Origin of the sequence: Xanthomonas bonasiae (assembly GCF_017163705.1) — a bacterium.
GTDB classification, from domain to species: domain Bacteria; phylum Pseudomonadota; class Gammaproteobacteria; order Xanthomonadales; family Xanthomonadaceae; genus Xanthomonas_A; species Xanthomonas_A bonasiae.
The window spans coordinates 1-42,817 of the sequence record NZ_JAFIWB010000035.1 but is presented as its reverse complement, the minus strand read 5'-3'; the positions used below and the strand labels follow the sequence as shown (position 1 = coordinate 42,817).

The following is a 42,817-nucleotide window of genomic DNA, read 5'->3' as shown; positions in this document are numbered from 1 at the left end:
GTGCGCCCGGAGAGATTCGAACTCCCGACCGCCTGGTTCGTAGCCAGGTACTCTATCCAACTGAGCTACGGGCGCGTTGTCAGGCGCGGGATTATTCCCGAGTTCTGCCGATTCGTCTACAGCGGCGTGTGCCGATGCGTCGTTGCGCTGCGCAACGTCGCGGTCGCATGCCCGCAATAGCCGGCGAACGCGCAAAAAAAAACGACAAACCGAGTTTGTCGTTTTTCATCTGACTGGTGCGCCCGGAGAGATTCGAACTCCCGACCGCCTGGTTCGTAGCCAGGTACTCTATCCAACTGAGCTACGGGCGCGTCGTCAGGAGCGGGATTATTACCGAGTCCCCCGGACCCGTCAATGCCCTTCGCGGAAAAAATTCAGTCTGCGCTGCCGAGCAGGGCCTGCGCCACGGCCGCCGGCCGCTTCATCCAGGCGAAATGGTCGGCCGCAGCGCCCAGCTGCGCCGCATCCAGCGAGCGCAGCTCGAGCGTGCGCGGCGCCAGTTTGCGCAGCAGGGCGTGCAGCGAGGTGGCCGGCGCCAGCCAGTCGTCCTGCAGCACCACGCCGCGCACCGGTGCGGTCACCTGCGCCAGCAGCGCTTCCAGATCCGCGGCCATGCCGGCCGCCGCATAGCGATTGCTCAGGCCCACTCGCGCCCAGTCCGCGATCAGCGAGCGCGCCTCGGTCCCGCCGAAGCCGAGCCTGCGCCCGTGCAGCACGCCCTGGCGCTGCGCCAGCCACGGCAGGAAGCGGTACGCCAGCGGCAGCAGATAGCGACGCGGCGCGGCGAACTGGCGCCAGTACGGCGTGCCGCTGGCGACCAGCCACAGCTGGGCGAAGGCCTGCGGATGCAGCGCGGCGTAGCAGCAGGCGATTTGCCCGCCGAGGCTGTGGCCGCCGATGGTCAGCGGCAACGCGGCGTGCTGCGCGATCGCCGCGTGGCTGGCCGGCAGATCCTCGCACAGCAGTTGCCGATAGCCCCAGTCCTGCGCGCGCGACGGACGCAGCGCGCTGCTGCCGTTGCCGCGCCATTCGTGCAGGAACACCGCCACGCCCTGCGCGGCCAGCGCTTCGGCCAGCGGCAGATAGTGGCGCGCGGCCACGCCGAGCGCGGGCAGCCACAGCAGCGCCTGGCGCGGCGCCGCGGGGACGCGTGCGAGCAGCGTCCAGCGGTGGCCGTCGCCGGCGACGGCCGGCAGCGCCCCGCTCGCCGGCGCGTGCGTGCTCATGCGTTGCGCGCGGCGCCGAAGTGGTCCAGCACCACCACCTCGCTGCGGCCGGGACGGTAGCCGCCCTGCAGCGCGCGGGCGACGTAGTCGATCGCTGCCTCGCAGGCCACCGGCAGCGCCAGTCCCTGGCACAGCTGCGCGGCGATCGCCGCGGCGAGGGTGCAGCCGGTGCCGTGCGCCTGCAAGTCCAGCCGCGCATGGCTGAATTCGCTGCGGCTGACCCCGTCGTCGTAGCGGTCGATCACCCGATGGCCTTCGGCCAGGTGGCCGCCCTTGAGCAGCACCGCCTGCGCGCCGGCCTCGAGCAGCGCGGCGGTGGCGTGCTCGGCATCGTCGGCGTTCTCGATCGTGCGGCCCAGCAGCAGCTGCGCTTCCGGCGTGTTCGGCGTGACCAGGGTCGCCAGCGGCAGCAGGCGGCCGCGCAGCGCATCGAGCGCGTCGTCTTCGAGCAGCTTGGCGCCGCTGGTCGCGACCATCACCGGGTCCAGCACCACGAACGGCGGGCGGTGCTGTTCCAGCGCGTCGGCGACCAAGTGGATCACCGCGGCGTTGGCGAGCATGCCGAGCTTGACCGCGCCGATGTCGAAATCGGCGAAGCAGGCGTCGAGTTGCGCGCGCAGGAACGCCAGAGGCGGCACGTGCACGGCGCTGACCCCGCGGGTGTGCTGCGCGGTCAGCGCGGCGATCGCCGACAGCCCGTGCACGCGGTGCGCGGCGAAGGTCTTCAGGTCGGCCTGGATGCCGGCGCCGCCGCCCGAGTCGGTGCCGGCGATGCTCAGTGCGGATACGACGGTGGGTTCGCTCATGCGCCGATTGTGCAGCGCCCGCCGCGGCTTGGCGACCGCGGGGTCAGCGCTGCTGGCGGCGGTAGTGGGCCTGCAGCGCGTAGATGGTGCCGACCAGGCCGGTCAGCAGCGCCGGCGCCAGCAGCGCATCGAAGCCGACATGGCGGTAGGCCCAGGCGCCGAGCACGCCGCCGAGCAGGAAGCCGCCGATGATCAGCAGGCTCAGGCGGATGCGCCGCCGCGGCAGCGGCAGGCCGCGCAGGGCCTGGCCCAGGCCGATGCCCAGGTCGGTGAACATGCCGGTCAGGTGGGTGGTGCGCACCACCGCGCCGCTGTAGGTGGTGGTCATCGCGTTCTGCAGGCCGCAGGCGGTGGCGGCGAACAGCGCGCCGACGAGCTGTTGCTGCTTGAACGCCTGCATCGCCGCCAGCAGCAGCAATGCTTCCAAGGCAAGCGCCACGCCATAGCGGCGGCCCAGGCGCAGCCGGCTGTCCTGCACCACGATGCCGCTGAGCACGGCGCCGCCGAGGAAGGCCAGCACCACGCCCAGCAGGTTGCCGATCACGCGCATGTCGCCATCGGCCAGCGCCGCGCCGAGCAGGGTGGTGGTGCCGGTCAGGTGGGTCACCGCCTGGTGCTCGAAGCCCAGATAGCCGACCACGTTGACCATGCCGGCGACGCAGGCCAGCGCGCCGGCGAACGCCCAGGCCCAGCGCGGCAACTCGAAGTTCATGCGCCGGTGCGGCGCCGCGGCGCGGCGCGCGACAGGCTGGGCGGGGGCTGGCGGCGCATGCGTCGCGGCCTACTTCGCGCCGTTGACGGCGATCTCGGAGAACGTGCCGGTGTCCGGGTCGAACACCGCGCCCCAGAAGCCGCCGCCGCCGCCGCACACGCGCACCGCGTCGACGCTGGGATCCAGGTCGCTGTCGTCGTGCGGCTTGAACGCGTTGACGTAGATCGCCTGCTTGCCGCGGTAGAGGATGCCGACGTACTGGCGGTCGGCGCCGGCCGGATCGGCGATGTCCGGCTGCAGTTGCGCCAGCCGGGTTTCCAGCTGTGCGATCTGCTCCACGCTCGGCACCCAATAGCCGCTCACCGCGCCGTCGTGGCGCGCCGGGCTGTCGCGCGAGCAGGTATCGAGCACCTGCGCGGCGGTGCTGTTGCGGGTGACGATCCACGATTGCCCGGCCTTGATCGCGGTCGGCACGCTGGCCGGCCCGCGCGTGGTGGTGCACGCGCCGAGCAGGGCCAGGGCCAGCGCCGCGCCGCCGAGACGGCACGCGCCGGCGGCGTTCACAGGACCTCCGAGGCGTAGTCGGCCAGGCGCGAGCGCTCGCCGCGGCGCAGGGTGACGTGCGCGCTGTGCGGCCAGGCCTTGAACCGGTCCACCGCATAGGTCAGGCCCGAGGTGGTCTCGGTCAGGTACGGCGTGTCGATCTGCTCGACATTGCCCAGGCACACGATCTTGGTGCCGGGGCCGGCGCGGGTGATCAGCGTCTTCATCTGCTTCGGGGTCAGGTTCTGCGCTTCGTCCAGGATCAGGTAGCGCGACAGGAAGGTGCGTCCGCGCATGAAGTTCATCGAGCGGATCTTGATCCGGCTGGCGAGCAGGTCGTTGGTCGCCGCGCGGCCCCAGGCGCCGCCTTCCTGGTTGTGGGTCAGCACTTCCAGGTTGTCGGTCAGCGCGCCCATCCACGGCGTCATCTTCTCTTCCTCGGTGCCGGGCAGGAACCCGATGTCCTCGCCGACGCTGACCGTGGCGCGGGTCATGATGATCTCGCGGTAGCGCTGCTGGTCCATGGTCTGCGCCAGGCCCGCCGCCAGCGCCAGCAGGGTCTTGCCGGTGCCGGCGGTGCCGAGCAGGGTGACGAAGTCGATTTCCGGATCCATCAGCGCGTTGAGCGCGAAGTTCTGTTCGCGGTTGCGCGCGGCGATGCCCCACACCGCGTGCTGGCCGCTGCGGAAGTCGTCGACCAAGGCCAGCGTCGCCTTGCGCTCGCCGCTGACCTTGACCACGCGCAGTTCCACTTCGTCGTCGCCGGGCAGGTACAGGTACTGGTTCGGATACCAGTCCTCGTCGTCGGCCAGCGCGATCTCGTAGCAGGTGCGGCCCTTGTCGCTCCAGCTGCGCAGGTCCTGGTTGTGCTTCTGCCAGAAATCCTCCGGCAGCTCGATCGCGCCGGTGTACAGCAGGCTGAAATCGTCGAGCGCGCGGTCGTTCTCGTAGTCCTCGGCGATCAGGCCGCTGATCGCCGCCTTGATCCGCAGGTTGATGTCCTTGGACACCAGGATCACCGGCGTTTCCGGGCCGTCCTCGCGCAGCGCCAGCACCGCGGCCAGGATCTTGTTGTCCGGCGCCACGGTGCCGAAGCTGCGCCCGGGCTCGACCGGGCGGGTCTGGAAGTACAGCCGGCCGATGCTGCCGCTGCTCTTGAGCTGGATGCCCTGCGGATGGCTGAGCGGGATGCCCGACTCGATCTGCTCGGCGCCGGCGCCCTCGATCAGCTCGTTGAGGAAACGGCTGACCTGGCGCGCGTTGCGGCTGACTTCGGACATGCCCTTCTTGGCGTTGTCCAGCTCCTCGATCACCTGCATCGGCAGGAACACGTCGTGTTCCTCGAACTTGAACAGCGCGGTCGGGTCGTGCATCAGCACGTTGGTATCCAGCACGTAGATGCGCTTGCCTCGGGTCATCGTGGATTCCTGGGAGTGGGACAGGGAAAGACCATCACGGCCTGCGCAGGGCAGGGTGATGCGACGTGCGGGAAACGCGAATGATCACTGCTGGGCGGCGGCCTGCAGTGCGTCGAACACGGCCTGGGCGTGGCCGGGAACCTTGACCTTGCGCCAGCTGCGCAGCAGCCGGCCCGAGGGCGAGATGAGGAAGGTGCTGCGCTCGATGCCGAGCACCTGGCGGCCGTACATGTTCTTTTCCTTGATCACGTCGAACGCGCGGCACAGGGCCTCGTCGGCGTCGCTGACCAACGGGAAGCGGAAGCCCTGCTTGGCGCAGAAGTTGTCGTGCGACTTCAGCGAATCGCGCGAGACGCCGAGCACGGCGGCGTTGGCCTGCTCGAACTGCGGCAGCAGCGCGTTGAAGTCGATGCCCTCGGTGGTGCAGCCGGGGGTGCTGTCCTTCGGATAGAAATACAGCACCAGCCAGCGGCCGGCGTAATCGCCGAGCGTGGCGCTGGCGCCGCCGGACAACGCCAGCGGCAGTGCCAGCGTGGTGCGGTCCAGGGTGTCGCCGTCCTTCATGGGGTGTCCTCCGCGTGCATCGCCATCATCTGCGTTCGAATGCATCGATGTCCAGCGCGGATCAGAACTTCATCGGGTCCATGATCGCGTCCAGGTTCAGGTGGTCGCAGAACTCGAGGAAGTCGTCGCGCAGCGCGGCGATGTGCATGTTCGCCGGCACCCCGATCGTCACCTGCGCCGAGAACATCTCCGCGCCGGTCTGCATCGCGCGGTAGCGGGTGCTCTGCAGGTTCTCGATGGTGATGCCCTGGCGGTCGAAGAAGTCCGCCAGCTGGAACAGGATGCCCGGCTTGTCGGCGGCGATGACCTCGACGATGTAGGGCAGCAGGTTGGACTGCGCCTGCTTGGCGCCGGTGCGGTACCACACCAGCTTCATGCCTTCCTCGCGGTCGAGCCGGGTCAGCATGGCTTCGAGCTTGGCGACCGAATCCCACGAGCCGGTCGCCAGCGCGGTCACCGACACGTCGCGGCCGACCGTGGCCAGGCGCGCATCGACGAGATTACAGCCGCTGTCGGCGATACGGCGCGTCACCGGCAACAGCGGCGACTCCGGATGCGTCGTATAGGCGTTGATCAGGAGGTGGTTTTCGGTCGGCGCGGGCCGGGGCGTGGTGTCTGTCAAAGGGGCTTCCGGCATTGCGTAGGATTGCGTAAGGCTGAACGGCGTCCGGGCGGTCGCTCGGCGCAGTATGCAGCATACTTGCCCGCGCTTTCGGGCCGCAAGTAACATGCGGGACGAATCCCGTCCGTGCGGGCTGCACGCGGCCCTCTCCAAATCACAGCGAGCATCACGCATCTTGTCCCTCTCCGGCATCATCACCGCCCTGGCCACGCCCTTCCAGGGCAATGGCGACCTCGACCTCGACGCCTGGCAGCGGCTGCTCAAACGGCAGCTGGACGGCGGCGTGCAGGGCGTGGTGGTGGCGGGATCGACCGGCGAGGCGGCCACCCTGCTGGACGAGGAGTACGACCTGATCCTGCGCGAGGCGGCGCAGGCGATCGGCGGGCGCGTGCCGCTGCTGGCCGGCACCGGCCTGTCCGGCACCGCCAAGACCGTCGCGCTGACCCGCCGCGCCGCCGCCAACGGCGCCCAGTACGCGCTGGTGGTGACGCCGCCGTACGTGCGCCCGACCCAGGCCGGCCTGCTCGCGCATTACCTGCAGGTGGCCGAGCACGGCGGCCTGCCGGTGGTGCTGTACAACGTGCCCGGGCGCACCGGCTGCGACCTGCTGCCGGAGACGGTGGCGCAGCTGGCGCAGCATCCGAACATCGTCGGCATCAAGGAAGCCAGCAGCGATCCGCAACGCATCGCCGCGCTGCTGGCGCTGCGCAGCGACGGCTTCGCCGTGCTCAGCGGCGACGACGGCAGCGCCGCGCAGGCCATGCTCGGCGGCTACGACGGGCTGATCTCGGTCGCGTCCAACGCCTTGCCGGCCGCCTACCGCCGCCTGTGCGACCTGGCGCGTGCGCGCCAGGCCGAGCCGGCGCAGGCCTGGGACGCGCGCCTGCAGCCGTTCCACGCCTTCTGCGGCATCGAATCCAACCCGATCCCGGTCAAGGCGCTGCTGCAGCGCGCCGGTATCGGCCAGGGGCTGCGGCTGCCGCTGCTGCCGCTGTCCGCGGCGCACCACGCCACGGCCGACCGTCTCGCCACCGACGCAGCCGCGTTGGAAGAACTATCCAGCCGCGAAACGCTCGCGGCCTGACCCTCAGGAGATTTATCGATGCGTGCTTCCGTTCCCTACGTCCGCGTGCTGTCGGCCGCCGTGCTGGCGACCACCATGGTCGCGGCCACCAGCGGTTGCAGCTGGTTCCACAAGGGCAAGCCGCGTGGCGACTATGCGCTGGCTCCCGAAATGCGTCCGCTGGAAGTGCCGCCGGATCTGACCGCGCCGGATACCTCGGCGGCGATGAAGGTGCCGGCGCTGGCCTCGGCCACGCAGCGCCCCGGCGCCGGCAGCGCGCCGGCCCAGGCGCCGGCGGCGTCGAACAGCGGTTTCGTGGTGCCGGGCGCGCGCGACCAGGTGTTCGGCCAGGTCGGCGACGCGCTGGGCGGCATCGAGGGCGTCACCATCGCCAGCCGTGCGCAGGTGCTGGGCTCCTACGACGTGGCCTACGAAGGCAGCAACTTCCTGGTTCGCGTGGTGGCGGTGGATGCCGGCGTGTACGTGTCGGCGGTCGATCCGCGCGGCATGCCGGCCAACGGCGATGCCCCGGTCAAGCTGATCGCGGCGCTGAAGGCCAAGCTCGGCCATTGAGCCGGCGTCGCCGGCCGGCGTGCGCGCCGGCTGTGGCGATGGACAGAGACGGGCGCCGCAGGGCGCCCGTTTCGTTTTGGGGAAGATGCGGATTGCGCCCGGATGCTGAGGTTCCAGGAATCCCCTGTAGGAGCGGCTTCAGCCGCGACAGGCTTTACCGATGGAGCCTGTCGCGGCTGAAGCCGCTCCTACAAAACCGCTCGCGCAGCTTGGGTTGCCTCGACGGCGCTGCGCGCCGGTTACTTCAGCAGCAGCGGCAGCTTGTTCGGCTTGCCGTCCCACTCGGCGGCGTCGGGCAGCGGTTCCTGGCGCGTGGTCAGCACCGGCCAGGCCTTGGCCAGCTCCGCGTTGAGCGCGACGAAGCCTTCCTGTCCGGCCGGCACGTCGTCCTCGGGATAGATCGCGTTGGCCGGGCACTCCGGCTCGCACAGGGTGCAGTCGATGCACTCGTCCGGATCGATCACCAGGAAATTGGGACCCGCGTGGAAACAATCCACGGGACACACTTCCACGCAGTCGGTGTATTTGCACTTGATGCAGTTTTCGGTGACGACAAAAGGCATGGTTCGATCCGGCGGTTAAGCGCGCAATTCTAAAGCAGTCGGCGCCGGCGCGTGGAGAATGCGCGTGGCGGTGCCGGCGCGGGTCCCGCCGCGCCGCGGCAGGCGGGTCTTGCGGCGCGGCTTGCAGGCGGCGCCGGGGACGGTGCGGGGATCAGACGCCGATGCCGCCGCGGCGTTGCGCCAGGCGGTACAGGCCGCGTGCGGCGAGGTCTTCCGGGTGGCTGTGGACCGCGCTGCCCAGCGCGCGCAGCGCGTGCGCGTAGCGGTTCAGCAGGCCGCTGCCGCCGATCAGGTGCACGCGCGGCGCCAGCGGCAGGCGCGCGCGCAGTTCGTGGCCGATCAGCAGGCCGGACAGGTAGGACGGCGCGGCCGCCGCGCTCAGCCGCTCGAACAGGCCCAGGCTGCGCACGCCGAACAGGTGGTGCAGCAGGCCGCCGGGCTCGCCGCTGCGCTGCAGGCCGGCGTCGAAGCCGGTGCCGTCGAACTGCGCGTCGTCGGCATCCATCAGGCGCGCCAGCAGGCTGTGCTGGCGCAGCAGCGCGTACAGCTCGCCGGTCATCATCGTGGCCAGGGCGGCGATGCGACCGTGTTCCAGATCGACCCATTTGCTGTGGGTGCCGGGCAGGCACACGCTGTGGCGGCCCGCGTCCCGGGCGTCCTGCGCGAGGACGTCGAGCAGCCCGATCAGTTGGGTCTCCTCGCCGCGCATCACGTCCGGCACCGCCTCGGCGCCGCTGGCCACGCCGGGCACGAACCACAGCGTGCGCCCGGGCAGGGCCGGGTCCTGCAGCGGCTGCATCGCCGCGGCCAGCGCGTCGGCGTCGGCCGGGCAGGGCGCGTAAGGCAGTTCGATCCAGCCGTTGCGGCTGCCGATCATGCCGCACAGCACCACGTCGCCGGGCCAGCCGTCGATCAGCGCCGCCAGGGTCGCGGCGAAGCGGCCCTGGCAGGCGCCGATGCCCTGGTCGCTGCGGCGCTGCTCGAGGACGCGGCCGTCGGCGGCGAGCCGGTAGCCGCGCAGGCTGCTGGTGCCCCAATCGATGGCGATCATGCGCTGGCGATGCGTCCTTCGGGCAGGCCGGCGATGCCGACCGCGGCGACGAACAGGCCGCCGGCCTGCGGCGTGCACGCCAGTTCGGCGTCGGCGTGGTCCATGCGCGAGGTGCTCAGGTACAGCGTGCGGCCGTCGGCGCCGCCCAAAGCAGGGCAGGTGGGATGCTTGACCGGCAGCGCGACGCTACGCTCGACGCTGCCGTCGGGCCGGTAGCGGACCACGCGCCAGGCGCGCCATTGCGCGTTCCACAGGTGGCCTTCGGCATCGACGATGGCGCCGTCGGGTTCGGCGCTGGGGTGATCGAGTTCGGCGAACACGCGGCTGTTGCCGGTCTGGGCGTTGGCGGCGTCGTAGTCGCAGCACAGGATCTGCGGGCGCACCGAGTCGCAGTAGTACAGAGTGCGGCCGTCGGCGCTGAAGCAGATCGCGTTGGGGATGGCCACGCCGGGCAACGGCAGGCGGCGCAGGCCGTGGCGCGCGGACCACTGGTAGAAGCTGCCGACCGGGGCCTGGTCGGCGCGTTCGCTCATGGTGCCGAACACGAAATTGCCGTGGCGGTCGGCGCGGCCGTCGTTGGCGCGGGTGTCGTCGCGCTCCGGCTCCAGGTCGGCCAGCCTGTGCAGCGGCAAGTCGGTCGCGTCGGCGGCGCTGGCATCGGGATCGGCGGCGTACACGCCCTTGGCCAGCGCCAGCAGCAGGCGGCCGTCGTCGAACAGACCCAGGCAGCCGGGGCGGTCGGGCAGGGCCCAGTGACGCGTGGCGCCGCTGGCCGGGTCGTGCCGCCACAGCTGGCGTCCGTCGATGTCGACCCAGAACAGCACTTGCCGGCGTTCGCACCAGACCACGCCTTCGCCGTGGGTGCAGCGGCTGTCCACCGCCAGCGTGGCGGTGTGTGCGGATTCGGTGCTCATGGGCTCACTCACCATTCGGCGATGCTGCCGTCGGCGTGGCGCCAGACCGGGTTGTGCCAGTCGGGCGGATTTTCGTTGGCATGGCGCAGGCGCTCCTCGTCGATTTCCACGCCGAGGCCGGGCTTGGGCAATGCGGCGATGCTGCCGCTATCGTCGCACGCGAAGTCTTCCTTGTTGATCACGTAGTCGAGCAGGTCGGCGCCTTCGTTGTAGTGGATGCCGATGCTCTGTTCCTGCAACACCGCGTTGTGCGAGACGAAATCCACCTGCAGGCAGGCGGCCAGCGCGACCGGGCCGAGCGGGCAGTGCGGGGCCAGGCCGACATCGTAGGCGTCGGCCATGCTGGCGATCTTCAGGCATTCGGTGATGCCACCGGCATGCGACAGGTCGGGCTGCAGCAGCGACAGGCCGCCGGCCTGCAGCACCGGCTTGAAGTCGAAGCGCGAGAACATGCGTTCGCCGGCCGCCAGCGGGATCGGTGTGGACGCGGCCAGGCGCGGATAGTATTCGGCCAGTTCCGGCAGCACCGGTTCCTCGACGAACAGCGGCTTGAACGGCTCCAGTTCGCGCAGCAGCACGCGCGCCATCGGCGCGGCGACACGGCCGTGGAAGTCGATGCCGAAGTCGATGCTGGTGCCGAACGCCTCGCGGATCTGCGCGACCTTGGCCACCGCCGCGTCCACCGCGCGCGGCCCGTCGATCAGCTTCATCTCCTCGGTGCCGTTGAACTTGAAGGTGTCGAAACCCAGCTCACGGTAGCCCTGGATCTGCGCGATGGTCGCCGACGGGCGGTCGCCGCCGACCCAGCGGTAGGTCTTCATGCGGTCGCGCACCAGCCCGCCGAGCAGTTCGTACACCGGCACACCCAGCGCCTTGCCCTTGATGTCCCACAGCGCCTGGTCGATGCCGGCGATGGCGCTCATCAGGATCGGCCCGCCGCGGTAGAAGCCGCTGCGGTACAGCAGTTGCCAGAGGTCGTTGATCCGCGCCGGATCCTTGCCGATCAGGTAGCCGCTCAGTTCGTGCACCGCGGCGTCGACGCTGCGCGCGCGGCCCTCGATCACCGGTTCGCCCCACCCGGTGATGCCTTCGTCGGTTTCGATCTTCAGGAACAGCCAGCGCGGCGCGGCGTGATAGGTGGTGAGGCGAACGATCTTCATGCGTGGTCCAAGTAGGCTTGGCGGAAGGCGGCGGCCTGCGCCCGGGTCTGCGCGAGCGCCTGGCCGGGCCGGTACAGTTCGCCGCCGATGCCGGCGCCGGTCGCGCCGGCGGCCAGGTAGTCGTGCAGCGTGTCGGTGCTGACCCCGCCGACCACGAACAGCGGCACCGTCGGCGGCAGCACCGCGCGCAACGCGCGCAGGTGGCCGGGACCGTAGGTGGCGGCCGGGAACAGCTTGAGCATCTGCGCGCCGGCGTCGAGGGCGTCGAAGGCTTCGGTGGCGGTGGCGAAGCCGGCCACCACCTGCAGGCCGCGCGCGACCGCGTGGCGGATCACCGGCGGCCGCGTGTTCGGGGTGACGATGAAGCGCGCGCCGAGATCGGCGAGGACATCGACGTCGGCGATCTTCAGCACGGTGCCGCCGCCGATCCAGCAGCGCTGGCCGAACGCCTGCACCGCCGCGCCGATGCTGTCGGCCCAGCGCGGCGAGTTGAGCGGGATCTCGATCGCGTCGTAACCGGCCTCGGCCAGCGCGCCGACATGGTCCAGCGCGTCGTCGGGGGTGAGGCCGCGCAGGATCGCGATCAGGGGAAACTGGAACGGGGAGACGGCGGACATCGGCTTACCTGGCAACGTGCGTGGAGCGGAAGGCGTCCACTGCGACGTCGTCATCGCGCGGCCGCAGTGGCGCGCAGGTGAGCGACCGTCCCGTTGGCGACGAACGGGCGGGCGCCATCGACCGGTGCGCTGGCTGATCGTCCTGCTCATCTACGCTGGCGCGGTGCGCCGGCGCCTTCACGAGGCGGGTGTGGCGGTGGGACGGCGTCGCGGCCGGAGTCGCGACTGGCCGATAGCCTGCGCGCGTGAAGATATGCTCGGCAAATGAAATTTTAGACATATGCTATTCCGGTGGTGAATACGCATCTTCTCGCTCAGGACGCTTTCCGCTTATGACCGCTACCGCCAATCCCTGGTTCAACGCCGCCCGCCTCAAGACCCGGCATCTGTTGCTGCTGTTGCAATTGCACGAGCATCGCTCGGTGCTGCGCGCGGCCGAGGCGGCGAGCATGACCCAGCCGGCGGCGTCCAAGCTGCTGGCGGAAATGGAGGACCTGCTCGGGGTCAAGCTGTTCGAGCGGCATGCGCGCGGGGTGGAGCCGACCTGGTACGGGCAGGTGCTGATCCGCCGCGCGCGTTCGGCGATGTCGGAGATCGGCCGCGCGCAGGAGGAGATCGCCGCGCTGCGCGAGGGGCGCATGGGCCAGGTCTCGATCGGCACCGTGGTCAATCCGGGCACCAACCTGGTGCCGCAGGCGATCGCCGAGGTCAAGCGCGAGTTCCCCGGCATCCTGGTGCGGGTGGAGATGGACTACAGCCGGCCGCTGGTGGCCAGGCTGCTGGACGGCCAGCTCGACATCGTCATCGGCCGCATCCTCGGCCCGTATGGCGGCGACGAGCTGGAGTTCGAGCCGCTGGCCGACGAGCCGCATTCGGTGGTGGCGCGCGCCGGGCATCCGCTGTCGGCGCGCGCCGACCTGCGCCACGCCGACCTGGCGCGCTACGGCTGGGTGCTGCCGCCGGTGGACAGCGTGCTGCGCGCGCGGCTGGACGCGATGTTCATGGAGCACGGCGTGCCGACCCCGCAGAACGTCATCGAGACCTCGTCGTTGCCGGTGATGACCAGCCTGCTGCGCGGCAGCGACCTGCTGGCGGCGCTGCCGGCCGACGCGGTGGCGCCGTACGTGCAGGCCAAGCTGCTGACCGTGCTGCCGATCGCGCTGGGGGTACGGATGGAATCGTTCGGCATCATCCGCCGCCGCGACTACATGCTGCCGCCGGGCGCCGAACGCATCCTGCTGGCGCTGCGCAACGCCGCCAAGCGCCTGTATCCGGATCGGGCGCCGGGCTGAGCGAAGTCCGAGGGACACCGTCTGCTGGTGCGGGGCAGGGTGACTCGATGGAACACGTGCCGTTGAGTGGAATCTGGCGGCATGCATTGTCACGTTCTGGTTACGTTTTGCCTGGTCCGCCAGGTGGTTTTGTGGTGCCGTCCAGGTAGTCGAAAAGCACATAGATTGGCGTGAATTTTTCATTTGCTTAACGCGAAATTCACTTCTAGGCTCAGCCGATCGTGACCGATGTCGCGGCGCGTCGCTCGGTTGCGACGCCCGCCACGCCTAGCGATACGGCAGCGGGCCATGGCTTGCCGCCGTCACAACCAGCAAGGCGGCGCGCACGCGCGACCGTCACCCGTGTGTGCATGTGTCCTGGGAGGGAAACATCATGTCATCGCGTCATTACCGTGGTCCGGCCTCGCCGACCGCAGCGGTTCGTACTACCTGTCTTTTGCGTCGTTCGGCCATGGCGCTGAGCATCGGCCTGTTGTTGAGCGCGCAGGCGATGGCACAGGACGCCGAGGACAGCAGCAAGAAGAAGAGCGCCGATCCGGTGACCCAGCTCGACGCGATCGAGGTCAAAGGCGTGCGCGCCAGCCTGATCAAGTCGCAGACGATCAAGCACGATGCCGAGCAGATCGTCGATTCGGTCAGCGCCGAGGACATCGGCGCGCTGCCCGACCGCAGCGTCACCGAGACCCTGCAGCGGGTCAGCGGCGTGACCATCGACCACTTCATGGCGCGCAACGACCCCGACCATTTCTCCGCCGAAGGCAGCGGCGTGATGATCCGCGGCATGACCCAGGTGCGCGGCGAGCTCAACGGGCGCGACAGCTTCAGCGCCGCCAGCGGCCGCGGACTCAGCTTCGAGGACGTGCCGGCCGAACTGATGGCCGGCGTGGACGTGTACAAGAACCCGTCGGCTGAGATCATCGAAGGCGGCCTCGGCGGCACGGTCAACCTGCGCACGCGCATGCCGTTCGACCAGCCCGGCCGGGTGATCGGCTTCACCGCCGACGAGAACTACGGCGACTTCAGCAAGACCTACAAGCCGTCCGGCTCGTTCCTGTTCAGCGATCGCTGGAACACCGGCGTCGGCGAGATGGGGCTGATGCTGGACGTGGCCTATTCGGAACTGGCCACCCGCAGCGACGGCATCCAGGTGGAGCCGTTCGTGCGCCGCACCGATGCGGCGTTGCTGGCCGGCACCGATTTCGACAAGGTCTACGTGCCCGGCGGCGTCAACTGGCGGCAGCTGGATTTCGAACGCAAGCGCAAGGGCGTGGCCGGGGCGTTCCAGTGGCGGCCCAGCGACGACACCGAAATCTACGTGCAGTACATGCGCTCCACCTACGACATGAACTGGCAGGAGCGCGCGGCGTTCTTCAACGACGACACCAACGCGATCAGTCCCGCCCCCGGCACCACCTTCACCTACGACGCCGACGGCCGTTTCGTCAGCGGCTCGCCGGTGTCCAGTTCCTGGCGCGGCAACGTCACTGGCAACGATGGCGTGCGCTTCTACACCGACAACCGCTACGCGCAGCAGAGCACCACCACCTCCGACCTGTCCGGCGGTTTCACCCACAAGCTCACCAGCAACCTCACCGTGCGCGGCGACATGCAACTGGTGCAGTCGGAAAGCGATTCGCTGGACTTCACCCTGTTCAGTTCGGTCTACCTGCCGGGCCTGACCTTCGACCTGAGCGGCAAGTACCCGGCGGTGTCGATCGCCGATACCAGCTATACCTCCGACCCCTCCAATTATTTCTGGAGCGCGGCGATGGACCACCTGGCGAAGAATCGCGGCCGCGAACTGGCCACGCGCTTCGACCTGGAATACACCTACGACGACAACCCGTGGCTGCGCACCTTCCGCGCCGGTATCCGCGCCACCGACCGCACCCAGACCAACAAGAATTCCGGCTACAACTGGGGCGTGATCAGCGACAACTGGGCGACGATTCCCGAAACCAGCACCGGCCTGGCGGACCTGGCCAGCTACATGACCTCGTCCTCGCAGCTGTATTCGTACTCGAACCTGTTCCGCGGCAAGATCAGCGTGCCCAATAGTCTGTATTTCCCGAGCAATGCCGCGGTCAAGGACTATGCCGGCACCTCCAAGCTGATCGAGCAGATTGTGGCGCTGCGCGGCTGGGGCTGGGCGCCGGACCAGTACCAGTTGCAGGACACCAACCGCCAGTTCGAGCGTACCCAGGCGGCCTACGCGGTGCTGTACTTCGGCAACGACGAGGCGCTGGGCGTGCCGGTGGACGGCAACATCGGCGTGCGCATCGTGCAGACCAAGACCGAGGCCACCGGCTACGGCCAGTTCCCCGACCTGTCGGCCACCGCCGCCTCCGATGCGCTCAAGGCGCAGTACACCGGGCAGTTCTTCGCCAACAACGCGCAAGGCAGTTATACCAACGTGCTGCCGAGCTTCAACATGCGCTTCAAGTTCTCCGATGCGCTGCAGTGGCGCATCGCCGCGTCCAAGGCGATGGCGCGGCCGGACTACACCCAGCTGCAGCCGTACCTGCTGCTGGCGGCGACCACCGAGGAGGACGGCACCGTGTCCAAGTGGACCGGCACCGCGGGCAATCCGAACCTCAAGCCGATGAAGGCCAACCAGTACGACACCGCGCTGGAATGGTATTTCGACACCAGCGACATGATGTACCTGACCCTGTTCTACAAGAGCGTCAAGGACTACTTCTCCACCCAGACCACCACCGAGACCTACGGTGGCCAGGACTGGCTGGTGACGCGGCCGTACAACATGTCCAAGGGCCGCATCCGCGGTTTCGAGTACGGCTACACGCAGTTCTTCGACTCGTGGCCGGGCTGGCTGAGCGGCTTCGGCGTCAATGCCAACTTCACCTTCGTGGACAGCAGCGGCGGCGTCAATTCCGCGACCGATCCCTACACGCAGACCACCGTCACCGGTGTGAGCCTGCCGCTGGAAGGCCTGTCGCGGCGCAGCTACAACCTCGCCGGCATCTACGAGAAGGGGCCGTTGTCGGTACGCCTGGCCTACAACTGGCGTTCGCGCTACCTGCTGACCGCCAGCGACGTGGCGACCAAGCTGCCGACCTGGTCGGACGACTACGGCCAGCTCGACGCTTCGGTGTTCTATCGCTTCACCCCGCATCTGCAGCTCGGTGTCCAGGCCAACAACCTGACCAATACCGTGACCAAGGTGTTGATGGGGCCGACCTCCTATGCCGACGGCGAGGTCGACAACCACCTGTACACGCGCAGCTGGTTCGTCAACGACCGCCGCTATTCGCTGGTGCTGCGCGCCAACTGGTAAGCGACGTTCGCCAGGACGCTGTCCTCGGCCCGCATGCGCGACGCATGCGGGCTTTTTTTATGGCGTTGCGGATGCGGTCGGCGTCGCGCCGAAACGAAACAGCCTGCGCAACGGCGGTATGCGGCTGTTTACAGGCGGACTCGCTTTTCGTATGTGGAAAACATATAGCTAACTGTAAATATTTCATTGGATGGCATGGTGACTGCAACCTATTCTCAGGCCCGAGTCGTGATCGTCTCCGATCGCGTGCGCGCTGCGGCAACCCCGCTCGTGTCCGACTTGCGGCCAGCATCCCATTTCGGCAGGTGCGGCCGGACAACTTAGAAACGGCGACGTTGCCCTTGGCACGATCGCCGAATCGTTTGTACATGTGTCCTGGGAGGGAAGCACCATGTCAGCGCCCCATAGCCATTGTCCGCCTGCGCGGACCGTGGCGCTCCGTTCTACCCGTTCGATTTCCGGCCGCGGCGTCCGCCGCTCCGCCATCGCCCTGGCCGTCGCCGCGCTGGTCGCCGCGTCCGCCGCGCAGGCCCAGCAAGCCGAGCAGGCCGCGCCTGCGCAGGCCGACGACGCCACCACGCAGCTGGATACGGTGCAGGTCAGCGGCACCCGCAGCAGTGTGACCAAGGCGCAGCTGGTCAAGCAGAATTCCGAGCAGATCGTCGACTCGATCGTGGCCGAGGACATCGGCAAGCTGCCCGACAACAACGTCGCCGAGGCGCTGCAGCGCATTTCCGGCGTGCAGATCGCGCGCAACTACGGCGAGGGCAGCAGCATCGCGATCCGCGGCCTGACCCAGGTCCGCACCGAGCTCAACGGCCGCGACATCTTCACCGCCAACGACGGCCGCGGCCTGAGCTTCGAAGACGTGTCGGCCGAACTGCTGGCCGGCGTCAACGTCTACAAGAATCCGTCCGCGGACATGATCGAAGGCGGCCTGGGCGGCACCGTCGACCTGCGCACGCGCCTGCCGTTCGACTACGACGGGCGCAAGATCGCCGGCAGCGTGCAGTACAACCACTACGACCTGGCCGACGACAGCAAGCCGGCGTTCTCGGGCATGTACAGCGACCGCTGGCAGACCGGCATCGGCGAGATCGGCCTGCTGGTGAACTACTCGCAGCAGACCAGTCCGTTCCGCCAGGACACCATCTCCATCGAGCCGTGGTACACGCAGACCGATCTGCCGGGCTATGAAGGCCAGGAGATCTCGGTGCCGCATGGCGCCGGCACCAACACCACGGTCGGCGAGCGCAAGCGCAAGACCGGCGCGTTCGCGCTGCAGTGGCGGCCGAACGACGACGTCGAGGTCACCGCGCAGGTGCTGCGCTCGGACTACGATTTCCGCTGGCACGACTATTCGTTCTTCGCCTACAGCGGGCAGAACCCGATGCAGGGCTACGACGATATCGTGGTCAACGACCGCAACGAGTTCGTCAGCGGCACGTTCCAGAACACCCCGGCCGATTCCAACACCAGCCTGACCGAGCGCCATTCGGTGACCACCGACTACTCGCTGGGCGCCAAGTGGACGGTATCGCCGAACCTGACCCTGAGCACCGATTTCCAGTACATCGATGCCACCACCAAGGGCACGCGCTACATCCTCGGCACCGGCATGGACACCACGCCGCGCTACACCATCGACTTTAGCGGCGACCTGCCGCGCCTGTCGGTGACCGATGCCGCCGGCAACCCGGGCTACCTGGCCGACCAGGCCAACTACAGCGGCTGGAAGTTCCACCTGGACAACAAGGACGACAACGAGGCAACCGAGTTCGCCTGGCGCAGCGACATGGACCTGGCGTTCGACGACAGTTTCGCGCGCAGCTTCAAGGCCGGCGTGCGCTATACCGACCGCGATGCGCAGAACAAGGGCAACGTGTGGCGCTACATGTACCTGGGCGCGCCGTTCTCGCAGTACCCGGACGCGCAGGTGATGCAGAATCCGATCACCGATTTCTTCCGCGGCGATTCGCAGACCTTCGGCCCCAGGCTGACTCCGTCCGACGCGCTGGTCGACAACTACGCGCAGGCGTTGTCGGTGTTCGGCGCCTCGCCGCTGACCTTCGCGCCGAACAACATCAACGGCCAGGGCGAGAAGACCTACGCCGCCTACGGCGTGCTGCGCTTCGGCGTGGACAGCGGCGCGATCCCGTTCGACGGCAACATCGGCCTGCGCATCGTGCGCACCAAGGTCGATTCGCAGGGCGTGCGCACCGGCACCGACGCCGAGGGCGGCGGCCTGCTGCCGGTGGACGTGCAGCAGACCTACACCGACGTGCTGCCGAGCCTGAATCTGCGGTGGATGCTCACCGACACGCTGCAGTGGCGCTTCGCCGCCTCGCGCGGCATCTCGCGTCCGGATCTCAACGAACTCAATCCGAACCTGAGCCTGGGCACCGCCACCGGCAACGACGGCACCACCCGCCGCACCGGTTCGGCCGGCAATCCGGACCTGCGGCCGATGAAGGCCGACCAGTTCGATACCGCGCTGGAGTGGTACTTCGGCAAGGGTTCGATGATGTACGGCACGGTGTTCTACAAGAAGGTCGACGGTTTCATCGCCGATGCCGTGTTCGAGGAGGTCTATGGCGGCCAGACCTGGGAGATCACCCGCCCGGTCAACGGCAAGGACGGCCGGATCAAGGGCGCGGAGCTGGGCTATACCCAGTTCTTCGACTTCCTGCCGGGCTGGCTGAGCGGCTTCGGCCTGCAGGCCAACTACACCTACGTGGACAGCGAGGCGCCGAGCCCGACCGCCACCGACACCAACGGCCAGGCGCTGACGGTGCCGTTGCAGGGCCTGTCCAAGAACAGCTACAACCTGATCCTCAGCTACGAGATGTCGCGCTTCCAGGCGCGCGTGGCCTACAACTGGCGCAGCGACTGGCTGGTGACCACGGCCGGCAACGGCACCGGCAATCTGCCGGTGTACAACAAGGGCTTCGGTCAGCTGGACGCGTCGGTGCGCTACAACATCGACGACGTATGGTCGGTGTCGGTGGATGGGGTCAATCTGCTGGATACCCGCAACGAGAGCTACCTGGGCGTGGAATCGCGTTACCGCGACTTCGTGATCAACGACCGTCGTTACGGCCTGACCCTGCGCGCCAGCTTCTGAGCACGGCGCGGTCGATCCGCTCCGGCGCGCGCAGCGTGGCCGGAGCGGGGGTTTTCCTGCCGACGGCGTGGCCGTCGGTTGCACTCGGAGTAGGGCGCACGATGCGGCAACATCGCTTGCTAGGATCCGACGCACTGCCCGGCATGTCGCAGCGTGCCGGGCGGCTGCGTTCGGCCTGGCTGGCGCTGCTGCTGGTCTTGCTGTGCGGCGCGGTTCCGGTGCTCGCGGCGCCGCCAGTGCCTTACCAGTTCCGCAGCGTCGCCATCGGCGGCGGCGGTTTCGTCAGCGGCCTGCTGTTCCACCCGGCGCAGCAGGGGCTGCTGTATGCGCGCACCGACGTCGGCGGCGCCTACCGCTGGGACGCCGCGTCCGCGCACTGGGTCGCCTTGACCGACTGGCTCGGGCCGGCCGACCAGAACCTGATGGGCATCGATGCGTTCGCGATCGACCCGCACGATCCGCAGGCGCTGTACCTGGCCGCGGGCACCTATCTGCACGAGCGCGCCGGCAACGCCGCGATCCTGCGTTCGCACGACCAGGGGCGCCGCTTCGTGCGCACCGATCTGCCGTTCAGGCTGGGCGGCAACGAACTGGGCCGCGGCAACGGCGAACGGCTCGCCGTCGACCCCAACGACGGCCGCGTGTTGCTGCTCGGTTCGCGCGATGCCGGCCTATGGCGCAGCGCCGACCGCGGCGCGCACTGGCAGCGGGTGCAGTCGTTTCCGGCGGTGGCCACCGGGCCGTCGGCCAGCGCGGTGAACCATGCCGGACGTCGCCAGCAGGTGGGCATCGCCTTCGTGCTGTTCGACCCGGCCAGCGCCGCCAGCGGTGGCGCGTCGCAGCGGATCTACGTTGGCGTGTCCACGCCGGAACAGAGCCTGTTCGAGTCCGCGGACGGCGGGCGCAGCTGGCGGCCGGTGCCGGGGCAGCCGACCGGATTGCGCCCCAGCCACATGGTGCGTTCCAGCGCCGGCATCTACTACCTCAGCTACGGCGACCAGCCGGGTCCGGACCTGATGGCCGACGGCGCGGTCTGGAAGTACGAGCCGGCCGCGGCGCGCTGGACCGACATCACCCCGGTGCCGCAACCGCGCAGCGGGCCGGGCTTCGGTTGGGGCGCGGTGGCGGTGGACCCGCGCCGGCCGGACACGCTGATCGCCAGCACGTTCCGCCGCTACCAGCCGGGCGACGACATCTACCGCAGCACCGATGGCGGACGCAGCTGGGCACCGCTGTTCCCGCGCTCGCGCTTCGCGCACGACGCGGCGCCGTGGACCGCGCAGGCGCGCCCACACTGGATGGCGTCGCTGGCGATCGATCCGTTCGACAGCGATCGCGCGCTGTTCGTCACCGGCTACGGCGTCTGGGCCTCGCGCAACCTGCGCGCGTTCGATGCCGCCGATGGCGTGGTGCAGTGGTGGTTCGCCGACGCCGGGCTGGAGGAAACGGTGCCGCTGGACCTGCTCAGCCCGGCGCAAGGCGCGCACTTGCTGAGCGCGCTCGGCGACATCGATGGCTTCCGCCACGACACCCTGGACCGCGCGCAGTCGCAGTTCGCCGGGCCGCGCCTGACCAACGGCGAGAGCATCGATGCCGCCGGCCAGGCGCCGCAGTTGGTGGTGCGCAGCGGTACGTTGCGCGAGCGGCGCAACGGCGAGGCTCGCGCGGCATGGTCGCGCGATGGCGGCGCCAACTGGACGGCATTCGCCAGCGAGCCGCCGGTGGGCGAGGGCGCCGGGCATATCGCGATCAACGCCGACGGCAGCCGCGTGATCTGGTCGCCGCGCAACGGCGGCAGCGCCTGGGCCAGCGACGATTGGGGCCGGCAGTGGCAGCGTGTGGAAGGTTCCTCGGGCAGCTTGCTGATCGAGGCCGACCGGGTTGATCCGCAGCGCTGGTACGCGGTGGATGCGGCCAGCGGCCGTTTCTTTCTCAGCGAGGACGGCGGCCGCCGGTTTCGCGACAGCGGCGTCCAGGTCGGCGCGCCGTCCGCTGCCGAGCGCACCCGCCCGCAGCTGCGCCCGGATCCGCTGCGCGCCGGCGTGGTCTACCTGGCCAGCCCCAGCCACGGGGTGCTGCGCTGGCAGGACGGCAGGCTGCAGGTGCTGTCGAACGTGCAGGAAGCGCGCTCGCTGGGCCTGGGCCGGGCGCCGCGCGAGGGTGCGCCGCCGATGCTGTTCCTTGCCGGTACCGTGGACGGCGTCGGCGGGCTGTTCCGCTCCGAGGACGAAGGCCACCGCTGGCAGCGCATCGACGACGACGCGCACCGGTTCGGCCGCCCCTACGCCGTCACCGGCGACCCGCGCGTGGTCGGCCGCGTCTACTTCGCCACCGGCGGCCGAGGCATCTTCTATGGCGATGCGCCGTAGTCCGCGCGGCCAGCGCGTTGCATGCGGCCGTGCGCGCGCCTGCGCGGGCGCTGCGCTGGCTTCCCTGTTGCCGTGCGCGCCGCCGGCGGCAACGACCGATGCAGGAACGATCCGATGAACGCACGCTCGACCCGTTGTCTGTACTGGCTGGCCGCCTTGGCGCTGGCGGCACTGCCCGCATCGGCCTGGGCGGAGTTGCAACTGCCGTTGCTGTTCGCCGACGGCGCGGTGCTGCAACGCGATGTGCCGATGCGCGTGTGGGGCTGGGCCACGCCGGGCGCGCGCATCCAGGTGCGCCTGGACGGTGCCGCGGCGACCGCCGTCGCCGCCGCGGACGGGCGCTGGCAGGCGCAGCTGCCGGCGCATGCGGCCGGAGGGCCGTATGTCTTGGAGGTGCAGGGCGACGGTGCGCAACGCCGTCTCGGCGACGTGCTGGTCGGCGACGTGTGGCTGGCCAGCGGCCAGTCCAACATGGAGTGGCCGCTGGCGCAGGCGCGCGACGGCGCGCGCGAGGTGGCCGCGGCGAACGATCCGCAGTTGCGTCATTTCAAGGTGCCCAAGTCGTGGTCGCCGCAGCCGCAGCGACAGCTGGCCGGCGGCGAATGGAAGGCCGCCACGCCGCAGGACGCCGGCGCGTTTTCCGCGGTCGGCTATTTCTTCGCGCGCGAGTTGCGCAGGAGCACCGGGGTGCCGATCGGCATCGTCGACAGCAGCTGGGGCGGCAGCGCGATCGAGGCGTGGATGGATGCCGCAGCGCTGGGCATGGATGCCGCGCAGACCGAGCACAGCATCGCCGCGCTGCAGGCCAAGGACGCGCAGACCCTGGCCGCGGTGCGGCAGCGCATCGCGCGCTGGCCGGCGGTGGCCGATGGCGCCGAACAATGGCGCGCCGCCGACCTGGACGACAGCGACTGGGACCGGATTGCGGTCGATCGCAACTGGGAGGCCAGCGGCTACGACGGCATGGACGGCATCGCCTGGTACCGCACCGCCTTCACCCTCAGCGCGGAGGAGGCCGAGGCCGGCATCACCCTGGGGGTCGGCCAGGTCGACGACTCGGACATCACCTACGTCAACGGCCAGCCGGTCGGGCATACCGAGCAGCGCTGGAACCTGCCGCGCGTGTACCGCGTGCCCGCGGCGGCGCTGCACGCCGGAGTCAACCGCATCGCGGTGCAGGTGACCGACCTCAGCGGCGGTGGCGGCCTGCACGGCGACGACAGCGAACGCTTCGTGCAACTCGGCGACGGCACGAAGCGCCCGTTGCCGGAATGGAAATTCCGTCCGGCCAAGGTGAGCGTGACGCTGGACGACGGCAGGAACCAGCAGCCGACGCTGCTGTACAACCGCATGATCCATCCACTGCAGCCGTTTCCGCTCAAGGGCGTGATCTGGTACCAGGGCGAGAGCAATGCCTACGAAGGCGGCGCGCTGCGCTACCGCGAGCAGTTCGCGACCCTGATCCGCAGCTGGCGCGAGGAACGCGCACAGCCGCAGTTGCCGTTCCTGTGGGTGCAGCTGGCCAACTTCCAGGCAGGCTCCGACAAGGGCGACCTCAGCCCGTGGGCGCAGCTGCGCGAATCGCAGTCCAGGACCTTGGCGCTGCCGGCGACCGCGCAGGCGGTGACCATCGACATCGGCACGCCCGGCGACATCCATCCGACCAACAAGCAGGACGTCGGCCATCGCCTCGCGCTGGCGGCGCGGCATGTGGCCTATGGCGAACAGCTGGTCTACAGCGCGCCGGTATTCGCGCAGGCCGAGTTCGGCCGGCATGCGGTCGCGTTGCGTTTCGATCCGATGGGCAGTGCGCTGGCGATACGCGGTGGTGCCGCGCAGCTGCACGGTTTCAGCGTGGCCGGCGCCGACCGCCGCTTCCATCCGGCGCAGGCGCGCATCGACGGCGACCGGGTGGTGGTGGTCGAAAGCGCCGAAGTGGCGCAACCGCAGGCGGTGCGCTATGCCTGGAGCGAAAACCCGGCCGAGGCCAACCTGGTCAACCGCGAGCAGTTGCCCGTTTCCCCCTTCCGAACCGATACCTGGTGACACGGAGTCCTATCCGCATGCATTCCCTCGCTTCCCGCACGTTCCTCGCACGCCGCCGCTGGCACCCGCTGCTGGCCGCCACGTTCGCGCTTGGCCTGGCGGCGTGCGCGCCCGAGCAGGCGCCGCCCGACGCCGCTGCGGCCAAGCCTGGCGCGGCCAAGCCCGCTGCCGACCAGGCCAGCGTTGCACCGGCGGCGCCGGCGCCGATCCCGCAGCTGGTCAGCAAGGACGGCAAGCACGCGCTGCTGGTGGATGGCGCGCCGTTCCTGATTCTCGGCGCGCAGGTCAACAATTCCAGCAACTATCCCGCCGCCCTGGAAAAGGTGTGGCCGGCGATGCAGTTCCTTGGCCCCAACACCGTGCAGGTGCCGATCGCCTGGGAGCAGGTGGAACCGGAGGAGGGCAAGTTCGATTTCTCCTTCGTCGATACGCTGCTGGCGCAGGCGCGCGCGCACAAGGTGCGGCTGGTGCTGCTGTGGTTCGGCACCTGGAAGAACAACGGGCCGGCCTATACGCCGCACTGGGTCAAGACCGACAACGTGCGTTTCCCGCGGGTCGTCACCCGCGACGGCAAGGCGCTGGGGTCGCTGTCGCCGCTGGCGCCGGCCACGCTGGACGCCGATCGCAAGGCCTTCGTCGCGTTCATGAAGCACCTCAAGCAGGCCGACCCGCAGCGCACCGTGCTGATGGTGCAGCCGGAGAACGAGCCGGGCACCTACGGCAGCGTGCGCGATTTCTCGCCGCTGGCGCAGAAAGCCTTCGACGGACCGGTGCCCGAGGCGCTGCTGCAGAAACTGGGCAAGCAGCCCGGCACCTGGGCCCAGGTGTTCGGCGCCGACGCCGACGAGTTCTTCCACGCCTGGCATATCGGCCACTTCATCGACCAGGTGGCCGCGGCCGGCAAGGCCGAATACCCGTTGCCGATGTACGTCAACGCGGCACTGCGCGGTCCGTTCAATCCCGGCCAGCCCGGCCAGTACGCCAGCGGCGGTCCCACCGACAACGTGCTCGACGTGTGGAAGGCCGCTGCGCCGCACATCGACCTGCTGGCGCCGGACATCTACCTGCCCGACTACACGCCGTACATCACCGTGCTCGATCGCTACGCGCGGCCGGACAACCCGCTGTTCGTCGCCGAGACCGGCAACCGGCCCGAATACGCACGTTACCTGTACGCCGCGCTCGGCCACGACGGCATCGGCTGGTCGACTTTCGGCATCGACTACAGCGGTTATTCGAACTGGCCGCTGGGCGCCAAGAAGGTGGACGAGCCGACCATGGCGCCGTTCGCGCTGGGCTTCAAGGCGGTGGGCATGGGCATGCGCCCGTTCGCCAAGGCCGCCTCCGAAGGCAAGCTGCACGGCACCGCCGAGGAACCCGGCCAGCCGGTGCAGGAGCTGCGGCTCAACGCGCGCTGGAGCGCGACCATCACCTACGGCGTGCCGCAGTTCTGGTTCAAGGGCACGCCGCCCGGCAATCCCGAGCCGACCGGCGCGGCGCTGATCGCCGAACTGGGCCCGGACGAATTCCTGGTCACCGGCTACCACGTGCGGGTGAACCTGCACCCGGCCAGCGAAGCGACCGCCAACATGGTCTACGACCGCGTCGAGGAAGGCTTCTACGATGACACGCAGTGGAAGTTCCAGCGCAACTGGAACGGCGATCAGACCGACTACGGCGTCAATTTCTCCGATGTGCCGCAATTGCTGAAGATCAAGCTGGCCACCTACTGACACCTCGGCGCCGCCAGCGTGCGGCGCCGTCACCCGCTACAGAGGGAGTGAACATGTACAACGCGAACCGTCCCGTCCGCCTGGCGATGAAGCCGCTGCCGCGCCTGCTGGCCTTGTCGCTGGCGCTGCTCGCCGCCGGCGCGAATGCGCAGGAAGTGAAGAAGGACGCCGATGGCGTCACCGTGCGTCCCAGCGCCAAGGGCGCCGCGCCGGTACGGCTGCAGGTGGTGGACAGCGGCATCATCCGCGTCAGCGCCGATCCGGACGGCGATTTCAAGCGCACCCCGAGCCTGATGCGGGTGCCGGTACAGGGCGACACCGCCTACCAGTTCGACGAGCAGGGCGACACGGTGCGGATCAAGACCGCCAAGGTCACCGCGCAGGTGTCCACGCGCGACGGCCATGTCAGTTTCGCCGATGCCGACGGCAAGCCGCTGCTGGCGGAAGTGGCGGGCGGGCGCAGCTTCGCGCCGCTGAAGGTGGAGGGCAAATCCTATCTGAGCACGCGCCAGCGCTTCGCCTCGCCCGACGACGAGGCCTTCTACGGCTTCGGCCAGCACCAGCAGGGCTGGATGAACCAGAAGGGCCACAACGTCGAACTGCTGCAGAGCAATATCGACCTGGCGGTGCCGTACCTGGTGTCCAGCCGCAACTACGGCATCCTGTGGGACAACAATTCGATCACCCGCATGGGCGACCCGCGCGGCCTGCAGCCGCTGCCGGCGTCGCTGAAGCTGTACGACGCCAAGGGCAAGCCGGGCGCGCTGACCGCGCGTTATTCGGTCAACGGCAAGCAGGTGCTGGAGCGCCGCGAGAAGGAGCTCAACTACCAGTACATCAAGGACCTGGCCAAGTTCCCGGCCAAGGCCAAGCCCAGCGACAAGAGCCGCATGCAGGTCAGCTGGGAAGGCGAGATCGAGGCCAGGAGCGGCGGCGAGCACAGCTTCTCGCTGTACTCCAGCGAGTACGCCAAGCTGTGGGTCGACGGCAAGCTGGTGGTCGACCGCTGGCGCCAGAACTGGAACCCGTGGCACAACGAGTTCACCCTCGCGCTGCAGCCGGGCCAGCGCCACAAGATCAAGGTCGAGTGGGACCTGATCGATCCAAGCTACATCGCGCTGCTGCACCGCGACCCGCTGCCGGCGGCCGAGGCCAAGGACCTGTCGCTGTGGTCCGAGGCCGGACAGATGATCGACTACTACTTCGTCGCCGGCGCCGACGCCGACCAGGTCATCGCCGGCTATCGCGAACTGACCGGCAAGGCGGTGCTGCTGCCGAAGTGGGCCTACGGTTTCTGGCAGAGCCGCGAGCGCTACAAGAGCCAGGACGAACTGGTCGCCGCGCTGGCCGAGTACCGCAAGCGCAAGCTGCCGATCGACAACATCGTGCTCGACTGGTCGTACTGGCCGGAGAACGCGTGGGGTTCGCACGACTTCGACAAGGCCCACTTCCCCGATCCGGATGGCATGGTCAAGTCGGTGCACGACATGCACGCGCAGATCATGATCTCGATCTGGCCGAAGTTCTATCCGACCACCGCCAACTACAAGGAACTCGACGCCGCCGGGCACATGTACAGGCGCAACGTCGAAGTCGGCGAACTGGACTGGATCGGCAAGGGCTACAAGAACTCGTTCTACGACCCGTATTCGGCCGACGCGCAGGCGATCTACTGGCGGCAGATCAACGACAAGCTCAACAGCAAGGGCTTCGATGCGTGGTGGATGGATGCCGACGAGCCGGACGTGCACTCCAACCTGGACATCGGCGAGCGCAAGGCGCGCACCACGCCGACCGCGCTCGGCCCGTCCACCGAGTTCTTCAATTCCTACCCGTTGCCGCACACCCACGGCGTCTATGCCGGCGACCGCGCCGCCGACGGCAAGCGCGTGTTCATCCTCTCGCGCAAGGGCTATGCCGGCACCCAGCGCAATGCGGTGGCGGTGTGGAGCGGCGACATCGTCTCGCGCTGGGACGACATGCGCGACCAGATCTCCGCCGGCGTCAACGTCTCCATGTCCGGCCTGCCGAACTGGACCTTCGACATCGGCGGTTTCGCGGTGGAGAAGCGCTACGAGGACCAGGACCCGGCGCACCAGAGCGAATGGCGCGAGCTCAACACGCGCTGGTTCCAGTTCGGCGCGTTCGTGCCGCTGTTCCGCTCGCACGGCCAGTTCCCGTTCCGCGAGATCTGGAACATCGCCCCGGAAGGCACGCCGTACTATGCGAGCATGGCGTACTACAGCCGCCTGCGGTATGCGCTGTTGCCGTACATCTACACGCTCGCCGGCGATACCTATCACCACGACGGGGTGATGATGCGCGGCCTGCCGATGGACTTCCCGCACGATCCCAAGGTCGCCGACATCAACGACGAGTACCTGTTCGGGCCGGCCTTCCTGGTCGCGCCGGTGACCCGTTTCGGCGCCACCTCGCGCCAGGTCTACCTGCCGGCCGGGACCTCGTGGATCGACTTCAACAGCGGCAAGCGCTACGACGGCGGCCAGAGCATCGACGCCGCCGCGCCGCTGGAGCGCATGCCGCTGTTCGTGCGCGCCGGGGCCATCGTGCCCACCACCACCGTGCAGCAATACGTGGACGAGGTGCCGAACGCGCCGCTGACCGTGGTCGTCTACACCGGCGCCGACGGCCAGTTCTCGCTGTACGAGGACGACGGCAAGGGCTATGGCTACGAGAAGGGCGAGTTCAGCCGCATTCCGCTGAGCTGGAACCAGGCCAAGGGCGTGCTGACCATCGGCGCGCGCGAGGGCAGCTGGCCGGGCATGCTGGCCAAGCGCACCATCAACGTGCGCTTCGTCGATGGCGTGCGCGAGGAGACCGGGGCGCTGGAGCCCAAGGCCGACGCCAGCGTGCAATACAGCGGCAAGAGCCTGAGCGTCGCGCGCAAGGCGGCGAAGGGCGCCAAGCGCAACAAGGGCAGCAAGGCGAAGTGATGGCCGAGGTGCGCGGCAACCCGGGCATGGGCGGCGGCGTGACGCGGGCGGCGCTGCGGCGCGTTTGCGGCACGAGCGGTGCCGCTGCGCGCCCGGATTCGGTCCGGGTCCGGTGCGCGCGGGCGGCCTGCACCCGCAGCGCGTGGCGGCGCTGGCGTCCGCCGCATGCGGGCGGGGACGCAAAGTGAGCATCGCGCTGACCCGCCGCGAGCTGTGCAAGGCGATCGGCGGCGGCCTGGTCGCCGGTCTCGCCGTGCCGGGCGCTGCGCTCGCTGCCGATGCCGGTGCCGCGCGCGTGCCGGTACCGGCGACCGCCGCCGAACCTGCCGCGCTGCAGCTGTGGTATCCGCGCCCGGCCACGCAATGGGTGGAGGCGCTGCCGCTCGGCAACGGCCGGCTCGGTGCGATGGTCTGGGGCGGCATCGCCCACGAGCGCCTGCAGTTGAACGAAGACACGCTGTATGCGGGCCAGCCCTACGATGCGACCTCGCCGGAGGCGTTGGCGGCGTTGCCGCAGGTGCGCGCACTGATCTTCGCCGGCCGCTATGCCGAGGCCGAGGCATTGGCCGACGCGACGATGCTGTCGCGCCCGCGCAAGCAGATGCCGTACCAGCCGCTGGCCGACCTGCTGCTCGACTACGACCGTGCCGACGGCATCGACGGCTATCGGCGCGAACTCGATCTGGACACGGCGGTGGCCAGCACCCGCTTTGTCTCGGGCGACGCCACGCATGTCCGCCAGGTGTTCGTCTCGCCGACCGAACAGTGCATCGTGGTGCGCCTGTCCTGCGATCACCCCGGCCGCATCTCGCTGCGCATCGGCATCGACAGCCCGCAGGCCGGCGAGGTCACCGAAGAGCAGGGCGCGTTGCTGTTTGCCGGGCGCAACGCCGGTTTCGCCGGCATCGAGGGGGGACTGCGCTTCGCGTTGCGCGTGCTGCCGCAGGCCACTGGCGGCCAGACCCGCATCGAGCGCGGGCGGATCCGCATCGAAGGCGCCGACGAGGTGGTGCTGCTGCTGACCGCGGCCACCAGCTACCGGCGCTACGACGACGTCGGCGGCGATCCGCTGGCGCTCAGCGCCGCGCAACTGCGCAAGGCGGCGGCGCTGCCCTATGCGCAGTTGCTGCAGCGGCATCTGGCCGAACACCGGCGCCTGTTCCGCCGGGTGGCGATCGACCTGGGCGGCAGCGCTGCCGCGCAGCTGCCTACCGACGAGCGCGTGCAACGCTACGCCGACGGCAACGATCCGGCACTGGCCGCGCTCTACCACCAGTACGGCCGTTACCTGCTGATCAGCAGCTCGCGGCCGGGCAGCCAGCCGGCCAACCTGCAAGGCGTCTGGAACGACCTGATGCAGCCGCCGTGGGAGAGCAAATACACGGTCAACATCAACACCGAGATGAACTACTGGCCCAGCGAGGCCAACGCGCTGCACGAATGCGTGGAACCGCTGGAAGCCATGCTGTTCGATCTCGCCGAAACCGGCGCCCGCACCGCGCGGGCGATGTACGCCGCGCCAGGCTGGGTGGTGCACAACAACACCGACCTGTGGCGCCAGGCCGGGCCGGTCGACGGGGTGAAGTGGAGCCTGTGGCCGATGGGCGGCGTCTGGCTGCTGCAACAGCTGTGGGACCGCTGGGACTACGGCCGCGATCGCGCCTACCTGCAGCGCATCTATCCGCTGTTCAAGGGCGCGGCCGAGTTCTTCGTCGCCACCCTGGTGCGCGATCCGCAGACCGGCGCGATGGTGACCAACCCATCGATGTCGCCGGAGAACCGGCATCCGTTCGGCGCCGCGCTGTGCGCCGGCCCGGCGATGGATGCGCAATTGTTGCGCGATCTTTTTGCGCAGTGCATCAAAATGGGCCGCTTGCTGGGCGTGGACGCGGCCTTCGGCGAGCGCCTGGCGGCGTTGCGCGCGCAGCTGCCGCCGGACCGCATCGGCGACGCCGGGCAGCTGCAGGAGTGGCAGCAGGACTGGGACATGCAGGCCCCGGAAATCCACCATCGCCACGTCTCGCATCTGTATGCGCTGCATCCGTCCAGCCAGATCAACCTGCGCGACACCCCCGAGTTGGCCGCCGCGGCGCGGCGCTCGCTGCAGATCCGCGGTGATAGCGCTACCGGCTGGGGCCTCGGCTGGCGCCTGAACCTGTGGGCGCGACTGCACGACGGCGAGCACGCGCATCGTATTCTGGCGATGCTGCTGGCGCCCGAGCGTACCTATCCGAACCTGTTCGACGCGCATCCGCCGTTCCAGATCGACGGCAACTTCGGCGGCACCGCCGGCATCACCGAAATGCTGCTGCAGAGTTGGGGCGACAGCATCTGGCTGTTGCCGGCGCTGCCGCAGGCCTGGCCGCAGGGGCAGGTGCGCGGGTTGCGCGTGCGCGGCGCGGCCGGCGTCGATCTGGCCTGGCGCGATGGCCGCCTGCAGCATGCGCGACTGAGCAGCGAGCGTGGCGGGCACTACACTTTGGTTTACGGCGGGCAGACCCTGACCGCCGATCTTTCTCCTGGAGCGACGATGGAACTGGGTTTGCACGACGATCGGCTGGTGCGGCAATGAGTCTGTACATCGGCCTGGACGTGGGCACGCAGAGCGTCAAGCTGCTGGCCTACGATGCGGACAGCCGCCGCGTGGTCGCCACGCACGGCCATGCGCTGGAACTGATCAGCCGCGACGACGGCACCCGCGAGCAGCAGGCGCAGTGGTGGATCGACGGCATCGTCGCCTGCTTCGCCGCGCTGACCGCCGAGCAGCGTGCGCAGGTGCGCGCGATTTCGGTGTCCGGGCAGCAGCACGGCTTCGTGCCGGTGGATGCGCAAGGGCAGGTCACCGCACCGGTCAAGCTGTGGTGCGACACCAGCACCCAGCTGGAGTGCGAGGAGATCATGCAGGCCGCCGGCGGCGAACAGCGCTGCGTGGAGCTGGCCGGCAACCCGATCCTGGCCGGCTACACCGCCTCCAAGCTGCCGTGGACGCGCAAGCACCGCAGCGACGCCTACACCGCGATGACCTCGGTGCTGCTGCCGCACGACTACGTCAATTTCTGGCTCACCGGCGAGCGCTACACCGAGTTCGGCGACGCCTCCGGCAGCGGCTGGCTGGACGTGCGCACCCGGCAGTGGTCGGCGCCGCTGCTGCAGGCGATCGATCCGCAGCGCGACCTGGCTGCGGCGCTGCCGCCGCTGGTGCCGACCGAGACCACCTTCGTTCTGTCCGCGGCCGCGGCGCAGACCCTGGGCCTGCCGCGCGACGTGCGCGTGGCCACCGGCGGCGGCGACAACATGATGGCCGCGATCGGCACTGGCAACGTGGTGCCGGGACGGCTGACGATGAGCCTGGGCACCTCCGGCACGCTGTTCGCGTACGCCGATCGTCCGGTGGTCGACGATGCCGCGCGCTGGGCCGCGTTCTGCTCGTCCAGCGGCGGCTGGCTGCCGTTGATCTGCACGATGAACTGCACCGTGGCCACCGAGACCATCTCGCGCCTGTTCGGGATCAAGACCGGGCAGGGCGAGGCCTTGCTCGAGGCCACCGCGCCCGGCGCCGGCGGGCTGGTGTTGCTGCCGTTCTTCAACGGCGAGCGCACCCCGAACCTGCCGGCCGCGCGCGGCTGCATGACCGGCATGGACCTGCACAACACCACGCCGGCGCATTTCTACCGCGCGGCGATGGAAGGCGCCACCTACAGCCTGCGCAACGGCTTCGACGCCTTCGTCGATGCCGGGCTGGCGTTCGATTCGATCTACGTCACCGGCGGCGGCAGCAAGAGCGCCGGCTGGCGGCAGCTGATCGCCGACCTGTTCGGCTTGCCGGTGCACGTGCCGGCGCAGGCGGAGGGGGCCGCGTTCGGCGCCGCGCTGCAGGCGCTGTGGGCCGACGGCCACGCGCAGGGCGACCAGGCCAGCCTGGCCGAGGTCGTGCTGCAGCACCAGCAGGACGAGGCGACGCTGTCGGCGCAGCCCGATCCGCAACGCGGCGCGCAGTACCAGGCGCACTACCAGACCTTCTTGAAGCACTTGCACGCCATTGGCCCGCTCTACGCCGGCTGATCCACTTTTTCCCCCGCAAACGCACACCAGGACTTCGTCATGAGCAACTCCGTCTACATCGGCGCCAAGGAATACTTCCCGGGCATCGGCCGCATCGCGTTCGAAGGCAAGGCCTCGGACAACCCGCTCGCCTTCAAGGTCTACGACGCGAACAAGCGCATCGGCGACAAGACCATGGCCGAGCACCTGCGCTTCGCGGTGGCGTACTGGCACAGCTTCTGCGGCAACGGCGCCGATCCGTTCGGCCCGGGCACGCGCGCCTATCCGTGGGACGCCGGCAACGACGCGTTGGGCCGCGCCGAGGCCAAGGCCGATGCGGCGTTCGAGTTCTTCACCAAGCTCGGCGTGCCGTACTACTGCTTCCACGATATCGACCTGGCGCCGGACGCCGACGAGGTCGGCCAGTACGAGAAGAACCTCAAGCACATGGTCGGCATCGCCAAGCAGCGCCAGGCCGACACCGGCATCAAGCTGTTGTGGGGCACCGCCAACCTGTTCTCGCATCCGCGCTACATGAACGGCGCCTCGACCAATCCCGACTTCGACGTGGTCGCGCGCGCGGCGGTGCAGGTCAAGGCGGCGCTGGAGGCCACGGTCGAGCTGGGCGGGGAGAACTACGTGTTCTGGGGCGGCCGCGAAGGCTATGCCAGCCTGCACAACACGCAGATGAAGCGCGAGCAGGACAACATGGCGCGCTTTCTGACCATCGCCCGCGACTACGGCCGCAGCATCGGCTTCACCGGCAATTTCCTGATCGAGCCCAAGCCGATGGAGCCGATGAAGCACCAGTACGACTTCGACAGCGCCACGGTGATCGGCTTCCTGCGCCAGCACGGCCTGGACCAGGATTTCAAGCTCAACATCGAGGCCAACCACGCCACGCTGTCGGGCCACAGCTTCGAGCACGACCTGCAGGTCGCCAGCGATGCCGGGTTGCTGGGCAGCATCGACGCCAACCGCGGCAACCCGCAGAACGGCTGGGACACCGACCAGTTCCCGACCGACCTGTACGACACGGTCGGGGCGATGCTGGTGGTGCTGCGCCAGGGCGGGCTGGCGCCGGGCGGGCTGAACTTCGACGCCAAGGTGCGGCGCGAGTCGTCCGATCCGCAGGATCTGTTCCTGGCGCACATCGGCGGCATGGACGCGTTCGCGCGCGGGCTGGAAGTGGCCCATGCGCTGTTGACGGCCTCGCCGCTGGAGCAGTGGCGCGCCGAGCGCTACAGCAGCTTCGACAGCGGCGCCGGCGCGGCGTTCGCGGCCGGCAGCAGCACGCTGGCGGACCTGGCGGCGCACGCGGCCAAGGCCGGCGCGCCCAAGCAGGTCAGCGGCCGCCAGGAAGCCTACGAGAACCTGATCAACCAGTACCTGATCCGCTGATGCGCGCGACGGCCGGCGGCACCCTTGCCGCCGGCCGTGCTGTCCTCCCCCGATGGCCGGCTTCCTTTCTGCACGACACCAGGTGACTCAATGTCCAGCGTATCCCTAGACCGCGCCCATGGCGCAGGCGAGAACACGCGCCTCATCATCCTCATCAGTTGCGTCGCCACCATCGGCGGCTTCCTGTTCGGCTTCGACAGCGGCGTGATCAACGGCACCGTCGACGGTCTCAAGCAGACCTTCCATTCCAGCGCCGCCGGCACCGGCTTCGAGGTCGCCTCGATGCTGCTGGGCTGCGCGATCGGCGCGTTCTTCGCCGGCTGGCTGGCCGATCGCCTCGGTCGCCGTGCGGTGCTGATCATCTCCGCGGTGCTGTTCCTGCTGTCGGCGCTCGGCGCCGGCGCTTCGCACAGCTCCGCGTTCTTCGTCTTCGCGCGGGTCATGGGCGGCTTCGCGGTCGGCGCGGCCAGCGTGATGTCGCCGGCCTACATCGCCGAGGTCGCGCCGGCGCGCTATCGCGGGCGCCTGGCCACGGTGCAGCAGATCGCCATCATCAGCGGCCTGTTCACCGCGTTCCTGAGCAACTACGTGCTGGTCAAGCTGGCCAGCGCCTCGACCGAGCCGCTGTGGCTGGGCCAGGCCGCGTGGCGCTGGATGTTCTGGATGCAGGCGTTCCCGTCGCTGCTGTTCCTGCTGCTGTTGCTGGCGATCCCGGAAAGCCCGCGCTACCTGGTGGTCAAGGGCCGCCGCGAGGACGCGCTGGCGGTGCTGACCAAGCTCTACGGCCCGCGCGAGGCGCAGGCCAAGCTGACCGAGATCTCCGCCTCGCTGGCCGCGGATCAGCACAAGCCGAAGCTGTCGGACCTGGTCAGCAAGGTTACCGGCAAGGTGCGTCCGATCGTGTGGATCGGCATCGGCTTGGCCACCTTCCAGCAACTGGTCGGCATCAACGTGGTGTTCTACTACGGCGCGGTGCTGTGGCAGGCGGTGGGCTTCTCCGAAAGCGATTCGTTGTTGATCAACGTGCTGTCCGGCGCGCTGAGCATCGGCGCCTGCCTGATCACGGTGATGCTGATCGACAAGATCGGGCGCAAACCCTTGCTCTGGATCGGTTCGGCCGGCATGGCGGTGTCGCTGGCGCTGGTCACCCTGGCCTTCGCCAGCGCCTCGCTGGACGCGGCGGGCAAGCTGGCGATGTCGCCGGGCATGGGCCGGCTGGCGCTGGTCGCGGCCAACGTCTACGTGATCTTCTTCAACATGTCCTGGGGCCCGGTGATGTGGGTGATGCTGGGCGAAATGTTCCCCAACCAGATCCGCGGCTCCGGCCTGGCGGTGGCGGGCGCGGCGCAGTGGACCTCGAACTTCGCCATCACCGTCTCGTTCCCGATCCTGCTGGGCAGCATCGGCCTGGCAGGCGCCTACGGCATCTACACCGTGGCCGCGTTCGTCTCGGTGTTCTTCGTGCTCAAGTACGTGTACGAGACCAAGGGCCGCGAACTGGAGCAGATGCAGGGCTGAGCGCTGTCGCCGGCGCGGCCCATGCGGCCGCGCCGGCGCACGCGGCGCCGCGCCCGGCGCGATCGCCGGCAGTGCGGCATCGCCTGCGGTTACGCCGCGGCGCCATCGCCCTCCTAGTGGCCGCGCCGGAAAGACCGTCTGCACTTGCCCGGCAGCAGCGCGCTCGCAGTTGCAGGCCTGTGCCGGCAAGCACCATCCCGTCTGCCAGCTGACTGCCGGTCGCAATGCGATGGCGGTCGCACTGCGTCCGCGATATGTTACTTAGTAACATTTTGCCGTGGAGCATTGCAGTGTCTGGTCGCGACTTTCGGTTCGGCTCCGGCTACATCCGCGATTTCCGCTCCGCGCCAAGGCGAGGCCGCGCATGAATCGGCGCGAATGGCTGGGGATGGCGGGCACCGCACTGCTGCTGGCGCCGGCCTGGGCACGCGCCGGATCGCCGCCCAGGCTGACCGGCGGCCACCTGGAAACCGATGACGGGCGCCTGCGTTTGCGCCTGCAGCTCGACGCGACGGTGGACTACCGGGTGTTCGCGCTGTCCGATCCGGAGCGGCTGGTGATCGATCTGCCGGGGATCGCCGCGCCGGCGCCGCCGATCCTGCTGCCGGAACCCGACGCGGTGGTCGCCGCGATCCGCAGCGGGGCGCAGGCCGATGGCCTGCGCATCGTGCTGGACCTGCGCCGGCCGGTCACCGCCAGCGCGCACTGGGACACCGATGCGGGGGTGTCGCCACGGTTGCTGCTCGATCTCGGACCGGCCGACGCCGCGGCTGCCGCGCCCGTTGCCGCGCTCGTCGTGTCGCCGCGCACCGCGATCGCGAGGCCGTCGCGGCCGCGCGTGGTCGCCATCGATGCCGGCCATGGCGGCAAGGACCCGGGCGCGGTCAGCGCCGATGCCCGCTACGAAAAGCACGTGGCGATGGCCGTGGCCGGGCGCCTGTACCACGCGCTGCAGGCCGACCCGCGCTACCGGCCGACCCTGATCCGCAGCGACGACCGTTTCGTGCCGCTGCACGAGCGGGTGGTGATCGCGCACCAGCGCAAGGCCGATCTGTTCGTGTCGATCCATGCCGATGCGGCGCCCAACCGCAGCGCGCAGGGCGCTTCGGTGTATGCGCTGTCGGAGACCGGCGCCAGCTCGGCGCTGGCGCGCTGGATCGCCGACAGCGAGAACAGCGCCGACCAGTACGGCAACGTCGCCGAGCGCTATCTGCGGCAGAAGGACCCGGTGCTGTCGAAGGTGCTGGTGGACCTGTCGATGAGCGGCACCATCGCCACCAGCCTGCAGTTCGGCAAGCACATGCTCGGGCGCCTGCAGCAGGTCACCCGGCTGCACCAGGGCGATGTCGGCCAGGCCGGCTTCGCGGTGCTCAAATCGCCGGACATTCCGTCGTTGCTGGTGGAGACCGGCTTCATGAGCAACGCCGACGATTGCCGCCGCCTGGTCAGCGACCGCCACCAGGAGGAACTGGCGCAGTCGCTGCAGTTGGGCATCGACGACTATTTCCAGGCGTTTCCGGTGCATGCCTGAGCCGCTGCCGGCGCATGGCGCCGCCGCTGCATTCCTTTCCCTTTGCTGGCCTTGCCAATCCGATGAACCTGCCGATTCCACCGCCGTTGCCCGACGTCGCGAGCAGCGAACCGTCCACGATCGTCGCGCCGCTGCACTGGGTCGGCATGGACGGCATCGCCTTGCCGGTCCGCCTGTGCGACACGGCCGACACCGAGCCGCTGCCGGCGCAGGCGGCGCTGCATGTCGATCTGCCGGCGGCGCAGGTCAAGGGCATCCACATGTCGCGGCTGTACCGGCTGCTGGACGAGCATGCGCGGCAGCCGCTGTCGCCGTCGCGGCTGGCGCAACTGCTGCACGCGATGGTGCACAGCCATGCCGACTGCGCCTCCACCGCGGCGCGGGTCGGCTTGCGCCTGTCCCTGCTGCGGCGCAGCCCGGCGCTGCGCAGCGAAGGCCTGGCCGGCTGGAAGGCGTATCCGTTGCGGATCGACGCGCTGCTGCGCGGCGCCAGCGTGCGCATCGAGGTCGGGGTGGAGGTGGTCTATTCCTCCACCTGCCCGTGTTCGGCGGCGCTGGCCCGGCAATTGCTCAGTGCGGCGTTCCTGCAGCAGCATGCCGGGCAGCCGTCGCTGCAGCGCGAGGCCGTGGCGGACTGGCTGCTGCGGCACGGCAGCCATGCCACCCCGCACAGCCAGCGCAGCATCGCCACGCTGCGCGTGGCGGTGTCGCCGCGCGCGGTGCGCTTCGACCTGGACGCACTGATCGCGCTGGCCGAGCAGGCCCTGGCCACGCCGGTGCAGGCCGCGGTGCGGCGCGCCGACGAACAGGCCTTCGCCCGCCTCAACGGCGCCAACCTGATGTACGTGGAGGACGCCGCGCGGCGCCTGCAGCAGGCGCTGGGTGCGCGCTACCAGAGCGTGCGGGTGCAGGTGCGGCACCTGGAGAGCCTGCACCCGCACGACGCGGTGGCCGAGGCCGGGGCTCCCGAGCGCGGATATGGCGATCCGGACCCGTTCGCGGCGGGCGAGGGCGCCCGATGATCCGCTGCAATCCGCGCGGCGACCTGCCGGTGGTCGACGAGAGCGCGTTCGTCGATCCCACCGCCATCCTGTGCGGGCGGGTCGTGGTCGCCGCGCACGTGTTCATCGGCCCGTATGCGGTGATCCGCGCCGACGAGACCACCGCCGACGGCGATATCGAGCCGATCCACATCGGCGCCTACGCCAATATCCAGGACGGGGTGGTGATCCACTCCAAGGCCGGCGCGGCGGTGCTGATCGGCGCGCGCACCTCGATCGCGCACCGCGCCATCGTGCACGGGCCGTGCACGGTCGGCGAGCGCGTGTTCATCGGCTTCAACAGCGTGCTGTTCAATTGCGAGGTCGGCGACGGCTGCGTGGTCCGGCACAACGCCGTGGTCGACGGCTGCGATCTGCCGCCGGGGTTCTACGTGCCCTCGACCGAGCGCATCGGGCCGCGCACCGACCTGTCGAAGATCGCGCGGGTCAGCGTCGCGGCCAGCGAATTCTCCGAGGAGGTGGCCGCGACCAACATCCGCCTGGTCGAGGGCTACCGGCGCCTGCGCAACCAGTGGTGAGCGCACCCGGTGCGGGGCCGGCCCCACAACGCAAAAGCCCCGCCAGGGCGGGGCTTTTGTGGTTTTCGCTGCAGGCGAGGCGGCCATGGTGCTCCCTAGGGGGCTCGAACCCCTGTTTTAGCCTTGAGAGGGCCACGTCCTAACCATTAGACGAAGGGAGCAGGTTGGTCGCATCGATTGCAGGGCGCTAGTATATGGGGCTAGCCGCCCGGCGGCAATCCCGCAACTCGATACGGAAGCGCCATCATCAATCCGCCAGTTCCTGTGCCGTTCACCCTGCAACTGATCCCGCGCGATCAGCACAACGTCTCGCGCAAGGACATCAGTCCCAATGCGTTGCGCGTGCTGTACCGGCTGCGCGAAGCCGGCTTCGGCGCGTACCTGGTCGGCGGCGCGGTCCGCGACCTGCTGGTCGAGCTGCAGCCCAAGGACTTCGACGTCGCCACCGACGCCACCCCCGAACAGGTCAAGCAGCTGTTCCGCAACTGCCGCCTGATCGGCCGCCGCTTCCGTCTGGCGCACGTGGTCTACGGCCGCGAGATCATCGAAGTGGCCACGTTCCGCGCCAACGTCGACGACGGCAGCGGCGACCGCGAGCTCGACAACGGCCGGCTGGTCCGCGACAACGTCTACGGCAGCATCGAGGACGACGCCGTACGCCGCGACTTCACCTGCAACGCGTTGTACTACGCGATCGAGGATTTCTCGGTGCGCGACTACACCGGCGGCTTCGCCGACGTGCAGGCGCGGCTGATGCGCATGATCGGCGACCCCGAGCAGCGCTATCGCGAAGACCCGGTGCGCATGCTGCGCGCGGTGCGCCTGGCCGCCAAGCTGGACTTCGAGATCGAGCCGAGCACCGCCGAACCGATCCCGCGCCTGGCCGGGCTGCTGGCCGAAGCGGCGCCGGCACGGCTGTTCGAGGAAGTGCTCAAGCTGTTCCTGTCCGGCGACGGCGTGGCCAGCTTCGAAGGCCTGGAGCGCTACGGCCTGCTCGCCGCGCTGTTCCCGGAAAGCGCCGCGGCGCTCCATTCCAACCGCAGCGGCGCGCTGCGGCGGATGCTGATCGAAGGCCTGCGCAACACCGATGCGCGGGTGGCCAACGACGAGCCGGTGTCGCCGGCGTTCCTGTTCGCGCTGCTGCTGTGGCCGGCCTACTGCCGCGCGCTGATGGCGCTGCAGAAGCAGGGCATGCAGCTGGAGGAGGCGCAGCGCCGCGCCGCCGACCGGGTGACCCTGCACCAGCTGAGCACGGTCGCGCTGCCGCGGCGCTTCTCGCTGCCGATGCAGGAGATCTGGCTGCTGCAGTCGCGCTTCACCTCGCGCCAGAAGAAGCGGGTGGTGCGCACGCTGTCGCATCCGCGCTTCCGCGCCGCATTCGATTTCCTGATCCTGCGCCAGTCGGCCTCGGCCGAGCACGAGGCCGACATCGCCTATTGGCGCGAGCTGCAGCAGCAGCCCGGCTACGCGCCGCCGCCGCGCGGCTTCGATCCGGAGATCGACTACGTCGGCGACGAGGTGGCGATGGCCCCGGCCGACAGCGAGGAAACCCCCAAGCGCCGCCGGCGCCGGCGCCGGCGTCCGGATGCCGCCGCACCGGCCGAGTGAGCGCCTCGCCTGGTCCGGCGCCGGTGCAGGCCTGCATCGGCCTGGGCGGCAACCTCGGCGATGCGGTCGCGACCCTGCGCGCGGCCATCGCCGAGCTGGACACCCTGCCGCACACGCGCCTGCTGCGCGCCTCGCAGCTGTACCGCAGCCCGGCCTGGGGCAACCAGGCGCAGCCGGACTTCATCAATGCCGCGGCCGTGCTGAGCACCGCGCTGCCGGCGTTGGAGCTGCTGCAGGCGCTGCTGGCGCTGGAAGCCCGCCACGGCCGCCAGCGCGCGCCCGGCGAGCGCTGGGGCCCGCGCACCCTGGACCTGGACCTGCTTTTGTACGGCGACGCGGTGATCGACCTGCCCGGGCTGCAGGTGCCGCACCCGCACCTGCACCAGCGCGGCTTCGCCTTGCTGCCGTTGGCCGAGATCGCCGCCGAGGCGAGCATCCCCGGCCATGGAACGGTGCGTGACATACGCGACCGCATCGAAACCGACGGGATCGTGGCAATCGGTAGATAATGCCCGGCTTATCACCGCACCGCATGAGCTTATGAGCAGCCACGCCGACAGCAAGCCCTGGACCGTTCCCGCCCTGGCCGAGGCCAAGCGCCGCCAGCAGAAACTGGTGATGCTGACCGCCTACGATGCCGGCTTCGCGCGCGCGTTCGACGCCAACGGCGTGGACCTGATCCTGATCGGCGATTCGCTGGGCATGGTGGTGCAGGGCCATGATTCGACCCTGCCGGTGACCGTGGACGACATCGTCTACCACACCGCCGCGGTGGCACGGGTGCTGCAGCGCGCGCTGCTGGTGGCCGACCTGCCGTTCCAGTCCGACGCCACCCCCGAGCGCGCGCTGGACGCATCGACCCGGCTGCTGCAGGCCGGCGCGGAGATGGTCAAGCTGGAGGGCGCCGGGCACAAGCTGGAGGTGATCCGCTTCCTCAGCGAGCGCGACATCCCGGTGTGTTCGCACCTGGGCCTGACCCCGCAGTCGGTGCTGACCTTCGGCGGCTACAAGATCCAGGGCCGCGAGGAAGCCGCCGCGGCCAAGCTGCTCGCCGACGCCAAGGCGGTGGCTGCGGCCGGCGCCGCGCTGCTGGTGCTGGAATGCGTGCCGTCGCCGCTGGCCGCGCGGATCACCGCGGCGATCGACATCCCCACCATCGGCATCGGCGCCGGCCCCGACTGCGACGGCCAGGTGCTGGTGCTGCACGACTTCCTGGGCCTGGACAGCGGCCACCGGCGGCCGCGCTTCGTCAAGGATTTCCTGGCCGAAGGCGGCTCCATCGCCGGCGCCGTGCGCGCCTACGCCGACGCCGTGCGCGCCGGTACCTTCCCCGACGCCGAACACGCCTACGCCAAATGATCGAAACCATCACCGACCTGGCCCGGCTGCGCGCCGTCGTTTCCGGCTGGAAGCGGCAGGGCCTGCGCGTGGCCTTCGTGCCGACCATGGGCAACCTGCATGCCGGGCATTTCTCGCTGGTGATGCTGGCCCGGCAGTACGCCGACCGGGTGGTGTCCAGCGTGTTCGTCAACCCGACCCAGTTCGGCCCGAACGAGGACTTCACCCGCTACCCGCGCACCCCCGAGGCCGACACCAGCGGCCTGGAAGGCGCCGGCTGCGACGTGCTGTGGCTGCCGACGGTGGAGAGCATGTACCCGCTGGGCGTGGAGCTGGCGCTGCGCATGCACACGCCCGGCGTCAGCGAAGTGCTGGAAGGCGCCTGCCGGCCGGGGCATTTCGACGGCGTGTGCACTGTTGTCGCGCGCCTGTTCAACCAGGTGCAGCCGGACCTGGCCGCGTTCGGCAAGAAGGACTACCAGCAACTGGCGGTGATCCGGCAGATGGTCGCCGACCTGGCGTTCCCGATCGAGATCCTGGGCGGCGGCATCGTGCGCGAGGCCGACGGCCTGGCGATGAGCTCGCGCAACCAGTACCTGACGGCCGAAGAGCGGCCGCGCGCGGCGCAGATCCGCCAGACCCTGCTGGCGATGCGCGACGGGCATGTCGCCGGGCAGCCGCGCGCCGCGATCGAGGCGGCGGCGACCAGGCAGTTGCAGGAGGTCGGCTTCGAGGTCGACTACACCGTGCTGCGCCTGCCCGACCTGAGCGAGCCGCACGACCAGGACGGCCCGCGCGTGGCCTTGATCGCCGCGCGCCTGGGGCGGACCCGGTTGATCGACAATCTGGAGTTCTGAGCGCGGTAGCCGATGGCGGTCGCTCCCAGCGGGAATCGCGGTCAGGCAACTGGGTGGATTGTGGGAGGAACTTCGTTTCCGACCCTGTCCGAAGTCGTTAGCCTCGCCACTTCGCTTGTCGCGACTGAAGTCGCTCCCACACGGGCTTGCGGTGAGCCGGCCGGGTGCACTGTAGGAGGGGCTTCAGCCCCGACTGTGTGCGAAGCCGTCAGGCCTGCCGCTTCGTTCGTCGCGGCTGAAGCCGCTCCTGCAGGGGCTTGCGGCGAGTCGGTCGGGTGCACTGTAGGAGGGGCTTC

32 protein-coding genes and 3 tRNA genes are annotated in these 42,817 nt (G+C 69.5%); 20 read left to right on the top strand and 15 right to left on the bottom strand.

The annotated features are described in order from the left end of the window. Position 1 precedes the first annotated feature (1 nt). From JR064_RS21010 to JR064_RS20970, 9 genes are all read right to left on the bottom strand, one after another. Positions 2–75: transfer RNA gene (locus tag JR064_RS21010), tRNA-Arg, on the bottom strand. A gap of 159 nt (positions 76–234) precedes the next feature. Continuing rightward, a tRNA-Arg gene (locus tag JR064_RS21005) sits at positions 235–311 on the bottom strand. 63 nt (positions 312–374) lie between these two features. Next, positions 375–1,226 carry an alpha/beta hydrolase family protein gene (locus JR064_RS21000; RefSeq protein WP_206231022.1) on the bottom strand — a complete coding sequence of 284 codons (852 nt, stop codon included), beginning with the start codon at positions 1,224–1,226 and terminating at the stop codon, positions 375–377. Beyond that, the gene (thiD, locus tag JR064_RS20995) at positions 1,223–2,032 is read right to left on the bottom strand and encodes a bifunctional hydroxymethylpyrimidine kinase/phosphomethylpyrimidine kinase (protein ID WP_191826953.1); all 810 of its coding nucleotides are present in this window, start codon (positions 2,030–2,032) and stop codon (positions 1,223–1,225) included. Before thiD ends, JR064_RS21000 begins: the two co-directional genes overlap by 4 nt. 43 nt (positions 2,033–2,075) lie before the next feature. After that, the gene (locus tag JR064_RS20990) at positions 2,076–2,744 is read right to left on the bottom strand and encodes a YoaK family protein (protein WP_179564211.1); all 669 of its coding nucleotides are present in this window, start codon (positions 2,742–2,744) and stop codon (positions 2,076–2,078) included. A gap of 69 nt (positions 2,745–2,813) precedes the next feature. Beyond that, positions 2,814–3,308, bottom strand: coding sequence for a hypothetical protein (locus JR064_RS20985; protein ID WP_206231021.1), 495 nt, complete (start codon positions 3,306–3,308; stop codon positions 2,814–2,816). Beyond that, complete coding sequence (locus JR064_RS20980) at positions 3,305–4,705, bottom strand: PhoH family protein (RefSeq protein WP_179564215.1); 1,401 nt, start codon at positions 4,703–4,705, stop codon at positions 3,305–3,307. Before JR064_RS20980 ends, JR064_RS20985 begins: the two co-directional genes overlap by 4 nt. Before the next feature lie 84 nt (positions 4,706–4,789). After that, positions 4,790–5,269: a peroxiredoxin gene (locus JR064_RS20975; RefSeq protein ID WP_009604221.1), complete on the bottom strand. Its 480-nt coding sequence runs from the start codon at positions 5,267–5,269 to the stop codon at positions 4,790–4,792. A gap of 61 nt (positions 5,270–5,330) precedes the next feature. Next, on the bottom strand, positions 5,331–5,906 hold the full coding sequence (locus tag JR064_RS20970) for a glycine cleavage system transcriptional repressor (RefSeq protein ID WP_087943489.1): 576 nt from the start codon (positions 5,904–5,906) through the stop codon (positions 5,331–5,333). 160 nt (positions 5,907–6,066) lie between these two features. Between JR064_RS20970 and dapA the strand changes: the two genes are divergently transcribed. Then, positions 6,067–6,975, top strand: a complete 909-nt coding sequence (dapA, locus tag JR064_RS20965) for a 4-hydroxy-tetrahydrodipicolinate synthase (RefSeq protein ID WP_179564219.1) — start codon at positions 6,067–6,069, stop codon at positions 6,973–6,975. Between the two features lie 18 nt (positions 6,976–6,993). After that, entirely contained in the window at positions 6,994–7,527 is a 534-nt protein-coding gene (locus JR064_RS20960; RefSeq protein WP_179564221.1) for a hypothetical protein, read from the top strand. Positions 7,528–7,766: 239 nt separating this feature from the next. Here the strand turns inward: JR064_RS20960 and fdxA are convergent, their stop codons facing one another. The 5 genes from fdxA to JR064_RS20935 form a co-directional block, all read right to left on the bottom strand. Then, positions 7,767–8,090, bottom strand: a complete 324-nt coding sequence (fdxA, locus tag JR064_RS20955; RefSeq protein WP_039005179.1) for a ferredoxin FdxA — start codon at positions 8,088–8,090, stop codon at positions 7,767–7,769. Between the two features lie 151 nt (positions 8,091–8,241). Further along, positions 8,242–9,141, bottom strand: coding sequence for a 2-dehydro-3-deoxygalactonokinase (locus tag JR064_RS20950; RefSeq protein WP_206231020.1), 900 nt, complete (start codon positions 9,139–9,141; stop codon positions 8,242–8,244). Next, positions 9,138–10,055, bottom strand: a complete 918-nt coding sequence (locus JR064_RS20945; protein ID WP_206231019.1) for an SMP-30/gluconolactonase/LRE family protein — start codon at positions 10,053–10,055, stop codon at positions 9,138–9,140. The genes JR064_RS20950 and JR064_RS20945 overlap by 4 nt, the downstream gene beginning before the upstream one ends. Positions 10,056–10,063: 8 nt before the next feature. Next, positions 10,064–11,215 (bottom strand): galactonate dehydratase, encoded by a 1,152-nt coding sequence (gene dgoD, locus JR064_RS20940; RefSeq protein ID WP_179564227.1) that lies wholly within the window; start codon positions 11,213–11,215, stop codon positions 10,064–10,066. Next, positions 11,212–11,832, bottom strand: a complete 621-nt coding sequence (locus tag JR064_RS20935) for a 2-dehydro-3-deoxy-6-phosphogalactonate aldolase (RefSeq protein WP_179564229.1) — start codon at positions 11,830–11,832, stop codon at positions 11,212–11,214. Before JR064_RS20935 ends, dgoD begins: the two co-directional genes overlap by 4 nt. Before the next feature lie 332 nt (positions 11,833–12,164). Here JR064_RS20935 and JR064_RS20930 point away from each other — a divergent pair, with 332 nt between their 5' ends. From JR064_RS20930 to JR064_RS20865, 14 genes are all read left to right on the top strand, one after another. Continuing rightward, the gene (locus JR064_RS20930; protein ID WP_206231018.1) at positions 12,165–13,124 is read left to right on the top strand and encodes a LysR substrate-binding domain-containing protein; all 960 of its coding nucleotides are present in this window, start codon (positions 12,165–12,167) and stop codon (positions 13,122–13,124) included. A 451-nt stretch (positions 13,125–13,575) separates the two neighbouring features. After that, entirely contained in the window at positions 13,576–16,422 is a 2,847-nt protein-coding gene (locus JR064_RS20925; protein WP_206231017.1) for a TonB-dependent receptor, read from the top strand. Positions 16,423–16,813: 391 nt separating this feature from the next. Further along, the gene (locus JR064_RS20920; RefSeq protein WP_206231016.1) at positions 16,814–19,546 is read left to right on the top strand and encodes a TonB-dependent receptor; all 2,733 of its coding nucleotides are present in this window, start codon (positions 16,814–16,816) and stop codon (positions 19,544–19,546) included. A 143-nt stretch (positions 19,547–19,689) separates the two neighbouring features. Next, positions 19,690–21,915: a cellulase gene (locus JR064_RS20915; RefSeq protein WP_206231015.1), complete on the top strand. Its 2,226-nt coding sequence runs from the start codon at positions 19,690–19,692 to the stop codon at positions 21,913–21,915. 114 nt (positions 21,916–22,029) lie between these two features. After that, positions 22,030–23,961: a sialate O-acetylesterase gene (locus JR064_RS20910; RefSeq protein WP_206231014.1), complete on the top strand. Its 1,932-nt coding sequence runs from the start codon at positions 22,030–22,032 to the stop codon at positions 23,959–23,961. A gap of 11 nt (positions 23,962–23,972) precedes the next feature. Continuing rightward, the gene (locus JR064_RS20905) at positions 23,973–25,694 is read left to right on the top strand and encodes a DUF5597 domain-containing protein (RefSeq protein ID WP_425510322.1); all 1,722 of its coding nucleotides are present in this window, start codon (positions 23,973–23,975) and stop codon (positions 25,692–25,694) included. 53 nt (positions 25,695–25,747) lie between these two features. Next, positions 25,748–28,648: a TIM-barrel domain-containing protein gene (locus JR064_RS20900; protein ID WP_206231012.1), complete on the top strand. Its 2,901-nt coding sequence runs from the start codon at positions 25,748–25,750 to the stop codon at positions 28,646–28,648. 184 nt (positions 28,649–28,832) lie between these two features. Beyond that, complete coding sequence (locus tag JR064_RS20895) at positions 28,833–31,220, top strand: glycosyl hydrolase family 95 catalytic domain-containing protein (RefSeq protein ID WP_206231011.1); 2,388 nt, start codon at positions 28,833–28,835, stop codon at positions 31,218–31,220. Next, entirely contained in the window at positions 31,217–32,710 is a 1,494-nt protein-coding gene (xylB, locus tag JR064_RS20890; protein ID WP_191826964.1) for a xylulokinase, read from the top strand. Before JR064_RS20895 ends, xylB begins: the two co-directional genes overlap by 4 nt. A gap of 39 nt (positions 32,711–32,749) precedes the next feature. Then, a complete protein-coding gene (gene xylA / locus JR064_RS20885; protein ID WP_206231010.1) occupies positions 32,750–34,090 on the top strand; it encodes a xylose isomerase in 1,341 nt (446 codons plus the stop codon). Between the two features lie 90 nt (positions 34,091–34,180). Continuing rightward, positions 34,181–35,608, top strand: a complete 1,428-nt coding sequence (locus JR064_RS20880) for a sugar porter family MFS transporter (RefSeq protein ID WP_191826995.1) — start codon at positions 34,181–34,183, stop codon at positions 35,606–35,608. Positions 35,609–35,972: 364 nt separating this feature from the next. Beyond that, positions 35,973–37,139 (top strand): N-acetylmuramoyl-L-alanine amidase, encoded by a 1,167-nt coding sequence (locus tag JR064_RS20875; RefSeq protein WP_206231009.1) that lies wholly within the window; start codon positions 35,973–35,975, stop codon positions 37,137–37,139. A gap of 74 nt (positions 37,140–37,213) precedes the next feature. Beyond that, entirely contained in the window at positions 37,214–38,161 is a 948-nt protein-coding gene (folE2, locus tag JR064_RS20870; RefSeq protein WP_206231023.1) for a GTP cyclohydrolase FolE2, read from the top strand. Further along, positions 38,158–38,718 (top strand): gamma carbonic anhydrase family protein, encoded by a 561-nt coding sequence (locus tag JR064_RS20865; RefSeq protein ID WP_206231008.1) that lies wholly within the window; start codon positions 38,158–38,160, stop codon positions 38,716–38,718. The genes folE2 and JR064_RS20865 overlap by 4 nt, the downstream gene beginning before the upstream one ends. Before the next feature lie 86 nt (positions 38,719–38,804). Here JR064_RS20865 and JR064_RS20860 read toward each other — a convergent pair. Next, positions 38,805–38,879: transfer RNA gene (locus JR064_RS20860), tRNA-Glu, on the bottom strand. 103 nt (positions 38,880–38,982) lie between these two features. Between JR064_RS20860 and pcnB the strand changes: the two genes are divergently transcribed. Genes pcnB through panC form a run of 4 tightly spaced genes read left to right on the top strand, consistent with a single transcriptional unit; the run spans position 38,983 to position 42,521 of the window. Then, complete coding sequence (pcnB, locus tag JR064_RS20855) at positions 38,983–40,326, top strand: polynucleotide adenylyltransferase PcnB (protein WP_237651029.1); 1,344 nt, start codon at positions 38,983–38,985, stop codon at positions 40,324–40,326. Beyond that, positions 40,323–40,835, top strand: a complete 513-nt coding sequence (gene folK, locus JR064_RS20850) for a 2-amino-4-hydroxy-6-hydroxymethyldihydropteridine diphosphokinase (protein ID WP_179564257.1) — start codon at positions 40,323–40,325, stop codon at positions 40,833–40,835. The genes pcnB and folK overlap by 4 nt, the downstream gene beginning before the upstream one ends. 31 nt (positions 40,836–40,866) lie before the next feature. Continuing rightward, positions 40,867–41,685: a 3-methyl-2-oxobutanoate hydroxymethyltransferase gene (panB, locus tag JR064_RS20845; protein WP_206231007.1), complete on the top strand. Its 819-nt coding sequence runs from the start codon at positions 40,867–40,869 to the stop codon at positions 41,683–41,685. Beyond that, positions 41,682–42,521 (top strand): pantoate--beta-alanine ligase, encoded by an 840-nt coding sequence (gene panC / locus JR064_RS20840; RefSeq protein WP_206231006.1) that lies wholly within the window; start codon positions 41,682–41,684, stop codon positions 42,519–42,521. The genes panB and panC overlap by 4 nt, the downstream gene beginning before the upstream one ends. Positions 42,522–42,817: the final 296 nt, after the last annotated feature.

Coding starts and splice junctions, on each gene's coding strand:
- JR064_RS20865 (WP_206231008.1), top strand. CDS start 38,158: ATGATCCGCTGCAATCCGCGCGGCGACCTGCCGGTGGTCGACGAGAGC.
- JR064_RS20875 (WP_206231009.1), top strand. CDS start 35,973: ATGAATCGGCGCGAATGGCTGGGGATGGCGGGCACCGCACTGCTGCTG.
- dgoD (WP_179564227.1), bottom strand. CDS start 11,215: ATGAAGATCGTTCGCCTCACCACCTATCACGCCGCGCCGCGCTGGCTG.
- JR064_RS20915 (WP_206231015.1), top strand. CDS start 19,690: ATGTCGCAGCGTGCCGGGCGGCTGCGTTCGGCCTGGCTGGCGCTGCTG.
- panB (WP_206231007.1), top strand. CDS start 40,867: ATGAGCAGCCACGCCGACAGCAAGCCCTGGACCGTTCCCGCCCTGGCC.
- JR064_RS20930 (WP_206231018.1), top strand. CDS start 12,165: ATGACCGCTACCGCCAATCCCTGGTTCAACGCCGCCCGCCTCAAGACC.
- JR064_RS20970 (WP_087943489.1), bottom strand. CDS start 5,906: ATGCCGGAAGCCCCTTTGACAGACACCACGCCCCGGCCCGCGCCGACC.
- panC (WP_206231006.1), top strand. CDS start 41,682: ATGATCGAAACCATCACCGACCTGGCCCGGCTGCGCGCCGTCGTTTCC.
- JR064_RS20945 (WP_206231019.1), bottom strand. CDS start 10,055: ATGAGCACCGAATCCGCACACACCGCCACGCTGGCGGTGGACAGCCGC.
- JR064_RS20990 (WP_179564211.1), bottom strand. CDS start 2,744: ATGAACTTCGAGTTGCCGCGCTGGGCCTGGGCGTTCGCCGGCGCGCTG.
- JR064_RS20900 (WP_206231012.1), top strand. CDS start 25,748: ATGTACAACGCGAACCGTCCCGTCCGCCTGGCGATGAAGCCGCTGCCG.
- xylA (WP_206231010.1), top strand. CDS start 32,750: ATGAGCAACTCCGTCTACATCGGCGCCAAGGAATACTTCCCGGGCATC.
- JR064_RS20975 (WP_009604221.1), bottom strand. CDS start 5,269: ATGAAGGACGGCGACACCCTGGACCGCACCACGCTGGCACTGCCGCTG.
- JR064_RS20920 (WP_206231016.1), top strand. CDS start 16,814: ATGTCAGCGCCCCATAGCCATTGTCCGCCTGCGCGGACCGTGGCGCTC.
- xylB (WP_191826964.1), top strand. CDS start 31,217: ATGAGTCTGTACATCGGCCTGGACGTGGGCACGCAGAGCGTCAAGCTG.
- JR064_RS20950 (WP_206231020.1), bottom strand. CDS start 9,141: ATGATCGCCATCGATTGGGGCACCAGCAGCCTGCGCGGCTACCGGCTC.
- fdxA (WP_039005179.1), bottom strand. CDS start 8,090: ATGCCTTTTGTCGTCACCGAAAACTGCATCAAGTGCAAATACACCGAC.
- thiD (WP_191826953.1), bottom strand. CDS start 2,032: ATGAGCGAACCCACCGTCGTATCCGCACTGAGCATCGCCGGCACCGAC.
- JR064_RS20960 (WP_179564221.1), top strand. CDS start 6,994: ATGCGTGCTTCCGTTCCCTACGTCCGCGTGCTGTCGGCCGCCGTGCTG.
- JR064_RS20910 (WP_206231014.1), top strand. CDS start 22,030: ATGAACGCACGCTCGACCCGTTGTCTGTACTGGCTGGCCGCCTTGGCG.
- JR064_RS20980 (WP_179564215.1), bottom strand. CDS start 4,705: ATGACCCGAGGCAAGCGCATCTACGTGCTGGATACCAACGTGCTGATG.
- JR064_RS20880 (WP_191826995.1), top strand. CDS start 34,181: ATGTCCAGCGTATCCCTAGACCGCGCCCATGGCGCAGGCGAGAACACG.
- JR064_RS20925 (WP_206231017.1), top strand. CDS start 13,576: ATGGCGCTGAGCATCGGCCTGTTGTTGAGCGCGCAGGCGATGGCACAG.
- JR064_RS21000 (WP_206231022.1), bottom strand. CDS start 1,226: ATGAGCACGCACGCGCCGGCGAGCGGGGCGCTGCCGGCCGTCGCCGGC.
- JR064_RS20935 (WP_179564229.1), bottom strand. CDS start 11,832: ATGTCCGCCGTCTCCCCGTTCCAGTTTCCCCTGATCGCGATCCTGCGC.